Origin of the sequence: Psychroflexus sp. MES1-P1E, assembly GCF_002836055.1 — a bacterium.
Lineage (GTDB): Bacteria > Bacteroidota > Bacteroidia > Flavobacteriales > Flavobacteriaceae > Psychroflexus.
In genome coordinates, this window is sequence record NZ_PJBS01000317.1 from 1 (window position 1) to 45,225 (window position 45,225).

Annotated in this window: 35 protein-coding genes; 19 read left to right on the plus strand and 16 right to left on the minus strand. The window is 34.2% G+C overall.

Going from position 1 to position 45,225, the window contains the following annotated elements; genetic code table 11:
- The first annotated feature begins 146 nt into the window (after positions 1-146).
- The 4 genes from CXF67_RS13205 (at position 147) to CXF67_RS13220 (ending at position 6,548) form a co-directional block, all read left to right on the plus strand.
- A complete protein-coding gene (locus tag CXF67_RS13205; RefSeq protein ID WP_102089170.1) occupies positions 147-596 on the plus strand; it encodes a MarR family winged helix-turn-helix transcriptional regulator in 450 nt (149 codons plus the stop codon).
- A 14-nt stretch (positions 597-610) separates the two neighbouring features.
- Entirely contained in the window at positions 611-3,016 is a 2,406-nt protein-coding gene (locus CXF67_RS13210) for a 3-hydroxyacyl-CoA dehydrogenase/enoyl-CoA hydratase family protein (protein WP_102089171.1), read from the plus strand.
- Between the two features lie 113 nt (positions 3,017-3,129).
- A complete protein-coding gene (locus tag CXF67_RS13215) occupies positions 3,130-4,317 on the plus strand; it encodes an acetyl-CoA C-acyltransferase (protein ID WP_102089172.1) in 1,188 nt (395 codons plus the stop codon).
- 422 nt (positions 4,318-4,739) lie between these two features.
- Positions 4,740-6,548 (plus strand): acyl-CoA dehydrogenase family protein, encoded by a 1,809-nt coding sequence (locus CXF67_RS13220; protein ID WP_102089173.1) that lies wholly within the window; start codon positions 4,740-4,742, stop codon positions 6,546-6,548.
- 1,142 nt (positions 6,549-7,690) lie between these two features.
- On the opposite strand, the gene ribB is transcribed toward CXF67_RS13220, so the two are convergent.
- From ribB to CXF67_RS13265, 9 genes are all read right to left on the minus strand, one after another.
- Entirely contained in the window at positions 7,691-8,827 is a 1,137-nt protein-coding gene (gene ribB / locus CXF67_RS13225; RefSeq protein WP_102089174.1) for a 3,4-dihydroxy-2-butanone-4-phosphate synthase, read from the minus strand.
- Positions 8,828-8,829: 2 nt separating this feature from the next.
- The gene (locus tag CXF67_RS13230; RefSeq protein WP_102089175.1) at positions 8,830-10,380 is read right to left on the minus strand and encodes an LptF/LptG family permease; all 1,551 of its coding nucleotides are present in this window, start codon (positions 10,378-10,380) and stop codon (positions 8,830-8,832) included.
- Positions 10,381-10,390: 10 nt separating this feature from the next.
- Positions 10,391-11,044 (minus strand): outer membrane lipoprotein periplasmic chaperone LolA1, encoded by a 654-nt coding sequence (locus CXF67_RS13235; protein WP_102089176.1) that lies wholly within the window; start codon positions 11,042-11,044, stop codon positions 10,391-10,393.
- Positions 11,045-11,047: 3 nt separating this feature from the next.
- Complete coding sequence (locus tag CXF67_RS13240) at positions 11,048-13,456, minus strand: DNA translocase FtsK (protein WP_102089177.1); 2,409 nt, start codon at positions 13,454-13,456, stop codon at positions 11,048-11,050.
- Between the two features lie 51 nt (positions 13,457-13,507).
- On the minus strand, positions 13,508-13,882 hold the full coding sequence (locus CXF67_RS13245; RefSeq protein ID WP_102089178.1) for a diacylglycerol kinase family protein: 375 nt from the start codon (positions 13,880-13,882) through the stop codon (positions 13,508-13,510).
- 101 nt (positions 13,883-13,983) lie between these two features.
- A complete protein-coding gene (locus tag CXF67_RS13250; RefSeq protein ID WP_102089179.1) occupies positions 13,984-14,232 on the minus strand; it encodes a DUF6952 family protein in 249 nt (82 codons plus the stop codon).
- Positions 14,213-14,527: a thioredoxin family protein gene (locus CXF67_RS13255; RefSeq protein ID WP_015025756.1), complete on the minus strand. Its 315-nt coding sequence runs from the start codon at positions 14,525-14,527 to the stop codon at positions 14,213-14,215. Before CXF67_RS13255 ends, CXF67_RS13250 begins: the two co-directional genes overlap by 20 nt.
- A gap of 52 nt (positions 14,528-14,579) precedes the next feature.
- A complete protein-coding gene (locus CXF67_RS13260) occupies positions 14,580-15,218 on the minus strand; it encodes a peroxiredoxin (RefSeq protein ID WP_015025755.1) in 639 nt (212 codons plus the stop codon).
- Between the two features lie 123 nt (positions 15,219-15,341).
- Complete coding sequence (locus CXF67_RS13265) at positions 15,342-16,484, minus strand: trans-sulfuration enzyme family protein (protein ID WP_102089180.1); 1,143 nt, start codon at positions 16,482-16,484, stop codon at positions 15,342-15,344.
- A 96-nt stretch (positions 16,485-16,580) separates the two neighbouring features.
- Here CXF67_RS13265 and hutI point away from each other — a divergent pair, with 96 nt between their 5' ends.
- Both hutI and CXF67_RS13275 read left to right on the plus strand, forming a co-directional pair.
- Positions 16,581-17,819 carry an imidazolonepropionase gene (gene hutI / locus CXF67_RS13270; protein WP_102089181.1) on the plus strand — a complete coding sequence of 413 codons (1,239 nt, stop codon included), beginning with the start codon at positions 16,581-16,583 and terminating at the stop codon, positions 17,817-17,819.
- Positions 17,820-17,822: 3 nt separating this feature from the next.
- A complete protein-coding gene (locus CXF67_RS13275) occupies positions 17,823-18,815 on the plus strand; it encodes a formimidoylglutamase (protein WP_102089182.1) in 993 nt (330 codons plus the stop codon).
- Here CXF67_RS13275 and porQ read toward each other — a convergent pair whose 3' ends face one another.
- Together porQ and lon are read right to left on the minus strand one after the other, a co-directional pair.
- The gene (porQ, locus tag CXF67_RS13280; RefSeq protein ID WP_102089183.1) at positions 18,816-19,838 is read right to left on the minus strand and encodes a type IX secretion system protein PorQ; all 1,023 of its coding nucleotides are present in this window, start codon (positions 19,836-19,838) and stop codon (positions 18,816-18,818) included.
- 119 nt (positions 19,839-19,957) lie between these two features.
- Positions 19,958-22,405 carry an endopeptidase La gene (gene lon, locus CXF67_RS13285; protein WP_102089184.1) on the minus strand — a complete coding sequence of 816 codons (2,448 nt, stop codon included), beginning with the start codon at positions 22,403-22,405 and terminating at the stop codon, positions 19,958-19,960.
- A 206-nt stretch (positions 22,406-22,611) separates the two neighbouring features.
- On the opposite strand from lon, the gene CXF67_RS13290 reads away from it, so the two are divergent.
- From CXF67_RS13290 to CXF67_RS13315, 6 genes are read left to right on the plus strand one after another with little or no spacing between them, the layout of a single operon-like run.
- On the plus strand, positions 22,612-23,154 hold the full coding sequence (locus CXF67_RS13290; RefSeq protein WP_102089185.1) for a DUF1599 domain-containing protein: 543 nt from the start codon (positions 22,612-22,614) through the stop codon (positions 23,152-23,154).
- Positions 23,155-24,243: a BT_3928 family protein gene (locus CXF67_RS13295; RefSeq protein ID WP_102089186.1), complete on the plus strand. Its 1,089-nt coding sequence runs from the start codon at positions 23,155-23,157 to the stop codon at positions 24,241-24,243.
- Between the two features lie 12 nt (positions 24,244-24,255).
- Entirely contained in the window at positions 24,256-25,326 is a 1,071-nt protein-coding gene (locus CXF67_RS13300; RefSeq protein WP_102089187.1) for an ABC transporter permease, read from the plus strand.
- A 10-nt stretch (positions 25,327-25,336) separates the two neighbouring features.
- Positions 25,337-26,089 (plus strand): triose-phosphate isomerase, encoded by a 753-nt coding sequence (gene tpiA, locus CXF67_RS13305; RefSeq protein WP_102089188.1) that lies wholly within the window; start codon positions 25,337-25,339, stop codon positions 26,087-26,089.
- Position 26,090: 1 nt separating this feature from the next.
- A complete protein-coding gene (prmA, locus tag CXF67_RS13310) occupies positions 26,091-26,915 on the plus strand; it encodes a 50S ribosomal protein L11 methyltransferase (protein WP_102089189.1) in 825 nt (274 codons plus the stop codon).
- A gap of 45 nt (positions 26,916-26,960) precedes the next feature.
- Entirely contained in the window at positions 26,961-27,236 is a 276-nt protein-coding gene (locus CXF67_RS13315) for an ATP-dependent Clp protease adaptor ClpS (RefSeq protein WP_102089190.1), read from the plus strand.
- A gap of 51 nt (positions 27,237-27,287) precedes the next feature.
- Here CXF67_RS13315 and CXF67_RS13320 read toward each other — a convergent pair whose 3' ends face one another.
- Positions 27,288-28,454, minus strand: coding sequence for a DegT/DnrJ/EryC1/StrS family aminotransferase (locus tag CXF67_RS13320; RefSeq protein ID WP_102089191.1), 1,167 nt, complete (start codon positions 28,452-28,454; stop codon positions 27,288-27,290).
- Positions 28,455-28,541: 87 nt separating this feature from the next.
- Between CXF67_RS13320 and CXF67_RS13325 the strand changes: the two genes are divergently transcribed.
- The gene (locus CXF67_RS13325; protein ID WP_102089192.1) at positions 28,542-29,783 is read left to right on the plus strand and encodes a 3-deoxy-D-manno-octulosonic acid transferase; all 1,242 of its coding nucleotides are present in this window, start codon (positions 28,542-28,544) and stop codon (positions 29,781-29,783) included.
- 13 nt (positions 29,784-29,796) lie between these two features.
- Here the strand turns inward: CXF67_RS13325 and CXF67_RS13330 are convergent, their stop codons facing one another.
- From CXF67_RS13330 to CXF67_RS13345, 4 genes are all read right to left on the minus strand, one after another.
- A complete protein-coding gene (locus CXF67_RS13330) occupies positions 29,797-33,447 on the minus strand; it encodes a DEAD/DEAH box helicase (protein ID WP_102089193.1) in 3,651 nt (1,216 codons plus the stop codon).
- Between the two features lie 315 nt (positions 33,448-33,762).
- Complete coding sequence (locus CXF67_RS13335; protein ID WP_102089194.1) at positions 33,763-35,253, minus strand: BCCT family transporter; 1,491 nt, start codon at positions 35,251-35,253, stop codon at positions 33,763-33,765.
- Between the two features lie 11 nt (positions 35,254-35,264).
- Positions 35,265-35,921 carry a DUF2461 domain-containing protein gene (locus CXF67_RS13340; protein ID WP_102089195.1) on the minus strand — a complete coding sequence of 219 codons (657 nt, stop codon included), beginning with the start codon at positions 35,919-35,921 and terminating at the stop codon, positions 35,265-35,267.
- On the minus strand, positions 35,922-36,695 hold the full coding sequence (locus tag CXF67_RS13345; RefSeq protein WP_102089196.1) for a LexA family transcriptional regulator: 774 nt from the start codon (positions 36,693-36,695) through the stop codon (positions 35,922-35,924). It abuts the gene before it with no gap.
- A 113-nt stretch (positions 36,696-36,808) separates the two neighbouring features.
- Between CXF67_RS13345 and aroQ the strand changes: the two genes are divergently transcribed.
- From aroQ to CXF67_RS13375, 6 genes are all read left to right on the plus strand, one after another.
- Entirely contained in the window at positions 36,809-37,225 is a 417-nt protein-coding gene (aroQ, locus tag CXF67_RS13350; RefSeq protein ID WP_102089197.1) for a type II 3-dehydroquinate dehydratase, read from the plus strand.
- A gap of 12 nt (positions 37,226-37,237) precedes the next feature.
- Positions 37,238-37,810, plus strand: a complete 573-nt coding sequence (locus tag CXF67_RS13355; protein ID WP_102089198.1) for a hypothetical protein — start codon at positions 37,238-37,240, stop codon at positions 37,808-37,810.
- A gap of 1 nt (position 37,811) precedes the next feature.
- Positions 37,812-38,492 carry a DUF2490 domain-containing protein gene (locus tag CXF67_RS13360; protein WP_102089199.1) on the plus strand — a complete coding sequence of 227 codons (681 nt, stop codon included), beginning with the start codon at positions 37,812-37,814 and terminating at the stop codon, positions 38,490-38,492.
- Between the two features lie 8 nt (positions 38,493-38,500).
- Positions 38,501-39,712, plus strand: coding sequence for an exonuclease SbcCD subunit D C-terminal domain-containing protein (gene sbcD, locus CXF67_RS13365; protein WP_102089200.1), 1,212 nt, complete (start codon positions 38,501-38,503; stop codon positions 39,710-39,712).
- Positions 39,709-42,732 (plus strand): AAA family ATPase, encoded by a 3,024-nt coding sequence (locus CXF67_RS13370; RefSeq protein WP_102089201.1) that lies wholly within the window; start codon positions 39,709-39,711, stop codon positions 42,730-42,732. The genes sbcD and CXF67_RS13370 overlap by 4 nt, the downstream gene beginning before the upstream one ends.
- Before the next feature lie 213 nt (positions 42,733-42,945).
- A partial coding sequence (locus CXF67_RS13375; RefSeq protein WP_102089202.1) for an alpha-ketoacid dehydrogenase subunit alpha/beta occupies positions 42,946-45,225 on the plus strand: 2,280 nt, incomplete at its 3' end.

The window sequence follows — 45,225 nt, forward strand, 5'->3', positions numbered from 1 at the left end:
TAAAATTTTATCCGCAGGTAAAGGACTCTTTCCCTTTATGTTATGACAAAAGAAAAGTTATTCCTTAATTAAAAAGTTCATAGAAATTAATAAATATACTATGCGTGCATAATATATTTATCTATATTTGATATCTATAATTAATTATGAAAGAAAAAACGATTGATTACATATTAAGGTCAACTTGGATAGCTGTCACTAAAATGTATAATGAAGAAGCCAATAAAAAAGGGAGTAGCATGGCTACAGGTTTTGCTTTATTAAGTATAGATCCTGACAGTGGTACTCCATCAACTGCTTTAGGACCTAAAATGGGAGTTGAATCTACCAGTTTGTCTAGAACACTGAAAACTATGGAAACAAAAGGATTGATTACAAGAGAAAGAAATCCAAACGATGGCAGGAGTGTTCTAATACATCTCACAGAATTTGGAGAAGAGATGAGGGGATTTTCAAAGTATGTAGTCCTTTCATTTAATGAAGCCATAAAGGACAATATTTCAGAAGAAGATTTAAACACCTTTATAAAGGTGACTGATAAAATCAATGAACTCATTTCAGAAAAAATGATTTTCATCAATAATAAACAATCATAAATTTAAAAACGTACATGAAAAGAAGAATCAAAAAAGTCGCAGTGATTGGTTCAGGCATTATGGGTAGTGGTATAGCTTGCCATTTCGCAAACATTGGTGTTGAAGTCCTTCTAATGGACATTGTTCCTCGCGAACTCACTGAGAAGGAAGAAAAACAAGGTAAAACTTTAAAAGATCCAAGTATTAGAAATAGGATTGTGAATGATGCCCTGCAAACGTCACTTAAGTCTAACCCCTCCCCTATCTACCATAAAGATTTTGCAAAGAGAATTAAAACTGGTAACCTGGAAGACAATATTTCAAAAGTTAAAGATGCAGATTGGATAATTGAAGTTGTTGTTGAAAGACTAGACATCAAACAACAAGTTTTTGAAAACCTTGAAAAACATAGAACACCCGGCACTTTAATTTCTTCCAACACATCAGGTATTCCTATAAAGTTTATGACTAAAGGTAGAAGTGACGATTTTAAAAAACACTTCTGTGGTACTCACTTTTTTAATCCACCAAGATACCTCAAGTTACTTGAAATCATTCCGGGACCAGATACTTCAAAGGAAGTGTTGGAATTTTTAAATGAGTATGGTGAAAAGTTTCTTGGAAAAAGAACAGTTGTTACCAAGGACACTCCTGCATTTATTGGTAATCGAGTTGGTATTTTTAGTATTATGAGTCTATTTCATATGGTGAAAGATATGGATATGACAATTGAAGAGGTCGATAAACTTACTGGACCAGTTATAGGAAGGCCTAAATCCGCGACGTTTAGAACTGTAGATGTTGTTGGCTTAGACACATTGGTTCATGTTGCTAATGGCTTATATGATAACGTTCCTAAAGATGAGCGGCATGACTTATTTAAACTACCAAGTTTCATCGAAAAAATGATGGAGCATAAATGGTTGGGTAGCAAAACAGGTCAGGGTTTCTATAAAAAAGTAAAAAATGGTGATGGCTCTAGTGATATTAAATCTTTGGACTTGGAAACCTTAGAGTATAGAGATAGAAAATCTGCCAAGTTTGATACTTTAGAAAAGACGAAATCGATTGATGCTGTTGTAGACAGATTCCCCGTCTTAATTGAGGGTAAGGACAAAGCTGGGGAGTTTTATAGAAAAAATTTCGCCGCCTTATTCGCTTATGTTCAAAATAGAATTCCGGAAATCACGGATACCTTATATAAAATAGACGATGCTATGAAGGCTGGATTTGGCTGGCAGCATGGTCCTTTTCATATCTGGGATGCTATTGGCTTAGACAAAGGAATTCAGTTGATGAAGGATGAGGGCTTTGAGGTTGCTGATTGGATACATCACCTTTCAGAGTCAAATCAAAAATCATTTTATAGTATTAAATCAGGTAAAACTTATTTTTATGATGTAGATCAAAAATCTCATCAAAAGATACCTGGTCAGGATGCTTTTATCATCCTTGATAATATTAGAGAAAGTCATGAGGTTTTCAGTAATAAAGATTTAGTTGCTCAAGATCTTGGTGATGGAATTCTAAACATTGAATTCCGAAGTAAAATGAACTCTATAGGTGGTGATGTGCTTAATGGTATAAACGCTGCTATGGATATCGCAGAGAAAGAATATGATGGAGTTGTTATTTCGAATACCGGTGATAATTTCTCAGTTGGAGCAAACATAGGAATGATTTTCATGCTTGCTGTAGAACAAGAGTATGAAGAGTTAAATGCAGCCATTAAATATTTTCAAGACACAATGATGAGGATGCGCTATTCTTCTATACCAACAGTAGCAGCTCCACATCAAATGGCACTTGGAGGTGGATGTGAATTATCCATGCACGCAGATAAGGTTGTCGCTCACGCTGAAACTTATATTGGATTAGTTGAATTTGGCGTAGGAGTAATTCCTGGCGGTGGAGGTTCTAAAGAAATGACCCGAAGAGCTGCTATGACTTTTCAGAAAGATGATGTAGAATTGAATAGACTTCGTGAAAATTTCTTGACCATAGGAATGGCTAAAGTTGCCAAATCTGCACACGAAGCTTATGATCTAAATATTCTTGAAAAAGGAAAAGATATAGTTGTTGTAAGTAGAGATCGCCAATTGGCTGTCGCTAAGGAACAAGCAAAACTCATGGCTCAAAATGGATATACTCAACCAGTCAAAACCAATGATATTAAAGTTCTTGGTAGACAAGCACTAGGAGCCTTCTTGGTTGGAACAGACCAAATGAAAGCTGGAAAATATATCAGTGAGCATGATCACAAAATCGCAAAAAAATTAGCTTACGTCATGTCTGGAGGAGATCTCTCTGAAGCTAATTATGTTTCTGAGCAGTATCTTTTAGATCTAGAACGTGAAGCTTTCTTATCGCTATGCGGCGAGAGGAAAACCTTAGAGCGTTTACAACATATGATTAAAAAGGGTAAACCCTTGAGAAACTAAAAACCATCTAAATCTTCTCAAAGGGAAGACCTGAAGAGATTAAGTTTTAAATATTAACTAAAAAAATACCCACTAAAATTCCCTTTCCTTCGGAAAGGGTTAGGGATAGGAAAATGAAAACAGCATATATAGTAAAAGGATATAGAACTGCAGTAGGTAAAGCTCCTAAAGGAGTGTTCCGCTTTAAAAGACCAGATGACCTAGCCGCTGAAACCATAGAATATATGATGAAGCAATTACCCGAATTTGATAAGTCTAGAATAGATGATGTCATGGTTGGTAATGCTATGCCAGAAGCAGAGCAAGGCCTAAATATGGGGAGATTAGTTTCTCTTATGGGTTTAAAAACTGAGGAAGTACCTGGAGTAACTGTCAATCGATATTGTGCCTCTGGAATTGAAACTATAGCTATGGCATCAGCCAAGATACAAAGTGGGATGGCAGATTGTATTATAGCAGGTGGTGCAGAAAGCATGAGTTATCTCCCTATGGGAGGTTATAAACCAGTACCCAATTATGAAACGGCTAAAGCTGGAAATGAAAGTTACTATTGGGGAATGGGATTAACAGCAGAAGCTGTTGCAGAAAAATATAAAATTAACGCAAAAGATCAAAATGAATTTGCTTACCAATCCCATCAAAAAGCGATAAAAGCTCAACAAGATAACCGCTTTAAAGATCAGATCGTACCTATAGAAGTTGAAAACATCTTTGTAGATTCTAATGAGAAAAAACAAACTAAAACATACACTGTAGATCAAGATCAGGGTCCAAGAGCAGATACTTCTGAAGAGGTTCTAAACAGATTGAGACCTGTGTTTGAGGAAGGAGGAAGTGTTACCGCTGGGAATTCTTCTCAAATGAGTGATGGTGCAGCTTTTGTTATGGTAATGAGCGAAGACATGGTTAAAGAATTAAACCTTGAACCCGTCGCTAGAATGGTGAGTTACGCCACTGTTGGTGTTGAACCAAGGATCATGGGAATAGGTCCTGTAAAAGCTATACCAAAAGCTTTGAAACAAGCCGGTTTAAAATTGGAAGATATGGAGCTTATAGAACTTAACGAAGCTTTTGCGTCCCAATCTTTAGCTGTCATCAGGGAATTGGGTATCAATAAAGATATTCTCAATGTTAATGGTGGTGCAATAGCTTTAGGGCATCCATTAGGTTGCACAGGAGCTAAATTATCTGTACAAATTTTTGATGAAATGAAAAAAAGAAATTTAAAAAATAAATATTCTATGGTATCCATGTGTATAGGGACAGGACAAGGTGCTGCTGGAATTTATGAAGTTTTTTAGCAATAAGTAATGAGTAGTCAGTAAAAACTAGATTATACATGATTACAAAAATTTAAAAGTTTTGCAAGAAACCATCAAATTAACAAAAGCTGTTTTTAAATTTTCAGATCACTTACCTAACGAAGATAAATATGGCATGACAAATTAAGTAAAACAGTCTTTAGTGTCTTTAATTTCAAAAAGTGGGGAATATGCTGAAAGACATACTGATAAAGATTGTGTAATTTTTTGAATATCAGTCGAAGCTTGTGTCTTGAATTAGAAACTCAATTCGTTTTAATCCAAGACCTTTTTAAATTGAAAATCAAAATGAAGTCATTGAAATAAAATAATGAATTTAGAATATGATATACACATTTATCATTTCTAAGTCACCTAAATAAATTGATACTGATTACTTGAAATTAAAAAAAAAATAAAAAATGGAAACAAAAGAAAAAATTGATGATATGATCCGTGGTGGTCAATTCATCGTGAAAGAGACAAAAGCTGAAGATGTCTTCACTCCAGAAGATTTTTCTGATGAGCAAAAGATGATGAGAGATTCTGTAAAGGAATTTGTTGATAGAGAAATATGGCCTAAAAAGGAAGAATTCGAGAAGAAGAATTACAATTTGACGAAAGAAATCATGAGAAAAGCTGGAGAGCTTGGATTTCTTGGCGTCTCAGTTCCCGAAGAATATGACGGTCTAGGAATGGATTTTGTATCAACGATGCTGGTCTGTGATTATATTTCAGGTGCCACAGGTTCAGTTGCTACAGCATTTGGTGCTCATACAGGAATTGGAACCTTACCTATTACTTTATATGGAACTGAAGGGCAGAAGAAAAAGTATGTTCCAAGATTAGCCACTGGTGAGTGGTTTGGAGCTTATTGTTTGACTGAACCAGGAGCAGGATCTGATGCTAATTCAGGAAAAACTAAAGCTGTCTTATCGGAAGATGGTTCACATTATAAGATTACAGGTCAAAAGATGTGGATTTCTAATGCAGGCTTCTGTGATTTATTTATTGTTTTTGCTAGAATTGAAGATGATAAAAATATCACTGGATTTATTGTAGAAAAAGATTTAGAAAATGGAATTTCCATGGGTGATGAAGAGAAAAAGTTGGGAATCCACTCCTCTTCTACTCGCCAAGTCTTTTTCAATGAGGCTAAAGTACCAGCAGAGAACCTATTAGGTGAACGTAACGGTGGTTTCAAAATCGCCATGAACTCACTTAACGTTGGTAGAATTAAACTTGCAGCTGCATGCTTAGATGCTCAACGTAGAGTTTTAACTGCAGCAGTAGAATATGCCAACTTAAGGGTGCAGTTCAACACCCCTATTTCAAAATTTGGTGCTATTCGTTCAAAATTAGCTGAAATGGCTATGTATATCTATGCAGATGAAGCTGCAAGCTACAGAGCTTCAAAAAATATTGAGGACAGAATTAACCTAAGAAAGGAAAGTGGGATCTCACATCAAGAAGCCGAGCTAAAAGGTGTTGAGGAGTTTGCTATAGAATGTTCTATCCTTAAAGTTGCTGTTTCTGAAGACATTCAAAGATGTACAGATGAAGGTATTCAAATTTATGGAGGTATGGGATTCTCTGCAGACGCTCCTATGGAATCGGCTTGGAGGGATGCGAGGATAGCAAGAATATATGAAGGTACCAATGAGATCAACAGAATGCTTTCTGTGGGTATGCTCATAAAAAAAGCAATGAAAGGACATGTAGATTTATTAGGACCAGCAAAAGCTGTGGCTGATGAATTAACTGGAATTCCATCCTTTGAAACTCCAGATTATACTCAGCTTCTTGCTGAAGAAAAAGCCATGCTTAAAAGATTGAAAAAAGTTTTTTTAATGGTTGCTGGAAGTGCCGCTCAAAAGTATGGTGAGGAATTAGACCAACATCAACAGATCTTATTGGCTTCTGCCGATATCTTAATTGAAACGTATATGGCAGAATCAGCTATATTAAGAGTAGAAAAGAACGCAATGCGTTATGGTGAAGATTCTCAAAAGGTTCAAATCGCTATAGCTAAATTAAGACTTTATAAAGCTGTTGATAAAATCAATGAAAAAGCTAAAGAAGCTATTATCTCCTTTGCTGAAAGTGATGAGCAAAAAATGATGCTTATGGGATTAAAACGTTTTACAAAGTATGAAAACTACCCAAATATCGTTGAACTTAGAAATATTATTGCTGATAAAATTGTAGAAGATAACAAATATGCAGTCTAAACAACTAATTCAATTAGTAAAAAAGCCCACTTTCCAGTGGGCTTTTTTTTATTATACCTGTCCCGTCCTAACATAACGATACACTAAAATTTTAGTGTAATGCAAACATTAGTAAAAGTGAGTATGTCAAGCGATTACTTGCTTTCATTTAAGCTTTAATACCAATTTAAACCTATAATGTCGCAATAAATCATTTCTTTTTCGACTGCTTTTTACTAAAAATAATTACCGTAACTAAGGCTATGCCAATTATTTTTAACTTCAATTAGTCAAAAAATAATTCAATTTATTTATACGACATTATAAATTTAATTTGGTACAAGTAGTCGAAGAGAATGAATCTGGTCAACTTAGTCGTTTAGATGCATGTCATAAGTATGGCATACTGGCAAAATCTACGTTCACACAATAGCTCAGAAAATATGAAACAAAGGTGCAGATAAGAGGGTTGTCATCTTTGATATGCTGCTTGATATGCTGCTTGATATGCTGCTTGATATGGCTGAAAAGGCATATGAAATAAAAGAGAATTCTTTAAATTAAGGTATGAAAATTCAAATACTATTGACAAACGGATAAGAATTGATGATGCCGATAATAATGTGACTTGTTGGGAAATCCATCAAGTATTAAAAGATTCTAATTAAATAACTATTCAAGATAGTCCTCGAAAGACCTTGAAACTTTTGACCACTAATTACTAACAGGTATTAGCACTAAATAACCAGACTAGACAATTCTTTGGCTCTAGTAATAGACAAAGAGAATTAAAGTATAATAAGCAGTATGACTATATTCATTTTTACTCTAAAAATCAAAAATAATTGATAATCCATTAAGCTATAAAAAAGAAGTTTAAGAAAATACGTGGCCCATAAGGCTAATCGTTTTAAATGAGGTTATATTTAAGAGTGCTGAAAAGGGTTTAAATAAAGAATTCCCTTTAGTGAGAAAAGGGAATTCTTTATTTATGAGATAGTACTAATTTGTTTTTTAAATGTTGTATTAAAAATTTGAATTATCTTTTACATGGTTGAAAAAAAAATATAAACATAGCAATAGTTGCAGTTCTATTTTATGGCGATTAATAAGTGAAAAACAAACTGAATCTATACGACATTTAAATGCTAAATTGTTGTAAGTTAGTAATTTACATAATCAATGATTTCAAGGCCATACCCTATCATCCCCACTCTTTTTTTATGTTTTGTGTTGGACATCAATTTGATTTTATGAACCCCAACATCGTGTAAAATTTGAGCTCCAATACCAAAGTCTTTTTCATCCATAACTACTCTAGGTGCTTTAGCAATATCACCTTCACTTTGATTTAATTTAAGAGCCTTTAACCTAGATATTAAATTAAACCCTTGTATATCTTGGTTTATAAAAACTATAGCTCCTTTGCCTTCCACATTCAATTGCTTGAACATACTGTCAAGCTTTTGATCAGAATTGTTGGTAAGTGTTCCTAAAATATCACTATTTACTAAGGTTGAATTCATTCTTACTAGAACTGGCTCATCAATCTTCCAAGTTCCTTTAGTCAAGGCCAAATGAACTTGATCGTTTGTAGTTTGGTGATAAGCTCTTAATCTAAATTGACCAAATCTTGTATTCAATTCAAAATCCTCAGACTTTTCAATAAGAGAATCGTGCTGCATTCTGTAGGCTACTAAGTCCTCTATAGAAACTAATTTTAGACCGTGTTCTTTCGCGACGTCAACTAATTCTGGAAGTCTAGCCATACTTCCATCTTCATTCATGATTTCACAAATAACCCCAGCAGGTTTTAAACCAGCAAGTCTAGCAAAATCTATAGAGGCTTCTGTATGTCCAGTTCTTCGTAAAACACCACCTTCTTTTGCTATGAGTGGAAAAATATGTCCAGGCCTATTTAAATCTTGTGGTCTTGTCTCATCGTCGCATAAGGCTTGTATGGTTTCAGACCGATCTGAGGCAGAAATACCTGTAGTCACCCCCTTACCTCTAAGGTCTACAGAAACTGTAAATGCTGTTTCCATAGGATCGGTATTATTACTGACCATAGTGGTGAGACTTAATTTTTTACAACGTCCTTCAGTTAAAGGTGAGCAAATAAGACCTCTTCCATACTTTGCCATAAAATTTATTATCTCTGGAGTTACCTTTTCTGCCGCTGCCAAAAAGTCGCCCTCGTTTTCTCTATCTTCATCATCCACAACTATGATGATTTTTCCTGCTCTTACATCATCTATGGCTTCCTGTATAGAATCCAATCTTATTTTACTCTGTTTCATTTTTATTTTTTTCTAATATTAAAAACTTTTAATTTTATATTTTTAACCAACTTATCTAAAGGAACAGCTATAAAATCTAGATTCACAAATCCTTGATCAGTTGTTGCTCTGTAAGTTAAATAAATACTCAAAGGAAAAAGAATAATGGTAGATAACCAAGACCCCAGAAATGGAGATAAACTTCCTCCTTCTGCACTATTTCCTGCAAACAATCCTATAAAATGGTAGGTCAAAAACACTATAACAGCAATAACCATTGGTAATCCGAGTCCTCCCTTTCTTATAATAGCCCCTAATGGAGCTCCTACAAAGAATAGAATAATGCAAGCAAAAGGCAAAGCATATTTACTATGCATAGCCATTTCAATCTTATTCAAGAGAATTTCTTTTTGTTTAAACTGATTTTTTTTGGAAATAATCTGAGGTGTAATACTATTTACAGAGTTTGTAGCGACATTAAAAATTTGAGATCTCTGTCTGTAAGGATATTCCCAGAACAAACTATCTATGGAGAAATCTCTATAAACATTGTATTGGCTATCTTTTTCTGGGTCTGCACTTAAAATAGAATCTCTGCCTGTTTGGTCTGCACTAGTTTGGTTGATCTTTCTTTGGCTAGAACTATCAAGTTCAGCAGCAGAGTTTAAAGTTCTTTGGAGACCACTCCTTTGGTGTATTAATCTATTGAGGCGTTCTATACCTTTTACATAATCAATTGAAAAAGAATCCAACTGAATTCTTAGCTCACTTGTATTCAGCATCTTGTAGGGATGTTTCAAGCTCTCATCATCAAGATCTACATCATTGAAACCTGATAAATCTATGTTCAAAATATATTTATCAAAGGCACTTTTCACAAAGGGGGCCTTTAGCTTTTGCTGGTAAGTTTTTGTAAGGACTTCATCGTAATAGTTTCCATCGTATAAGACTAAAGATAAAACACTGGAAGTTTCTGCAGATTCCAATACACCATGATCTGCCTTTATCACTGTGTAATTTCCAACTCTGTTATCTGATTTTTTATGAATAATGACATCGTCAAGGTTACGACCGTCAGGACCACTTTTTTTATTCACTTTTATATTGATATTTCCCATATCATTAAATGCTCCCTCTATAATAGCCAAAGACGGTTTTACTTGAGCAATATTTCTACGCATGTTCAACACCTTGCCTTCAGCATAGGGAATAACTGTATTCGCAAAATAAAAAGTGACTGCCCCTAGAAGCAGAATAAATACAATTAGGCTTCGCATAGCTCTTTGAAGAGAAATACCAGCAGACTTCATCGCTGCAAATTCATATTGCTCTGCAAAACTCCCAAAAGTCATAATGGAGGTTAGCAAAATGGTTAGCGGGAGAACCATGGGAATAAGGTTGGGAAGCAGGAAGAGTAAAAACCTCGAAATGATTTCCAAGTCGATGTCTTTACCAGCAAATTCCTCGATAAACCTCCAAACCGATTGAAGAATAAAAATAAGCATCAAAATTGTAAAAACAGATAAAAATGTTTTTACAAAAGAAACTAGAATATAGCGGTCTAAAATTTTCAATACTTAATTTTTAATCTAGTTCATTGATATAATAATCTGCATATTTTGATCTTTGGAATTGAAAATGATTTGCTGAAAGTGGTTCGTTAGTTTTAAACTTAGTCACTCGGATCTCAATTTTCGTATCCCCAGGCTGAACCTGGATTAGGTTAAAAATATGCTTGGTTTGTCGATCTATTCCTAAAAGGATTTGCTTCATTTCATTTTTTGAATCCATAGGAATCAATTCCACATATTGAATCTTTCTTCCTTTTACATCTTGGATAATATCCATTTTGAAACGGTATCCTTCTTTGTAAAAAGTCAACATTTTAGAGGGAGTGATTTGTTCTGTATCCATTTCATCGTATAAAGAAATAGTCACTTCTTCGTCTTCTGGAACAATGGTATATATTTTCTTTCCATCAAAAATTTGAGTTGTTCCCATCAAGTTCAAAACATACTTGTCCCCTTTTATACTTACATCTCCTCTGGTTTCTTGTTTAAGATTCTGCTCTTGGTTTTCTAAAGTATAACTAAAGTCGATAACTAGATTATCGTAAGATTCTACTTTATTAAGAACCTCTTTTACAAGCTTTTTAGCTTCAGGATCATCTTGGGCTACTGTGCTATGACTTAAGAAAAAAGTAAATATAATAAAAGTTGATAGTGCAATTTTTTTCATAGATTATGAATTTCGTTCGTTTTTAAGTAATTCTTCTAGGGCTATAAAATCTGGAACCAAAACTTGTCTGGCTTTACTTCCTTCAAAAGGACCTACAATCCCTGCAGCTTCCAATTGATCAATAATTCTTCCAGCTCTGTTATAACCAAGTTTTAATTTTCTTTGTAAAAGGGATGCTGAACCTTGCTGTGCATTAATAATAACTTCTGCAGCGTCTTTAAATAGCTTGTCTCTATCTTCGATATCATTATCAACACCTATGCCAGAGTCCTCGCCAGAATACTCGGGTAATAGATAAGCATCAGGATAGGCTTTTTGTGAGCCAATAAAGTCTGTAATTCGCTCTACCTCAGGGGTATCTACAAAAGCGCACTGCAATCTAATTAAATCATTACCTTGGGTAAACAACATATCTCCTCTACCTATAAGCTGATCTGCACCTCCAGCATCTAAAATTGTCCTTGAATCGATTTTAGACGTAACTCTAAACGCCATTCTGGCTGGAAAGTTAGCTTTTATCATTCCTGTAATAACATTCACAGAAGGCCTTTGGGTGGCGATAATTAAGTGTATCCCTATCGCTCTTGCCAATTGGGCTAATCTTGCGATTGGCGTTTCTACTTCTTTACCAGCAGTCATTATTAAATCTGCAAATTCATCGACGACCAACACAATATAAGGAAGGAATTTATGTCCATTTTCTGGATTTAATTTTCTAGCCTTAAATTTTGTATTGTACTCTTTGATGTTTCTCACCAACGCATCTTTAAGGAGATTATATCGGTTGTCCATTTCGATGCATAATGAATTTAAAGTGTCAATTACTTTTGTGTTATCTGTAATAATAGCCTCTTCAGTATCAGGAAGCTTAGCTAAATAATGCCTTTCAATTTTATTGAAAAGAGTTAATTCTACTTTCTTGGGATCTACTAAAATAAATTTCACCTCAGCAGGATGTTTTTGATATAAAAGTGACGTCAAGATTACATTTAAACCAACCGACTTACCTTGGCCTGTAGCTCCGGCCATAAGCAAGTGTGGCATTTTAGCAAGATCTACTGTGTAGGTTTCATTGGAGATGGTTTTACCCATAGCAATTGGTAACTCCATCTCTGCATTTTGAAATTTATTGGAGGCAACAACAGAACGCATAGGCACAACCGATGGGTTTTGATTTGGAACTTCTATTCCTATGGTTCCACGTCCTGGGATTGGAGCTATAATCCGTATCCCAAGAGCAGAAAGTGACAAAGCAATGTCGTCTTCAAGATTTTTAATTTTTGAGATTCGGATACCAGCTTCTGGAACAATCTCATATAAAGTAACTGTAGGACCAACGGTAGCTTTTATATGAGCAATTTCAATTTTATAATTCTTAAGCGTATCTACAATATTATTTTTATTCTGTTCCAATTCTTTTTGATCGATAGTAATGCCTCGACCAGAATTGTAATCCTTGAGCAACTCTATACTGGGAAACCGATAGTTTGCAAGCTCTAAAGTAGGATCAAATTCACCAAAATCTTCAACAAGTTTTCGACTAAGTTGGTCAGTTTCCCCCTCATCTTCAGTGGTTTCTACTTCCATCTCAACATCGTCTTGTTCTTCAGGTTTTGTAACACTTTCCTCTTTTTCTTCTTTGGACTCCTTTTGAATTTTCTCGCTGTAAGAGTTTTCAATTTCTACATCTTTATCAACGTTAAGCTCTTTTGTAGAGTCTTGATTATTTTTATGAATGGCAATTTCAACCTCTTTGTTGATATCTTCTGAAGTAGGTTTACGTTGGAACTCCACTTCAGAAACCTCATCTTTAACTTGTTTCTTTTGCTTTGAATACGATTTTGATAAAGCATCTGGAGTGAGGTGTAATCTAGAAACCAAATAAATGATTAGCGTAAAAATCAAAATAAGCGTAACTCCGAGTTTACCGATATAATCTTGAAGAAAATCGTTCAGTTCAAAGCCAACTACTCCTCCTAAAATAGGGTTAGAAGAAGCGAAAAAGCCCAAAAGAAGTGAAAACCATAGAATAACATATGCCCCCCAAAACCATAAAGTTCTCAGTTTAAATAATTTTAGATTCAGAAATAAGTACATCCCGGTAAAAAAGAGCATGACAGGAAGACTCATGATAGATATACCAAAGCCTTTGTAAATAAATGAATGACTGATATAAGCTCCAAACTTATTGAGCCAATTATCAGAAGATTCGCTTCTATCTAAGACATTAGCCATTAAGGATTGATCTGCTTGCCAATTGAAGAAATAAGAAACAAAAGAGATGAATAATCCTATTGCAAAGAGCATCAAAAAACTCCCAAAAATAATTTTGGTACGCTTTGAAACCTTGAATTTAACCTTAGGTTTAGTTTGTTTAGTCTTGGACTTAATAGGACGTTTAGTTTTGGTCATAAAGATAATATCGCAGGAGACAAAAATACAAATATTAAACGCTTAAACTAATCAAAATAGTGCGACAAAATAAGGAATATAAATCACCAAACCCATAACCAATGCAAATAGACCTGCAATCAAGACTGCCCCTGCCGCAAGATCTTTCACTTTTGCTATAGCCTCATCCTGATTAGGCTGGACAAAATTTGCTAACTCTTCTATCGCTGTATTTAGTCCTTCAAGACCTAGAATCAGAGCCATAACACCCAATTGAGCTAACCATTCAGCTTTAGTAATTTCAAAATAAAAACCAGCTAAAAAAGCTAAAAGACAACTTAAAAGTTGGTATTTAAAACTGTCTTCTTTTAAAACCAATATCCACAATCCTTTAGAAGCGAAGACAAGAGATTTTAGGCGTTCAACTATTATTTTCTTGCTAAACATTGATTGACTAATCTAATTGATTTCATGGATCTAAAATAGGTACAAATAAAAAAAGAAACTGAATATCAGTTTCTTTTTTTATTTTAGGATTAAGATAAAATCTATTTGTCTATAGAACCCAAAACTCGTTTTGCAAAAGTATTGCCTGCGTCTTTTTCTGACATGCCCTCTTTAACCATTTTATCCATTTCTATGGCTCCAGCGATATTTGTTATGATTTCGCCTATAATGTCCATTTCTTCGTCTGTAACAGATCTATGTTCACAAAAAGATTCTAAAACCTCAATAGTATGCTCTAATTTCTGAGCATCGTTGTTCTTCTGAAAATGTTTAATTACTGGTAACTTCATCTACTAATTCTTTTAAAGATTCAAATTTATTAGTTTGAACTTGATTTTTAAATTCTCCATTTTTAAACGTCGCAAAAGTTGGTAAGTTATCCACAGTCGCCAATTTTCTAGATTCAGGGAATTTTTCTGCATCTACAATAATGAATTGAATACCTTCATTCTCTTTCGCTAATTTTTTAAATTTTGGCTTCATCAATCTACAATTCCCACACCATGTTGCTGAATATTGTACAACAACTGTGTCGTTATTTTTTAGAGAATCCGCCAAATTATCTTGATCTAATTCTAGAAACATAATTTATGATTTTAAGTTAGGCTAGACCTGGTTAGGCCTAGCCAAAATTATTTTAATTACTTGATAAATAAGAAGAAACTCCTTTTCTATCTGCTTTCATGCTTTCTTTACCTTCTTCCCAGTTTGCAGGACAAACTTCTCCATGTTTCTGTACGTGAGTATACGCATCAATCATTCTTAAAAATTCATTGACGTTACGCCCTACTGGAAAGAAATTTACACCTTCGTGAAATACCAATCCTTCTTCGTCGATTAGGTATGTTGCTCTATAAGTAACATTATCTCCATCTACTGTAAGATGTCCATCCTCATCGTCATATCTTTCATTAGTAATGTCTAATATACCTAATCTAGAACTTAAGTTTCTATTAGAATCCGAAATAATCGGGTATGTAACACCTTCAATACCTCCATCATCTTTAGGAGTATTTAACCAAGCAAAATGAACTTCTGCAGTATCACAAGATGCTCCTATTACTATAGTATTCTTTTTCTCAAATTCTGGTAAAGCGTCTTGGAAGGCATGCAATTCTGTTGGGCACACATAAGTAAAATCTTTAGGATACCAGAAAAGCACTATTTTTTTATTTTCTTTTTTTGCTTTCTCTAAAATATTAATTTCAAAAGTATCCCCCATTTCATCAATGGCATTAACTTTTAAATCTGGAAATTTTTTTCCTACTATAGACATATTGTTTAATTTTGTTTGTTATTAACTTCATTACAAAAATATAACATAAGTTAGATTTAAACATGGAAGTTTTAAAATCTATTCTTATAGCTAGATAAGTTTAGTTTATAGCTATAACCTTCTCTAATGATCTGAAGAAAAAGCCATTAGCAAATCTTGCTTTAGATCTTCAGTATCTTCAATACCTACAGAAAAACGTATAAGATTAGATTTAATGCCTTGAGCATGACGTTCTTCAGCAGTCAACAAAGAATGAGATGTTTTTTCTGGAGATAAAACCGTACTCTCTACTCCTCCTAAGCTCAAAACGTTTTTAATCATTTTTAAAGAGTCAAAGAATTTGACAGTATCACGCTTTTCATTTAATTCGAAAGATAGCATTCCTCCAAAACCCAACATTTGGTCTTTAGCTAATTGGTGATGAGGATTTGATTCTAAACCTGGGTAATAGACTTTATCTACAAAACTAGAAGTCTCAAGAAACTCTGCCATATCCATGGCATTTTGGGTTTGCTGTTTAACTCTTAGGTTAAGTGTTTTCATACTTCGCTCAAGTAACCAAACGGTTTGGTCCGCGAGACTTCCTCCAAAATTCTTTGCTTTAGAAAATACTTTATTCATAATAGCTTCTGTAGATGCTACAGCGCCAGCCGTAATATCACTATGCCCCCCAAGATATTTTGTGGCACTGTGTATAACGATGTCAATTCCAAGATCGATTGGTCTTTGATTAATAGGACTGGCGAACGTATTATCGGCCATTGTTAAGATACCTTTTTCCTTTGCAAATTTAGATACTAATTTAAGGTCTGTTATTTCCAATAAGGGATTTGAGGGAGTTTCTATGTAAAGTAGTTTAGTCTCAGGTTTTACAGTAGACTCCAAAAGTGTCCAATTATTCACATCGATGAAATCGAAACTTATTCCATAGCGATGACATTCTTCAATAATGAAATTACGAGTTCCCCCATAAATCTGATTTTGAAGGATAACGTGATCTCCAGATTCCAATACACTCAACATAGCTGTAGTTATGGCTGCCATTCCACTTCCAAATATAAGGGCTGACTCAGCATGCTCCAATTCAGCTATTTTTTTCGCCAAATAATATTGGTTGGGACTATTAAAATATCTAGGATAGATAGAAGTTTCTAGACCTTCATAAGCATAAGCTGTAGACATATATAGTGGAGAAACAGCTCCTTTATAAATGGTGTCTTTTACATCACCACTATGAACACAAATTGTATTTAAGCCTTTTTGCATTTTCTTTTTTTTTTCAAATTTAATGGGTTTACCCGTAACTTTAAATTGAGAGCAGTTTAATTTCAGGATTAACACTTTTTTATATATTTACCAACTATGGAACATTTATTTATAAATATCAAATCTCTTTTACAAGTAAGAGAACCTGGAGGCAAAATTTTGAAGGGAGGAAGTATGTCGAATCTCCCCAAGATAGACATGGCATTTTTGCATATAAAAGAAGATAAAATTATCGATTTCGGATCTATGAGTTCTGCTCCTGATACAATTACGGCTGAAGTCATAGATTGTAGCGGTAAGTTTATTTTGCCTACTTGGGTAGATTCTCATACTCACTTAGTCTATTCGGGACATAGAGAAGACGAATTTGCAGATAGGATCGATGGCTTATCTTATGAAGATATCGCTCAGAAAGGTGGAGGAATTCTCAATTCTGCAAAAAAGTTACAAGCGACTAGTTTTGAAAAATTATATGCTGAAACAGAAGTGAGACTTAAGGAAATCATGCAGCTAGGGACTGGTGCTGTTGAGATAAAATCTGGATACGGACTTACCTCAGATGCTGAGTTGAAAATGTTGAAGGTTATCAAAGCCTTAAAAGATAATTATACACTTCCAATTAAAGCAACATTTCTTGCCGCACATGCCGTTCCTAAAGAATACAAAGATCAAAAAGGGACTTATGTAGACATGGTTATTGACACTATATTGCCCAGAATTGCTAAACAAGGTTTAGCCGACTACATTGACGTTTTTTGTGAAAAAGGCTATTTTGATTTAGAGGATGCAGAACGATTGATAAAAGCAGGTCAAAAACATAACTTAAAAGTTAAAATACACGTCAATCAATTTAATAGCTTTGGAGGAGTGAAATTAGCCTCAGAGCTTGGTGCACTTACTGTAGATCACTTGGAAGAATTAACTGAAGATGATGTTTTAGCCTTAAAAAAAGGAAATACAATCCCTGTAGCTTTACCAGGATGCTCTTTCTTTTTGCAAATCCCTTATACTCCGGGTAGACAAATCATCGATAATAATCTACCTTTAGTTTTGGCTTCCGATTTTAACCCAGGAAGTTCACCCTCAGGAAATATGAATTTTATTGTCGCTTTAGCTTGTATTAAAATGAAACTCACTCCAGAAGAAGCTATAAATGCAGCCACATTTAATGCTTCTTTTGCCTTAGACTTACAAGATAAAGTAGGGAGTATTACGCGAGGAAAATTAGCTAGTTTTATCATCACCAAAAAAATTCCATCTTATCGTACACTTCCTTACGCGTTTGGTTCTAACTGTATTGAAAGCGTTTGGATTTCTGGACAACTTATTTCTTAATCTATGGAAAATTTTACTTTTTTTAATACCTCAGATATTTCTAAGTTTATTATACCTAGAGAAAACGAAACAAAGTTTGGTGAAGGTGTTAAAACCCTTTCAGAACTAGATCAGCTAGGTGGATGCGGTGCCGGATATGTTTTATTTGGAATACCAGAGGATATTGGAGTTGTAGCTAATTTTGGGAAACCAGGAACTTCAAAAACATTTCAACATGTTTTATCTTCCTTATTAAATATTCAAAATAATAAATTCAATCGTCCAGATAACCTTGTTCTCCTTGGCCAAATCAATTGCGATAGTTTTTATGAAGAAGCAGAATCTTTAAATCCCAAATCTGAAAATTATGAAAATCAATTAGGAGATATTGTTACCAAAATAGACTGTGTGGTAACTGCAGTAGTAAAAGCTATCGTAGAGTCGGGCAAAACTCCTATCATAATTGGAGGTGGTCATAATAACTGCTATGGCATTATAAAAGGGACTTCCACTGCTCTAGATAAATCAATAAATGTTTTAAATATCGATGCCCATACCGATTTAAGAATGCCAGATTACAGGCATAGTGGCAACGGCTTTAGGTATGCCTTTGATGAAAACTATTTAAACAAATACCATGTATTTGGGTTGCATAAGAACTATACGTCACAAGAAATATTTGACCTTATAGATCACGAAAAAGTTTTCAACTATTTTCTATACGAAGATGGCATGCACCTTACTACACTGGATAAATGCGTCAGGCTAAAAAACGGAGTCGATTTTTTAAATAGAACGTTTGGTTTCGAGTTGGATTGCGATGCTATTGGCGGAATGAATTCTAGCGCAGAAACACCCTCTGGATTTAGCATTAGAGACATTAGAACGTTTATTAAACTCGTCAAAAAAGAGCAAGTTCATTATTTTCACATATGTGAAGCAGATGCTTCAAAAGATAAAACCATAGGAAAGGCTATAAGTTATTTTGTTTCTGATTTTATAAGAGATGATGATTGATTATTGAAGATTTATATTCAATCCAAAAAAACTTGAACTTGCAGCTCTATTGAATCTTGCGTAAGAATAGCTAAATCTTAATTTATTAAGTTTAATACTCACTCCTCCTGTAAGTCCAGAAAACGCTCTTTGATCTTGTATTCTTAATTCTTCACCCCTTCTAAAATTATATCCCAACTGAATGCTAAATCCTCCATCGGGAAATAGTTCTGCACCAAGTATAGTATGTCTAAGTGCGTTATTAATAAAACTAGGATCGTCTGTCGTTACGTTTCCAGTTAAATCCTCAATATCTCTTGCCGTGTTTCGGAATGAAAGATTCCATTGTTGTAAGTTTTCTAAAGTAACGTGCCATCGGATTGGTGCTTTTTTTAGTTTTTGGGAAATTCCTAGAACAACTTCAAAGGGCATTGATTCTCTTACATCGTTAAAGGCTTTAAATTGAGTTCCAAAATTCCTCACCACACCAGAAATAATTAAATCCCATTCTGGATAAATATAACTTACCCCAACATCTGCAGCTCCTGCAAAGGAAGAATATTGTTCTAAACTAGAGGAAATGAGTTTAAGATTCACCCCTACATAATAATCAGACCTGCCAATTCGCCTAGAATATCCTACGGATAGTGCAGCTTCAGACCCACCAAATTTTGATGTTGAATTACCAGCTTCATCAAATCCTTCAAAACTCCCGTAATCAATGAAAGTCACTCCAGCTTGAATAATTTGGGTTCTTCTTCCAATATCATAAGCATAAGAAGCAGTTCCGTAGTTGACATCTGCAAAATAGTTCATGTAATTCACTGACATTTGGTTGTGCATATCAAAATTGATTAAGGCTGGATTTGCCATTGCATCTGAAGGGTCAAATGAATAGGAAGTGATATTTTTCCCACCAAGAGCTGAAACTTTTGGTGAAACAGGCAAGTTTAAAAATTGATAGGTATTTTGCCCACCAATTTGTGCCTTAGCAAACCAAGTTACACTGCAAATAAATAATAAAAAAAGTAATTTGAATTTCATTAAAGTCTATACTGCTCAGTATTGAAACGTATTGCAATGTAATTTATTTTGAAATGAATCAACCATAAAAAAACCAGATGATTTAATCATCTGGTTTTTAAAATTAAAGCTTGAGTAAACTATAAAATTTTAGCGTCTTTTACCTTTTGCTTAAGGAGAGCTAAGTCTAAAACCTCATGCATCTCACTGACATAATTAATCTTAAGTCCCTTGAGATAATCTTCTTTGATTTCCTCAATATCCTTACGATTATCTTCGCATAAGATAATCTCTTTAATTTTGGCTCGCTTAGCAGCAAGAATTTTCTCTTTTATACCACCAACAGGAAGTATCTTACCTCTTAAGGTAATTTCTCCTGTCATGGCTAAATTCTTTTTGATTTTACGCTGAGTAAATAAAGAGACTAAGGAAGTTAACATCGTTACACCAGCACTAGGACCATCTTTTGGAGTTGCCCCTTCAGGAACGTGGATATGAACATTATAATTGGTGAAAATATCTGTATTCAAATCAAATTTTTCAGCATTGGATTTAATGTATTCCATGGCAATAGTAGCCGACTCCTTCATCACTTTACCCAAATTACCTGTAATGCTAAGGTTTCCTTTTCCTTTAGATAAAATGGATTCAATAAATAAGATTTCACCACCTACACTAGTCCAAGCTAAACCAGTGACAACACCGGCGACATCATTATTTTCGTAAGAATTTCTTGGGTGAGAAGGTCCTAATATTTTTTCAACAGCTCCATCAGAGACTTTAACGTCATAGTCTTCTTCCATCGCAATATTCTTAGCGATATTTCTAATTACTTTAGCAACCTGTTTTTCAAGGTTTCTAACACCCGATTCCCTTGTGTATCCTTCTATTATTTTTTCAAGCTGTTGTTTTCCTAGCTTGATATCTTCTTTCTTAATTCCATGTTCAGAAATCTGTTTAGGTACTAAATGACGCTTAGCAATTTCAATTTTTTCCTCTACTGTATATCCACTAACGTTAATGATCTCCATTCTATCCCTTAAAGCAGGATGAATTGTTGCAAGATTATTCGCCGTTGCTACGAACATAACTTTAGATAAATCGTAACCGACTTCCAAAAAGTTATCATGAAAATCATTATTTTGTTCTGGATCTAGTACTTCTAGCAATGCAGACGAAGGATCACCTTGGTGACTATTCCCTATTTTATCGATTTCATCTAAAACGAAAACAGGATTACCGGTACCCGCTTTTTTAAGACTCTGTATAATTCTACCTGGCATTGCTCCGATATAAGTTTTTCGATGTCCGCGTACTTCTGCTTCATCTCTTAACCCACCAAGAGAAACTCTAGCATATTTTCTACCCAAGGCTTCTGCAATAGACTTACCCAAAGATGTTTTTCCTACACCAGGAGGACCATAAAGACAGAGAATTGGTGATTTCATGTCTTTTCTTAATTTCAGGACAGCAAGGTATTCTATAATTCTTCTTTTAACATCTTCTAATCCATAGTGATCTCTGTCCAAAACTTTTTGAGCTCGTTTTAAATCAAAAATATCGTCACTGTAGTGATCCCAAGGAAGATCCAAAAATAAATCTAAATAGTTTCGCTGAATGGAATATTCGGCCACTTGGGGGTTCATTTTTTGTAATTTACCCAATTCTTTATTGAAATGGGTTTCAACAGTTTCTTTCCATTCTTTTGCTTTAGCTCGTTCGCGCATGTCATCTACTTCTCCTTCGGAAGAAACCCCTCCCAATTCTTCTTGGATGGTTTTCATCTGTTGATGAAGGAAGTATTCACGCTGCTGCTGACTCATGTCATTTTGCACCTTTGACTGTATGTCATTCTTTAGCTCGAGTTTTTGAAACTCCAGATTCATATATTTCAAAGTGGAAAGCGCTCTTTCTTTTAGGTCACTGGTTTCCAAAAGTTTTTGTTTATCCTCAACATCTACGTTCATATTGGAAGAAACAAAATTGATTAGAAATGAAGAACTCTCAATATTCTTGATAGCAAAGGAAGCCTCTGACGGAATATTTGGACTATCCTTTATAATTCTTAAAGAAAGGTCTTTTACGGAGTCTATAATAGTTTCGAACTCGTTGTCATCAGACTCTGGTTTAAGCTCTTCAAATTCTTCAACTTTACATTTTAAATACGGTTGATCACTAACCAGTTCTGTAATTTTAAAGCGTTTTTTTCCTTGAATAATGACCGTTGTATTTCCATCTGGCATTTTTAAAACCCTTAGGATTCTAGCCACCACTCCTACTTTATGAATATCTGCATAGGAAGGGTGCTCTTCATCATCATTGGTTTGTGCTACAACACCAATAGTTTTGTTTCCGTTATTTGCATCGTTAATCAACTTAATAGATTTATCTCTCCCAGCCGTGATCGGAATTACAACCCCTGGAAACAACACTGTATTCTTAAGAGGAAGTATTGGTAAATCATCGGGAAGATCCTCCCGATTTATTTCTTCTTCGTCTTCAGAGGTCATTAGGGGTATAAGCTCAGCATCCTCGTCTATGTTCTGGGATGATAAATTATCTAAATTAAATAGTCCTGATTTCGCCATAATTATTTTTTTGTCAAAATGTCAGTTACAACTGACTCGTCTTCTTTTTTTTATATTGATTTCTTTGGAAAAGACTGATTCCCAATAGAAATTATCTTTCTTATCATATAAGTTCAATTCCTATGCCACGCTAAATTACCAGTATTTATAGTTTTGTTTTTGTAGTCTATCAAAATTAGTCGAAATTTACCTTTCGATTAGAAATTATGACCACAAACCAAGAATTTGATCAAGTCATGGAGACCTGCCGAGATCTCTTTGAAATGAAAACTAAAGATTATGGAACAGCTTGGAGAATTCTTAGACTTTCTTCATTGACCGATCAGATCTATATAAAAGCATGTAGGATACGAAGTTTACAAGAAGCTAATGAGCAAAAGATTAAAGAAAATGAGGATTCCGAATTTATTGGAATTATCAATTATTCCTTAATGGCTTTGATTCAAATTGAACTTGGTTTTGCCGATAAAGCCGATTTAACGAGCGAAAAAGCTTTGACTCATTATAACGTTCAAGTCAAAAAATCGAAAGATTTAATGATTGATAAAAACCATGATTATGGAGAGGCTTGGAGGAAACTCAGAGTCAGTTCACTAACGGACCTTATCCTTCAGAAATTATTGCGCGTTAAGCAAATTGAAGATAATCAAGGTCAAACTTTGGTAAGCGAAGGTATAGATGCAAATTATCTCGATATTATCAATTATTCTGTATTTGCTTTAATTCATTTAACCTCAAAACAAAATTAAATGAGATATTTAGTAGGTTTATCAAGAATTCTTGTTGGTGTTTTATTCATTTTCAGTGGATTTGTAAAGCTGAATGACCCGATTGGATTTTCTTACAAGCTTCAGGAATATTTTGGTGAAGGGGTCTTAAATCTTGAATTTCTGGTGCCATATGCACTAGTAATTGCTGTTTTTATTGTCATTTATGAGTTGCTTTTAGGAGTAACTCTTCTTATAGGATATGCTCCAAAGTTTACGAAATGGAGTTTATTACTTATGATTATATTTTTCACCTTCCTTACTTTTTACTCAGCTTATTTCAATAAAGTAACGGATTGTGGATGCTTTGGGGATGCCATTCCATTAACACCGTGGCAATCTTTTGGAAAAGACGTCATCTTGTTTATTCTTATCTTAATTCTGTTTTTAAATGACAGCTATCTAAAACCACTATTTAATAAAGCTTCATTAAAATGGGTCGTATTTGCTACTGCTATAGCTTGTCTGTATTTTGCTTACCACGTGTTAATACACTTACCTGCTATAGATTTTAGAGCTTATTCAAAAGGAACAAACATTCCTGAAGCTATGTCCTTTCCTGACGATGCACAAGAGGCCGTATATAACTACCAATGGACGTTTGAGGTGAATGGTGTTTCAAAAAAACATACCACTAACGGAAGCTATCCCAATGTTCCAGGAGAATTTATAACTGTGACTACAGAGTTGATAACTGAAGGTTATCTTCCTCCTATTCATGACTTTTCAGTGATGAAAAATGGTGAAGACTTTACAGAATCATTAATGCAAGAAGAAAAACTACTTATCCTAGTTGCTTATAATCTTTCAAAAACTGAACTTCAAGGTTGGGCTCAAATTAAGTCAGCGTTATCAAAGGCTAAAGCAGAAAATTATAAAATAATAGGATTAACAGCTTCTGGACCATTAGCTATTTCTAAATTTAAATCTAAATACGCTCTTAATTTTGATTTCTATTTTGCTGATGAAACCGCTATTAAAACTATTATAAGAGCAAGTCCAGGTTTAGTCCATATTAAAAAAGGAACTATCGTAGACAAGCTAAATTGGAACGATGCAGATGATTTTTAAAATTTCTAAACCGTGCTAAAATTGATTTTTCAAAAGGTAGGCTATGCTCTTTTAACTATTTTTGGGGTGGTTACTGTCATCTTTTTTTTATTTAGCGTTTTACCTGGAGACCCTGCACAAATGATGTTAGGGCAAAATGAAACCCAAGAACAACTTCAGAAACAAAAAGAAAAATATGGGTTCGATAAGCCTATAAGTCAACAATATCTATTCTATCTCAACGATTTGTCTCCATTATCTTGGCATAGTCAGGAAACTTCAGATTTCACTTACTTTGAGAATGATAAATATTCTGGGATAAAATTACTAAACATCTCCAAAGGAAGTTTGTATTTTAAATATCCATACCTAAGAACTTCATTTCAACGACAAGATCAAGATGTTATCGATATTATTAAGCAAACTTTGCCCAATACAGCGATTTTGGCTATATCGTCGATCATAGTGGCTTTGTTAATTGGTATTTTCTTAGGGATTATTTCTGCCCTTCAAAAAGATACTTGGATCGATAAAGGCATACAAGTCTTAAGCACTCTTGGAATGAGTTTACCTTCTTTTTTTAGTGCTATTCTTGCGGCTTGGCTTTTTGGTTTTGTACTTCAAGAGTACACAGGTCTCAACATGACAGGAAATCTGTATGAGTTGGATGATTTTGGAGAAGAAAAGCGTTTGCATTTCAAAAATTTAATTCTTCCCTCTCTGGTACTAGGTATTCGTCCGTTGGCTGTTGTAGTACAGCTTATGCGGAGTTCACTTCTAGAAGTATTTCAACAAGACTATATTAGAACCGCAAAGGCAAAAGGCTTAAGTACTTATTCTATAATTATAGGACATAGTCTTAAAAACGCCCTTAACCCTGTTATAACTGCTATTTCTGGATGGTTTGCTTCTATGCTTGCAGGAGCTGTTTTTGTAGAATACATCTTTGGATGGAATGGATTAGGAAAAGAAATTGTTGATGCTTTAAATACCTTAGATTTACCAATTATAATGGGAGCTGTGTTAACTATAGCTATTGTTTTTATCATTATTAATATATTCGTTGACATCATATATAAATTATTAGACCCAAGAATTACTTAAAAATATACCTATGAGAACTCAAATTGTAGCAGGAAACTGGAAAATGAATTGTGATTTAGATGAATCGCAACACCTTTTAAATGCTTTAAAACAAAAAGATTTTTCTAAATCTAACGCAGAAGTTATTGTTGCACCACCCTTCACCAACTTGTATGCAGCTCACAAGACCTTAGAAAATTCTTCTATAAAGATTTCATCTCAAAACATCAATGAAAACGACAAAGGCGCTTATACTGGAGAAATCTCTCCTAGTATGCTGAAAAGTGTTGGTGTAGAATACGCTATCATTGGACATAGTGAGCGAAGAGCCATCTATGAAGAGAGCGATGATTTACTTGCAAAAAAAGTGACTACCGCTCTGAAGCATGACCTTAAAGTGATGTTCTGTATCGGTGAAGACCTAGAGAAAAGAAAAGCTGACAACCATTTTGAAGTGGTAGAAGAACAATTGAAGAAGGGTCTTTTTCATATTGACGCTTCAGAAATGAAAGATGTAGTGATTGCTTACGAACCGGTCTGGGCCATTGGTACAGGGGAAACAGCTTCTCCAGAACAAGCCCAAGAGATTCACGAACACATCCGCAAGATTTTAGCTAAACAATACAGCCAAGAAATTGCCGATCAAACCTCTATTCTTTATGGAGGAAGTGTCAAACCAAATAATGCTAAAGAAATTTTTGCTAAAAAAGATGTTGATGGTGGGCTTATAGGGGGTGCCTCTCTAGATGCAGATAGTTTTGCAGAAATTGTGATGTCTTTCTAATATGACATATATAGAATATAATTTTAAAGTTCTCCCACTCCAACCTGGTAGAGATATTATTCTAGCTGAGCTGGGTGAGCTTCCTTTTGAAAGCTTTGAAGATCACGAAAGTGGTCTTCTTGCTTATATAGAGGAATCTAAAGATGAAGACGATTTAGTAGAGAGTTTATTTATTTTAAAATCTGATGAATTTAAAATATCGTATACTAAAACGTCAATTCCTCAAGTGAATTGGAATGAAGAATGGGAAAAAAACTTCCATTCTATTCATATAGATACACGGTGTACGATAAGGGCTCCTTTTCATCCTAAAACAGAATCTGAAATTGATATTATCATAATGCCTAAAATGTCTTTTGGTACAGGACATCATGCAACGACTTATCAAATTTCTGAAATGCTCTTGAAAGAAGATTGCAAAGGCAAACGTGTTTTAGACATGGGATGTGGCACTGGAGTGTTGGGCATATTAGCAGATATACAAGGAGCACAATCTGTAGATTATATAGATATAGATACTTGGTGCGTAGAAAATACTGAAGAAAACCTAGAAAGAAACTCATGTAAAGGAAATGTACTATTAGGGGGAGCAGAAAAAATTGAGAAGGAGTATGATCTCATTTTAGCGAACATCAATAGAAACATTTTATTAAGAGACATGTCAATATATTCTTCTCACCTTGAATCTGAAGGGGTGATCTATTTTAGTGGGTTTTATAATGAAGACCTAGATTTAATAAAGGAAGAAGCAACGAAACAAGAGTTGACATTCGTTAAGAATCAGATAAAAGACAACTGGGTGGCTGCCAAATTCACTAAAAATTAAAATCAGCCTTAAGAATTCTCTATATATTTGTAAAAATTTAAAAAAATGAGTGTTAAGGAAGAAGTTTTAGAAGAAGTTGACGTTGAGGAAAAACTTACAGATTCACATGAAATTATCGTTTATAATGATGAGATAAATACCTTTGATCATGTTATAGAAACACTGATTAAAACCTGTGACCATGACGCCATACAGGCAGAGCAATGTACCCTACTCATACATTATAAAGGAAAATGCGCTGTAAAGTCTGGAGGGTTTGACGATCTAAAACCTCGATGTTCCGAAATCCTGAAAGCAGGAATTAGCGCTGAAATAGTATAAAAGAAGCCTCGATGTTCGAAGCTTCTTCTATATTTATAAGAATCAATACGCTTATCCTATTATTTTTAAAATTTCAGACGTAATATAATCAATCTGTTCCTTATCTAATTCAGTGTGCATTGGAAGGGAAATGACTTCATCTACCAACGTATTGGTTATTGTAAACTCCTCTTCGTCATATCGCTCATCTTTATAAGCTTTTTGTAAGTGAAGTGGAATTGGATAGTAAACTCCGTGTGGAATATTTTGTTCTTTAAAATGGTTGACTAGCTTATCACGCTTACCATTTTTTATCTTGATGGTATACTGATGAAATACGTGACAATCGCAAGTATCACAAATGCCTTTTGAATTATCACAAGCTTTATGAGTTTCTGTCTTTGGAATTTCAATGTGTTCAGATTTACTTAAAGCCTCATTATATTGACGAGCTGCATTTTGTCGGCTAGAGCTAAAATTGTCCAAATGCTTTAGTTTAATATCCAAAATAGCAGCTTGGATGCTATCTAGTCTGGAGTTAACTCCAACGACATCATGATGGTAACGCTCGTACATGCCATGATTTACTACTCCTCTTAAGGTATGAGCCAACTCATCGTTATTTGTGAAAATAGCACCTCCATCTCCATAAGCTCCTAAATTTTTGGAAGGAAAAAAAGAAGTAGCACCAACATCACCAATGGTCCCAGCCTTTTGTTGAGTACCGTTTTTAAACGTGTAATTAGCACCGATGGCTTGTGCGTTATCTTCAATAACAAACAAATTATGAGCTTTAGCAATTTCCATAATTTCCTCCATTTGTGCAACATGCCCAAATAGATGAACGGGAACGATTGCTTTGGTCTTGGGAGTAATCGCTTTTTTTAGTTTTTCCAAGTCGATATTGAACGTATCTTTATCAACATCAATCAAAACAGGTGTTAGATTCAAAAGAGCAATGACTTCTACAGTTGCAGCAAAGGTAAAATCCACAGTAATCACCTCGTCCCCTGGCTTTAGGCCAAGTCCCATCATAGAAATCTGTAAGGCGTCGGTTCCATTTGCACAAGGAATGACGTGCTTTACTCCCATATAATTTTCTAGATTCTCTTGAAATTGTTTGACTGCTGGACCATTAATATAAGCTGTTGAGTTTACAACTTCTATGATAGACTTATCAACTTCATCTTTTATCTTCACGTATTGACCTTTAAGGTCAACCATTTGTAGTTTATTCATAGTTTATTTTTTCTGTCACAAAAATAAGAATATAAAGTATTCAAGAAGCCAATTCGACTAAAAGCTTATTTTTGAAAAAAATAAAGTTTGAAATTATTTTATCAGATCCTGATCCACTGTACTCAATTGATTTTACCGACTTTCCGTTTCATCAGTCCTAAGTTGAAATTATTTGTGGAAGGCAGAACCCAATGGAAACAAAAACTGGCTGCCCAAGTTTCTGAAAATGATAAGATTATATGGTTTCATGCTGCATCGCTTGGTGAGTATGAACAAGCCGTACCGCTTATAAACCGATTAAAAATATCACATCCAAACCATAAAATTGCTGTTAGCTTTTTTTCACCCTCGGGTTATGAGGTAAAAAAGAAAGATTCTAAATTAGATATTATTACCTATTTACCCATTGATACCCCTAAAAATGCCAAAGCTTTTTTAGATATCCTTCAACCTGAAATCACTTTTTTTATCAAATATGAAATTTGGATAAACTTCTTGGATGAAATAGCTAAAAGAGAAATTAAAACATATTTGGTTTCTGGACTATTTAAAGAAAACCAACTTTATTTCAAACCTTTGGGACGTTTTATGGCTAAAGCCTTGGGTAAATTCAATCATATTTTTGTACAAAACGAAGACTCTCTTCAATTATTAAAACGCCATCATTTTGATAATTCTAGTTTATCTGGTGATACGCGCTACGACCGAGTCATCTCTCAGCTAAGTATGGATAATAGACTTGAATTTATGGAAGAATTTACAAATTCATATGTACCCTTAGTAGTCTTTGGAAGTTCATGGCCAGAAGATGAGTCTTTATTTTTGGACGTTATTGATAAGGTATCTCTCAAAATTAAGGTGGTTATTGCGCCTCATCAAATTAAGCCTATACAAATTCAAAAATTAAAGAAAACCCTTACCAAAAAAGTCATCTGCTACACAGAATTAGAGCACAATAATTTAGCTGACTTCGATGTCTTAATTGTGGATACGATAGGCTTATTGACAAAAATATACAGTTATGCCGATGTGGCCTATGTAGGAGGCGGAATGGGAAACAGCGGCTTACATAACGTCTTAGAGCCTGCTGCATTTGGAATTCCTATCATCATTGGAGATAACTTTAAAAACTTTCCAGAAGCGGTTTCCTTGAGAAAATTGGGTGGTCTTTTTAGTATATCCAATCAAACTGAATTTGAAAAAATATTTAAAAAACTGATAACCAATTTAACTTTTAGAAAAAAACGTGGACAGATTTGTAGTCACTATGTAAATTCTGAGGCTGGTGCTACAAAAACTATTTTGGATTTTATCAAGCTTGGAGAGTAATTTTCTTAATTTCCTAAGCACCAAAAAACCGCTCAACATCTTTCTTCTTAAAAGACTTTTTCCCTTCATCGACCCTTATCACTTCTGCCGCTATACTTTTCTTCTTGTCTTGTAGGTTTAGGATTTTCTCCTCTATGCTATCTTTACAAATCATGCGATAAGCCATCACTTTTTTGTCTTGTCCAATGCGATAACAACGGTCTATGGCTTGGCTTTCAACTGCTGGATTCCACCAGGGGTCAATCAAATAAACGTAGTCAGCTTCGGTTAGGTTAAGTCCTGTACCACCAGCTTTTAGGCTGATTAAAAACACACGCACTTTTGGATTATTTTGAAAATTATTAACTTTTTGCTCACGCTTTTTCGTTTGCCCATCTAAATATTCAAATTTGATGTCTTCTTCATCAAGTCGTTCTTTTACCAATTGAAGCATTCCTACAAATTGAGAAAATACCAAAACTTTATGCTTTGCTACTTTTTGCTTAAGGTGCCTAACTAATTCGTCTAATTTAGCTGAATCATTGCCGTAATCCTTCTCCTTATCCGCTAAAGCAGTAGAGTTGCAAATTTGCCTAAGCTTAGTCAATCCTTGTAAAATATATATTTGAGACCTGTTTACACCTTCATTTTCAATTTGATCAAGAATTTGCTGCCTGAAATAATCTTTAAATTGGTCATAGACTTTTCGTTGTTGTTTATTCATTTCGCAATAAATAATAGCTTCTGTTTTACTTGGCAATTCAGTTGCCACCTGAGGTTTGGTTCTCCTCAATAAAAAGGGGTGAATGATTTTTGCCAATAATGCTGAAGTATCTTCGTCTTGTTCCTTGTCAATAGCATCAGAAAAATTAGTTCTAAAATGCTTTATACTTCCAAAAATACCGGGGTTTAAAAAGTTAAACTGACTGTATAAATCGAAAGTATTATTTTCTATAGGAGTTCCTGTTAAGGCTAATCTATTTTCACAATTGAGTAATCTCACAGCTTTATACCGTTGAGATAGTGGATTTTTAATAGCCTGACTTTCATCTAGTACAATATAGCTATAGACTTGGTTTTTATGAAATTCAATATCTTTAACAATAGAACCATAAGTGGTTAATATCAAATCATATTGATCAAAACTTGATTTATGTTCATCTCTATTTCCACCAATAAAAGCCAATGCTTTTAACTTTGGAGCAAATTTTTCTAGCTCCGCCATCCAATTAAAAATTAAGGACGTTGGAGCAATAATTAAATGTGGTTTTAATTTGTTCTTAGAGTTGTTTTTCAAAAATTGAAGAAAAGCTATGCTTTGTAAAGTTTTGCCTAGTCCCATATCATCTGCTAAACATCCACCTAGTTGGTTTTCGTGAAGAAATACCAACCAATTAAGGCCCTCTTGTTGATAGGGTCTGAGTTTTGCTATGAGATGTTTTGGCGGATCAACTTCTTTTAACTGTTTTAAGTTAGAGATTCGCTTCTTTTTTTCATAAAGCTCTTTAAGGAAATCTGGCGAAGTTTCTAAATCTTCGTAAAGCTCATCAATAATATTAAATTGAAAATTAGAGACTTCAATTTTATCTTTTTTGATTTGCCCAAACTGGAAATATTTTTTGTATTTCTCAATCCATTTTTCAGGTAAAATTCCCAAGCTGCCGTCTTTGAGTTCAACATAGTTGGATTTTTTAATAATTGATTTTTGAAGCTTCCTTAAATCTACTTTTTGATCGCCAAAGCTGATGTTCATTTCCATATCAAACCAATCGGTTCCAGAACTCAAAACAATCGAGAAGTTTGGTTTATTGAGGTTGTATTTAATTTTTTTGAGTTGATTTAAGCCTAATAAGACAATGCCTTCTTTTTTTAAATCTTCCATACATCCCATTATCCACATCGACTTCAATGCTTCAGCAGCTTCAATATAAAAATAATCGATTTTATCATTAAATTTCGGATGTAACTCTTGTATCAATTTTAAAAATTCTTCTTCTAGCTGTTGATCCCTTTTTAAACTTAACATCTTTTCTTTATTAAGCCAAATTTTTTCAGAACTTGATGGGCTAACTAACTTTTCTCCATATTTCACGATAGGTTGGAACACCAAATAATTTCCTTCTTCGGCTTCACTTAGATAGACTTGTCTAACGGGAATGAGTTTTTTATTAGCTGAGCTTTTTTCTTTAAGAACTTTATAATTAATTTCAAAATACTGTGAATAAGGCTCTATGATCTTAGCCTGAAGTTGATCTTGTCCTTCATTAATCAAACTGAAATCAGATATTTCTTTAAATTTAATAACGGCTAAGGCATGTTGTGGAGATTTATACAGGAAAAGTTTATTTTTGAAAACAACTCCTAAGGGAGTAAGGAGTATTTGCTTGGATTGTAATTTTAAAAGCTTTTCACTAACTTTTAATTTGACCTCAAATTTATGAAACTTATCATTGGATTTAATACTTAAAATTGGTTGTACAGTTTCGCTGGTCATTTCAATAGGCAGCAAATGCTTTTTATTGAAATTATCTCGATCCTCATGCTTAAAAAGCTTGATTGTACTTAGCTCCTTTTTGTGTTGATGGACATAGTTTATAAAATTAAAAATGTCTCTATCCATTAAATCATCGTAAGTTAATTTTTGAGTTTCATTATCTATATGAATTAAAATTTTAAGGAGTTTTAGGTCAGCGTCATCTATTTTAGTTATGACTTCCTCTAAATTTATGTCCTCAATCACTTTTATACCGGAACTTATTTCGGTTTTGTTTTTATTGAGTTTACCGTAGATAGAATCAACACCCAAATAATCATTATGAATATATCTAATACAAAGACCAATACTATAGGTTGAATCCTGACTTTCAAAAGGTTTAGCTAAAGCTTTCCTTTCTTCTTCAGTTTGAGGTTGAAAAATGAGATGAGCGTCACTCATAATGTTTTTTACCTTTTCCTCAATAACAACACCTTTTGGATTAATTTTCAACTTAAAAACATCATCAAAATGAACTTTTCCATATAAATCCATTGAAATAAGATGATCTTTTTTGATTTCATCTTTAAAATTAGGAGAAAAATAATCAAGGCTAAACTCATCTTTCAATAATTCAAGAAGTTTATATTTATGGGTACAGTTTTTTTTTTGTAAACATGTACACGTCAGTTTTAATTCTGTTGAATTTATTTCTTTGCTCAGTTTTAAATAAAATTCATCTTGATAATCTTTATAAATAGCCTCAACTGATGTTTTATTGAGTGATGTAATTTCAACATCACCGAAAAAAGCTCTCGAATTATTAAACGTCATCTTTCTTAAGGCATCTTTGTCCATTACACCAAGATTATGAGGAATAAAAAGCACTAAACTTTCTTTAATTTTAGGTTTTATCAATAAACTACTTTCAATTTGATTGGTTTTAAGGAGTCGGATAAGTTCTGTGAGGGAGGCAACAGTATGTTTACAAATACCTTCGTAAGAATATTTACAATTACATTTTGTTTTAATATGATGAATATCATTGAGGTCTATTATAATTTCATAGGGCTCAATTTGAGTACCAAAAGTGTTGAACTTAAATTTAAAGCTATCATGATCTCTGAGAAACGGGAAATAGGTTGATGACCGATTGTTACTTTCATTTGTGGCATTATCTGTAACGAATTCTCTTAATAAGTCTATAACCATAATTGATCAAAATAATTTATAAAAATAGTTGCGCATACATAATCATTCCAATATTACGGAATAATTCCTATATTTATCAAAATTCAAGGTCTAATATATGGATATTTTTTCATTTGCAATCCATTTTACAAACGAGCAGAATTGTAAATTACATTATAAAAGACAGCTTGACAAAGAGGAATTTTTTTGAAATAGATGCTAGAGTTTCTAGCATAACTTAGAAATAAATGGGCTTATCAGTGCAAATCTTGAGGCAGGATCTACTCAGCATATTTTAAATGAGATTGAATTTTAAGAAGATCCCTACATGCCCTTTTAATGCTCATTATTTCTATAGCGATTTATCACATCTATCATGAAAAATAGAATGAAAATAAAACATAAGAATAAGAAAAAAAGCGAGCTTATAACTAAGATTTTCTGAACAGCCTCTAGCGTGTTTTCTGCGCGATTAGTTTGACCTAAAACTAGAAATCCCAAAGTAATAACAAACAAACCTATTCCCCAAGTGATCTTATGAAGTCGAGAAGGATGAATACTCATTAGATTAGAAAACATACCTAACACGTAAATCGCAGAATCTATTGAGGTGATGAGAAAACCGACTAATAAAACCAAAGCCAAAATAACGCTGACACTCCCAAAAGGATACTGTTGAAGGAAAACAAAAATAGAAGTAAACACATCATTAAATGCATTTATTTCAACTGCTCCTTTACTAATGAGCTGAAAAGCAGAATCCCCGAAAACTGAAAACCAAATGAAGCTCCCTAAACTAGGGATGAGAAGTACCCCAGTAATGAGTTCTCTTATGCTTCTTCCCTCTGAAATCCTTGCGATAAAAATACCAGTAAAAGGGGCCCATGCCAACCAAAATGCCCAGTAATAATACGTCCAATCGGATAGGAACTCTTTACTGAAATCGTAGGGTAAAAAAGCTAGACTCAAGGAGAAAAAATTAATCACTAAATCCCTAATAGCCTCTACCATAGAAAAAAAGATGGAAGTCTGATCACTAAACAAAAAGACATAAAACATTAAAACCAAAGTGAGACCGATATTGATTAAAGAAAGATTCTTAATTCCTTTGGAAAGTCCCCTGACAGAGGAAATGATGGCGGCTAAAAAAACAGTGATACAAATGCATAAAATGAGGGAAAAATTAAAAGCTGTATCTGTCACATAAGCAATACCACTTTCAATTTGTGAAACTCCAAGGGCTGCGGCACTTACCACACCAAAGACTATTGTAATGACTGTCATCAAGTCTATGGAATTGTTTATTTTATTATTTTGAATATGAGGAATAAGATGGCTAAGTTGAATATTCTTATTCTTAACAAATAGAAGGTATGCTATAAACAAAGAAAATAGGCCATAAAACGCCCATGCTGTAAATCCCCAATGATAGAAAGTCATCATTAACGCATGAGTTTCCTCAGAGCCTTTTATGTTGACTCCAGGATGCTGAGAGAAATAAACTGGCTCTTGGACTGCTCTTAAAATAATACCTGCTCCCATTCCTGTAGAATACATCATCGCAAGCCAAGAAATTGTTGAATACTTTGGTTTGGACGTTCCCAGTTGTATTTTACCGATTGGACTTAAGGCCAATAAAATTAGAAAGCATAAAATAAAAAGTCCTGCCAAAAGATATAATTGACCGAATACGTCCAAAACATAGGAGGATAATCTATCGATAATTATATAAGACCTATTAGGAAGGGTGATGAGTAAACCTCCTAAGACTAGGAAAAATAACACACTGTAAACAAAAACCTTATTTTTAATTTGGAAAGTTTTCAAAGCTCTTCGTGTTATACCGTCACCGCTTTATTTAAGTACCGCCTGAAGGGGAGCAAAACTTTATAAGCTTCTATGACCTCTTCCATAAAGTCGTCTGCCAAAATTTCTTTTCTATTGAAGGGTTTCATAGCTGCAAAGCTTTTTAGACGAAGTAAGTCTATATGCTTATGGTCTTGTGTAAATCCTTTGGGAGAAGTTTTTAACTGGTCCTCAACTCCCATAAGACGATCAAAATGGTTTCGGAAAGACTTAGAATTGATTATTTTTTTGAACTCATCTCCATTATAATCAATAGCTTCTCGTATGCTTTTTAAAAGTTCGGATTTTGGTTTATAAAAACCCGCTGCCACAAAGCATTCTTCAATACCCAAATGAATATAAAAGTCTCCAGTTTTGGGTCTCTTGTCCAATCCTGCTCCAAAGTGATCTTTATAAGTAGGCTTATTAGGATGGTATAATAAATTGTTATTAATCCTATTGATGGCTTTTTTGCCTGTGGAGGAATAGTAATTTTCATCGAGCTTAGACAACTGAAGGTCCAGATCTTCTAACCATTTAACATAATCTGCTTTTACGGCTTCATACTGTCCTCTGTGTTCATCCATCCACTCTTTACTATTGTTGGCATTCAGTGTCTCCAAAAAATCAAATAGGCGTTCAAAATTCATTTAATTGGGTTTTAGTGTATTGAGTTGTATTTTGAGATCTTCCATAGACTGCTCTAACTTTTTAAGCATACTATTTTCTGAATTTTCATTAATAGAAAACGTGAGTTTACTGGTTACTTCCCAAATCTCTTGGATTTCTGAGGTTTCAACCTCATAGGGAGGATAATAAGAGTTTGTAGAAATTAGAGAGATTTTATGCGAATTAGGATGCTTGTGTAATTTCTTGACCAAGACCGAATCTTGAAGTACAAATACATACACTTTATGATTAAGCGCTTGTTGTAAGCTTTCCACAGATTTTCCCAAAACCCAATCTTCAGGATGTAAATTTGGCTCCATACTATCTCCTTCTACCTGAAATCCTCTGTATGTCGCATTTCTAAATTGAGGTATTGGCATCTCAAAAGCAGGGAGTTGATGATACCATTCTGCATCTCCAATATTTTGAGGATAACCGGCTGCCGCTTTTTGATTGACCAAAAGCATATTTTCTCTAGAATTAGTGTCATCCATAGAAATGATTTTAGGCATAGAATTGATGTGGTGAACATCTAATTTCTTTTGGAAGCTTTCGCCGTATAACCAAAGTGGGTTTACTTCTAACACCTTCAATAGCATCATGATAACTTGGCCCGAGAGTTTGGTTTTGCCTCTTTCTATATCTGACGTGGAATTTTTAATATTCAGGATCTCAGCAAATTCAGATTGAGTAAAATTATTTTCTTCACGAATTTGTTTAAAACGTTTAATTTCAGGAGGTAAATCTGTTTTCATATTAAAAAAGATTAAATTAGGAATATTTCCATAAACTTAAGGAAAAAATCCTAATCAAATATAATATTTTGACATGAATAATTTTAATAAATTTGAAGACTAAGCTAAAGCTCATGAAAATACATATCATCAACGGTCCAAATCTCAATATTTTAGGTAAAAGAGAACCTGAAATCTATGGTAAGTCTACTTTTAAGGATTACTTCACAGAACTCCAATTTCAATTTAAAGAGCTAGAATTGTCTTACTTCCAATCCAATATTGAAGGAGAATTAATTTCAGAATTACAAGAAGCAGACGATAATGTAGATGGTATTATTTTGAATGCAGCAGCTTATACCCATACCTCCATTGCTGTAGGAGATACAGTAAAAGCAATAGGAACCCCTGTGATTGAGGTTCATATTTCCAATACTCATGCTAGAGAAGAGTTCAGAAAACAATCTTATATTTCACCTAATGCCTTTGGAGTTATTCTTGGTTTTGGCTTAAGAAGTTATGAATTGGCTATACTGAGTTTTACCCATTAATAAAAAGAAGCTATGTCGTATTATTTGAGATTGCTATTTATTATTTTTAGTGTAACCTATGGTGTTGCACAAGAAAAAAATGAAATAGAAAAAAGGGTGAAAAAAGATGAAATCCCTAATCAGGCCAAAGAATGGCTAGAAGATGCTTTTGAACAAGAGCGAAGAACCAAATGGTATTATCAAACCGATGGAGAAAAACAAGGCTACGAGGCTAAATTGAAACAAAACAAACACCTCCACAGTGTTGAATTTGACATGGAAGGCAAGGTTGAAAATATTGAAATTAAGATTAAAGAAGATGAGATCAAGGAGGAAGCTTATCAAACCATTTTTGACTATTTCAAATCAAATTATATTCGATATTCCCTGAAAAAGATACAAATCCAATACACAGGCGAATCCGATGATCTTAAAGATTTAATCGATGAAGGTGAAATAGAAAATCTAGTGATTAATTATGAAATTGAGTATTATGGCAAAACCGACAAAGACAATACCCTGTGGGAAGGTTTATTTGATGCCGATGGAAGACTAATAGAAAAACGCTATGTCAACTTAAAATTAACAGACAACCTAGATTATTAGCATGAGAATTTATATATATATAATAGGCTTATTATTATTTTCTTCATCTTATGCTCAAGAAAATCAAACAACTTTTGGACTTTTTCCTGAAGCATCTCTCAGTTACAAACTTTTAAAAAATTATTCAATAACTCATAAGTTTGAATCTCAACATGGATTTTATGATTCTGAAAATTTAAATAAAGAGCTTGAGTACGAACATACTTTAACAGACTTACAAACCTTTATAGGCAGGCGAATAACTCCTTTTATAAAAGTAGATATAGGATACCAATATAGGATTGAAGAAGGAGAAAATACCCATAGAACCATACAACAGGTCTCTATTTTACAACGAGAATCCCATTTTAGGATTGGTCATCGAGTGCGGATCGATCAGACATTTTTTAACAAGGCTTCCCTCTTATTTAGGGCTCGTTATAGAATTAAAGGTCAAATTCCGTTGCAAGGGGAAAGCCTAGACAATGGTGAAAACTATCTTTCTATTTCCAATGAATTAATTTATATGATACAAAGTGGCGAGGATGATCTTGAAAATAGATTAACAGCTGCCTTAGGTTTTTACATTGATGACAAAAATAAATTTGAAATCGGATTGGATTACAGAACCGATGATTTTTTAGTCAAAGACCGATTTAGACATCGGATATGGCTTAAATTCGGATATTATAAAACTCTTTAGTTACATTTATGAGGATACTTCATACCGCAGACTGGCATATTGGAAAAAAGCTTCATAAGAAAGAATTATATCAAGATTTTGATCTTTTTATCGATTGGTTGTGTCAGTTTTTACCTGAAAATGACATAGATATTTTGCTCGTGTCTGGCGATGTTTTCGACTTTTCGAATCCATCAAGTGAATCCAGAACTCAATATTATAAGACGCTCATCAAGTTAAAAAGGTTTGATCTTAAAATTATTATCACTGGAGGTAACCATGATTCTCCAAGTGTTTTGGAAGCCCCTAAAGCTATTTTAAATGAATTGGATATACATGTCATTGGGCAACGCCCAGAAAATTTGCAAGACTGCCTCATTCCAATTTATAAGGAAGAAAATGTAGAACTAATTATTGCAGCCTTGCCTTATCTTAGGAATAGAGATTTGCAAGAACGTTTCGATGCAGAAAATCATGACAGCAAACAAAAAGCTGTACAACAGAGTATTGCCTATCATTTCCAAGAAACGGCTAGTTTAGCAAAGAAAAAACACCCTGATGTTCCTCTTATAGGCATGGGGCATTTGTTTGCTAAAGGTGTGAGTTTGTCTGACAGTGAGCGTGAAATTCAAATTGGAAATTTAGCGGGCCTAGATGCTTCTCATTTTGGAAGCAATTACAGCTACATCGCCTTAGGTCATATTCATAAGCCTCAACGTCTCAACTCAGTAACCCCCATCTATTATAGTGGTTCCCCTATCCCGCTTTCTTTTAGCGAACGGAAAAATGAAAAACGCATTTTACTTATAGACACTTCTAAATCTTTTGAACCCGAAAGTATTTCTATTCCAAAGTTTAGGGATCTGATCTTAGTGAAAGGCAGTCTAGAAAAAATCAAACAGAAACTTTCTGAAATTACAAATATTCACCCTTTGCAAACACTTATTGAGATTGAAATGGAGGAAGAACACTTTTCTCCATCCAAGACTATTGAATTAGAAGAATACATTGAAACCTTTGAAGCTGAAGCTTGTGAGATTGTAAAACACAAAGTAAGTTTTAAATATAAACCTGAAGGCCTTCGGGGAATTACATCAACTGAAGAACAGATCTCAGACTTTACACCACTAGAAGTGTTCCATAAAAAATTAGAAAGTGTTGATGAAACCGAAACTAGCAAAGAACAACTCATCTCTGCCTTCGAAGAAATTTTAGATGAATTGAACCGTCCTGAACAATGAAAATTGAAAGTCTCTCCTTTAAGAATATCAACTCCTTAAAAGGTGAACATAAAGTTCATTTTGACGAATCACCCTTAAATTCTGGAGGTTTGTTTGCTATCATAGGATCTACAGGGAGCGGAAAAAGCAGCTTACTGGACGCCATATGTCTGGCCTTGTATGGGCGTACGCCCAGAATCTCTAGTGTGACTAAAAGTAAAATAGAACAAGACGGCAGTATCTTGACAAAGTACCAGAAGGAAGCCTACGCTAAGGTTAAGTTTTCTTGTAATTTTGGGACTTACGAAGCAACCTGGTCTATCTCCACCAATAGAAATGATAAGCTAAGAGAATGTGAAATGGACCTCTGGAATGTCGCTACCGAAACTTCTTTCAGCGAGAAAAAGACAGAAGTCCTCACCGAGATAGAGCGTTTAATAGGCTTATCCTACGATCAATTTGTAAAATCTGTATTACTGTCTCAAGGGGATTTTGCAACTTTATTACAGTCCAATGAAAAAGAACGAAGTGAGCTTTTAGAAAAAATCACAAACACTTCCATCTACAGAAGTATCGGCAAGAAAGTATATGAAAAATACATGAGCCTAAAATCTAAAATACTCACTCAAAAAACCATTTTAGATAATCTTCAAGACAAACTAATTTCAAAAGAAACAGAAAGGGATTTTAAGCAGACTCTAAATCAGCTAGAGGAAAAAGAAACTATAGAACACAAAAAGCTTTCTGAATACAAAAAGGATTTGGATCAACTCACATTAAAAGAGAAGTTAAGTTCCGAAGAAAATGTGGTGAAAACTGATTTTAAAACTTTGTTGGACCATAAGCAAAGCTTTAATAATGAAAACCAACACCGATTAGAACAACATCAAAAGACATTGGAGTTTGAAGACGATCTGCAAGAATTCAACAGTCTCCAAAAAGATGGAGACCGTCTAAAAGCTTCGATAACCAGAGAAAAAGAAGAAATTACCAAAATAAAATCTAATATTAATGGCCTTCACCAAAAAATAGAAGATCTTCTAAAAACAAAAGTAGACCCTCAAGCAGTTGAATCGGAATTAGAAAAATTGCAAGAAACTCACACTGAACTCAACACCAGAAGGAGTTCGAAATTACATGACTTTTCTGCCAAAAAACAGCTTCTTAACAAGGAACTTGAAGGCTTAGATTTGAAGTTTCAAAAGCAAGAATTGGAGAGTTTTATCAAAGAACTAACTCGCAAATCGGAAATAAGCTCTGAGCAAATCCAAAATCTTGAAAAAGAATTAAAGGATGTCGAAAATCTGGAGGAGCGTATCCAAGAACAAGAACATCTTCGAGATACTTTTAAGGAGGCTGCTCATGAAAGTAGAATCCTTAAAGATTTAGGTGATCAATTTCTTAGATTGGAAAATAAAAGTTCTATACTCCATAAAAAGAAAAGTGAGTATCCTGAACAAATCAATTTAAAGGAAAGTAAATCAAACGCTGCAGAAAAAGAGTTGGACCATCTTCAAACTAAAAAAGATAATCAAAAATTAAGATTAGAAGTGGAAGATCTAAGGCAAAAGCTTCAAAAGGACGAGCCCTGCGCAGTCTGTGGAGCTATAGATCACCCTTATTCTGAACATTTACCGGAAGTTATTTCAGATCTTGATAAGACAATTGCTAGAGCTAAGGAAATAGCCAAACAGCTGTCTAAAGATTTACAACACTCAAACGCTGAATTTGTCTCTCTTCTAAAACAAATTGAAGGTCTTGATAAAGAGGCTAAGGAGCTTCACTCTAAGCGCTCCTTAAATCAAGAAGAATTCGATTTTAAATTCAAAGAGTTAAGCTTACTAAATGAGGGTGAGAGTTATTCTAATCTGGAACAAAAAACCAGACAAACTATTGAAAACTACAAGGCCTTTGAACACTACAAAGTTGAACTACAAGCCTTGCAAAGTTCAATCTCAATTTTAGAAGAACTTCTTCATATTCAAAAAGAAGGAAAGCGCATCAGTGAAAAAATGAAAAGCCTTTACAAAGGTGATGATTTGGGGAGATTGGTGTCGAGCTCTACAAAAGCATGGAATCAATTATATTCGGAATTAAAGTCAGCCTCATCCTCTCTGGACAAGCAAACTAGTGACAAGACTATACTTGATAAGAATGTAAGTCAACTTCAACAAAGCTTGAAATCAATACTTGAAAGTAAAGGCTTTGCTCATATCGCCGAGGCCAATGCGTCTAGGATGAAATCTTCAAATTATAATGAATTACTTCTTAGAAAAAGTGATATTGACAAAAACATAAAGGTCAAAGAAGAAAAACTCAAGGGACTAAAAAACCAACTAAAAAGCTTAAAGTTCATTCACTTTACAGAAAAAAACAAGACTGAAATCGCTATTGATGACATCAAAGTAACCTTAAATTTCACAAGAGAAAAACTCGAGGATATTAGACGAGTTTTAAACAATCAAAAAGAGAATTTAACCGAATATAAAACCATCCAAAACTCGATCGTCGAAGTGCAAAAAGCAAATAAAAAATGGGAGGTCTTGAACAGGCTTATAGGAGATGCTACAGGAACAGAGTTCAATAAATTTGCACAGGACTTAAGTTTACAACGCCTTATTTTATTGGGTAATAAACGGTTGAAACAACTCAATGATCGCTATGAACTCGATAGATTTATTTCTGGTGAGGATAAAAATCAATTGTACGTGATCGATAATCATATGGGCGGACTTCGACGCTCTGTAAAGACCTTATCTGGCGGAGAAACATTTTTGATGAGTTTAGCCTTAGCACTGGGTCTGTCTGACTTAGCTTCAAAAAATGTAGAAATCAAAAGCCTATTTATAGACGAAGGTTTTGGTACTCTAGATCCAGAAACTTTGGATCTCACACTCGACACATTAGAACGCTTACAGGCAGAAAGCAATAAAACCATCGGTATTATAAGTCATGTAAATGCCTTAAAAGAACGTATCCAAACTCAAATTGTGCTGAATAGAAACACACAAGGCTATAGTCAACTGGAAGTCATAAGCTAAATTTTAACCTATAACTAGTGTTTGGGGTTTCCTTTAAAATACGGAGTATTATTTATTAACGTATTATTTAATTTTTGATATTAATTTGATCATATTTTGAATAAATGTCAGTATTTATGTTTAAAATTCTGAAAAATGGAATATGCCATCTAGAATGGAATAGCTTTTATCATTGAAAATTAGTATCTTCGCAAGAGTCAAAAAAATAATATAATGCAAGATAAAATTCAAAAAGAAGATATTTCTTTTGAAGATTTCAAAAAAGAAGTATTAGAAGATTATAAAATGGCCGTCACTAGTCGTGAGTGCAGTTTGTTGGGAAGACGTGAGGTATTGACAGGTAAGGCTAAGTTTGGAATATTTGGGGACGGTAAAGAAATTCCTCAACTGGCTTGGGCAAAATGCTTCAAAAACGGTGATTTCCGCTCAGGCTACTATAGAGATCAAACCTTTATGATGGCTATTGGTCAATTATCTATACAACAGTTTTTTGCAGGTTTATATGCTAATACAAATCTTAGTGATGAACCTATGTCTGGTGGTCGCCAAATGGGTGGTCATTTTATGACACACAGTTTAAACGAAGACGGTAGCTGGAAAAACCTTACTGAGCAAAAGAATTCAAGTGCAGATATCTCTCCTACTGCTGGCCAAATGCCAAGACTACTTGGCCTTGCTCAGGCTTCCAAAATTTACAGGCATGTAAAGGGCATTAAAAACTCAGATCAGTTTTCAATAGATGGAAATGAAATCGCTTGGGGAACTATTGGAAATGCAAGCACAAGTGAAGGCCTGTTTTGGGAAACTTTCAATGCCGCTGGTGTGATGCAAGTTCCTATGGTTATAAACGTATGGGATGATGATTATGGGATTTCTGTTCATGCTAGAAAACAAACTACCAAAGAAAATATTTCTGAAATCCTTAAAGGTTTTCAAAAAGAAAAAGATACGAATGGGTACGAAATACTCGTTGTTAAAGGGTGGGATTATCCAGCTTTAATTGAAGCCTATCAAAAGGCTGAAAAAATAGCTAGAGAGCAGCATGTTCCTGTTTTAATTCATGTTGTAGAAGTCACTCAACCCCAAGGTCACTCGACTTCAGGGTCTCATGAACGTTATAAGAGTGAAGATCGGTTACAATGGGAAAAAGAACACGATTGTAATCTGAAAATGAGAGAATGGATAATTTCTAATGGATTCGCAATAGACGAAGAGTTAATCGACTTAGAAAAGTCAATTAAAAAGCACGTTAGAAAAGGAAAGCAAGACGCATGGACTGCCTTTGGTAAAACAGCAAAATCTGAAAATAAGACCGTTATCCGTTTGTTGACAAATCTTGCCAACTCTACAGAAAACAAAAGTTCCGTCATGTCTTTAGTTGAAGAATTAAAAAATAATGATGAGCCATTAAAATCTGTAGTTCTTGCCTCTGCGAGAAAAGCTTTACGCTATGTGAGAAGAGAAGAGACTAGTGCTAAAACTCAATTAATCCAATGGATGGACGATTTTGTTGAGCGAACACAACCTGACTATAGCAGCCATTTATGGAGTGAATATAAAGGCAGAGCGACTCAAATTGAATCTATAGAACCTACCTATGCAGACGATGCAAAGGAAGTTGATGCTAGAATTATTTTACGAGATAATTTTGATAAGATTTTTGAAACACGTCCAGAAACTCTAATCTTCGGAGAAGATTCAGGAGAAATTGGAGATGTCAATCAAGGGCTTGAAGGCTTACAAGAGAAATATGGTGAATTAAGAGTTGCAGATACAGGAATACGTGAAGCCACTATTTTAGGACAAGGTATTGGAATGTCGTTAAGAGGCTTACGTCCTATTGCAGAAATACAATATTTAGACTATTTGCTATATGCATTACAGATCATGAGTGATGATTTAGCAACTACAGCTTATAGAAGTAAAGGGAAACAAAAATCACCACTTATTGTGAGAACACGTGGACATAGGCTAGAGGGTATATGGCATTCTGGATCACCTATGGGAGGGATTTTAAATCTTATACGTGGTATAAATGTATTAGTTCCTAGAAATATGACTAAAGCCGCTGGGTTTTACAACACGATGTTGGATAGCGATGAACCCGCACTTATAGTAGAGTGCTTAAATGGTTACAGACTTAAAGAAAAGAAACCTAACAATTTTGGAGAATTTAAAACTCCAGTTGGTGAAGTGGAAACTATTCGCAAGGGGAAAGATATTACGGTTGTTTCTTATGGTTCTACATTGAGAATCATAGAGCAAGCTGCTAAAGAACTAGAAGATGTTGATATTAACATAGAAATAATTGATTGTCAATCCCTTGTTCCTTTTGACCTTAACCATGATATCGTTAAAAGTTTAGAGAATACCAATAGACTATTAGTTGTAGATGAGGATGTACCTGGCGGTGCTTCAGCTTATATCTTACAACAGATCATAGATGTGCAAGATGGGTACAGGTTTTTGGATAGCAAACCTCAAACGCTTACT

Bases quoted from the DNA above. Each gene is read 5' to 3' on its own strand.
- CXF67_RS13205 (WP_102089170.1), top strand. From the start codon at position 147: ATGAAAGAAAAAACGATTGATTACATATTAAGGTCAACTTGGATAGCT.
- CXF67_RS13210 (WP_102089171.1), top strand. From the start codon at position 611: ATGAAAAGAAGAATCAAAAAAGTCGCAGTGATTGGTTCAGGCATTATG.
- CXF67_RS13215 (WP_102089172.1), top strand. From the start codon at position 3,130: ATGAAAACAGCATATATAGTAAAAGGATATAGAACTGCAGTAGGTAAA.
- CXF67_RS13220 (WP_102089173.1), top strand. From the start codon at position 4,740: ATGGAAACAAAAGAAAAAATTGATGATATGATCCGTGGTGGTCAATTC.
- ribB (WP_102089174.1), bottom strand. From the start codon at position 8,827: ATGAAACAGAGTAAAATAAGATTGGATTCTATACAGGAAGCCATAGAT.
- CXF67_RS13235 (WP_102089176.1), bottom strand. From the start codon at position 11,044: ATGAAAAAAATTGCACTATCAACTTTTATTATATTTACTTTTTTCTTA.
- CXF67_RS13240 (WP_102089177.1), bottom strand. From the start codon at position 13,456: ATGACCAAAACTAAACGTCCTATTAAGTCCAAGACTAAACAAACTAAA.
- CXF67_RS13245 (WP_102089178.1), bottom strand. From the start codon at position 13,882: ATGTTTAGCAAGAAAATAATAGTTGAACGCCTAAAATCTCTTGTCTTC.
- CXF67_RS13250 (WP_102089179.1), bottom strand. From the start codon at position 14,232: ATGAAGTTACCAGTAATTAAACATTTTCAGAAGAACAACGATGCTCAG.
- CXF67_RS13255 (WP_015025756.1), bottom strand. From the start codon at position 14,527: ATGTTTCTAGAATTAGATCAAGATAATTTGGCGGATTCTCTAAAAAAT.
- CXF67_RS13260 (WP_015025755.1), bottom strand. From the start codon at position 15,218: ATGTCTATAGTAGGAAAAAAATTTCCAGATTTAAAAGTTAATGCCATT.
- CXF67_RS13265 (WP_102089180.1), bottom strand. From the start codon at position 16,484: ATGCAAAAAGGCTTAAATACAATTTGTGTTCATAGTGGTGATGTAAAA.
- hutI (WP_102089181.1), top strand. From the start codon at position 16,581: ATGGAACATTTATTTATAAATATCAAATCTCTTTTACAAGTAAGAGAA.
- CXF67_RS13275 (WP_102089182.1), top strand. From the start codon at position 17,823: ATGGAAAATTTTACTTTTTTTAATACCTCAGATATTTCTAAGTTTATT.
- porQ (WP_102089183.1), bottom strand. From the start codon at position 19,838: ATGAAATTCAAATTACTTTTTTTATTATTTATTTGCAGTGTAACTTGG.
- lon (WP_102089184.1), bottom strand. From the start codon at position 22,405: ATGGCGAAATCAGGACTATTTAATTTAGATAATTTATCATCCCAGAAC.
- CXF67_RS13290 (WP_102089185.1), top strand. From the start codon at position 22,612: ATGACCACAAACCAAGAATTTGATCAAGTCATGGAGACCTGCCGAGAT.
- CXF67_RS13295 (WP_102089186.1), top strand. From the start codon at position 23,155: ATGAGATATTTAGTAGGTTTATCAAGAATTCTTGTTGGTGTTTTATTC.
- tpiA (WP_102089188.1), top strand. From the start codon at position 25,337: ATGAGAACTCAAATTGTAGCAGGAAACTGGAAAATGAATTGTGATTTA.
- prmA (WP_102089189.1), top strand. From the start codon at position 26,091: ATGACATATATAGAATATAATTTTAAAGTTCTCCCACTCCAACCTGGT.
- CXF67_RS13315 (WP_102089190.1), top strand. From the start codon at position 26,961: ATGAGTGTTAAGGAAGAAGTTTTAGAAGAAGTTGACGTTGAGGAAAAA.
- CXF67_RS13320 (WP_102089191.1), bottom strand. From the start codon at position 28,454: ATGAATAAACTACAAATGGTTGACCTTAAAGGTCAATACGTGAAGATA.
- CXF67_RS13330 (WP_102089193.1), bottom strand. From the start codon at position 33,447: ATGGTTATAGACTTATTAAGAGAATTCGTTACAGATAATGCCACAAAT.
- CXF67_RS13340 (WP_102089195.1), bottom strand. From the start codon at position 35,921: ATGAATTTTGAACGCCTATTTGATTTTTTGGAGACACTGAATGCCAAC.
- CXF67_RS13345 (WP_102089196.1), bottom strand. From the start codon at position 36,695: ATGAAAACAGATTTACCTCCTGAAATTAAACGTTTTAAACAAATTCGT.
- aroQ (WP_102089197.1), top strand. From the start codon at position 36,809: ATGAAAATACATATCATCAACGGTCCAAATCTCAATATTTTAGGTAAA.
- CXF67_RS13355 (WP_102089198.1), top strand. From the start codon at position 37,238: ATGTCGTATTATTTGAGATTGCTATTTATTATTTTTAGTGTAACCTAT.
- CXF67_RS13360 (WP_102089199.1), top strand. From the start codon at position 37,812: ATGAGAATTTATATATATATAATAGGCTTATTATTATTTTCTTCATCT.
- sbcD (WP_102089200.1), top strand. From the start codon at position 38,501: ATGAGGATACTTCATACCGCAGACTGGCATATTGGAAAAAAGCTTCAT.
- CXF67_RS13370 (WP_102089201.1), top strand. From the start codon at position 39,709: ATGAAAATTGAAAGTCTCTCCTTTAAGAATATCAACTCCTTAAAAGGT.